This window comes from Rhodococcus sp. D-46, from assembly GCF_011290655.1.
In the GTDB taxonomy this organism is placed as follows: domain Bacteria; phylum Actinomycetota; class Actinomycetes; order Mycobacteriales; family Mycobacteriaceae; genus Rhodococcus_F; species Rhodococcus_F qingshengii.
In genome coordinates this window covers 460,253-517,062 of record NZ_JAANTF010000004.1, presented here as the reverse complement: position 1 = coordinate 517,062, position 56,810 = coordinate 460,253, and the positions used below count along the sequence as shown (strand labels likewise).

Sequence of the window (56,810 nt, the reverse complement as noted above, 5' to 3'; positions counted from 1 at the left end):
TCGTCAAGGACGCGACCGCACAGGTCTCCACCCTCGTGCGCGCCGAGGTCGAACTTGCCAAGGCCGAGGTGACGGGCGAGGTCAAGAAGGGTCTGCAGGGCAGCGTCTTCTTCATCCTGGCCTTCACTGTTCTGCTGTTCAGCTCGTTCTTCTTCTTTTTCTTCCTGGCCGAGATGCTCGACACCTGGGTGCCGCGCTGGCTGGCGTTCCTCATCGTCTTCCTGATCATGGTGGTGACCACCGCGATTCTGGCGCTGCTCGGTTATCTGCGCGTGCGCAAGTTGAGGGCTCCGGAGAAGACGATCGAATCGCTCAAGCAGGCCAAGAACGTCATCCCCGGCAGCCATGACGACGCAAAGCCGTCGGTCGATTTCAACGCGCGCCGGTAGCGAGTCTGATCGAAAGTGGCAGCCCCAGATCCATCCACCGTCAGGTTCGACGGCCCCTGGATTCACCGGGACATTCACGCCAACGGCATCCGGTTTCACGTCGTCGAGGTAGGCGACGCGGAGCCGGATGCTCCGTTGGTGGTGCTTCTGCACGGATTCGCCGATTTCTGGTGGTCCTGGCGCCATCAATTGACGGCACTGTCCGAGCAGGGCTTCCGCGTCGTCGCGATGGACCTTCGTGGGTACGGCGATTCCGACAAGCCCCCTCGCGGCTACGACGGTTGGACGCTCGCCGGTGACGTAGCCGGCCTCATTCGTGCGATGGGTTACGGCAAGGCCACGCTGATCGGTCATGCCGACGGCGGGTTGGTGTGCTGGGCGACCGCGCTCCTGCATCCACGCCTGGTGCGGTCGATCGCGCTGATCTCGTCTCCACACCCGATGGCGCTCAAGAAAGCAGTCGTCCGCGACCCCTATCAGCGCCGCGCGCTTTTGCCCTCGTTCCTGGCCTACCAGGTACCGCTACGCCCGGAACGTCGGTTGACGGCCGACAACGGCGCCGAAGTGGAGCGTCTGGTTCGCTCGCGGTCCGGCCCCACCTGGCCGCAGCAACCCGAATTCGCAGACGTCATGAGCAAGATGCGGTCCGCGATCCGGATCCCGGGCGTCGCGCATTCCACGTTGGAGTACCAGCGTTGGGCCTTCCGCAGCCAGCTCCGCCCCGAGGGCCGACGTTTCATGCGTTTGATGGATCAGGTTCTTCGCATTCCGATCGTCCAGATTCACGGCGAACTCGACCCGTACGTGCTCACCCGTACCGTGCGTCGCGACAAGCACTGGGCTCCCGGCGAGAAACTGCGCACCATTGCCGGAGTCGGTCATTACGCGCATCAGGAAGCCCCCGAGCGCGTCAATCGCGAACTCGGGGACTTCCTCCTTACGGAGAAGTGACCGCTACAGGATGCACGCGCCCGTCGGTACGGGCGTCGATGCCGAGGCAGCCGCGTTCAACTGGCGCGAGACTTCCTGCGCGGTGAGGACGAATCCGGTGTCACTGTCGTCGACGGCAGCGCCGAACACGACGCCGAGGACCCGCCCCTGATCGTCGACCATCGGTCCACCCGAGTTGCCCTGCCGGATGGATCCGCGGACGGTGTAGACCTCACGCTGGGTGGTTCCGGCCTTGTAGATGTCCGGCCCGTTCAGGTTGAGGACCTCACGAACGCGGGCTGCGCTGGCCGTGTACGGACCACCGCCGGGGTAACCGAGCACCAACGCGTTGTCACCGGTCCGAGCCTGCTCCGGAGCGAACGGCAGCACCGGCGCGTCCAATCCGGGAACCGCCAGAATCGCGATGTCCACGGCGGAGTCGAAGAGAACCACCTGCGCGGGCAGTGCGCCTTCCATGGTGTCCACGGTGATGCTCTCGGTTCCGGCAACCACGTGGGCGTTGGTCATGACGCGTTCGGGGGCGACGATAAATCCGGATCCCTCGAGCGCGCGCTGGCAACTCGGTGCGACGCCGTTGATGCGGAGAACACTCGGACGCAACTGCGCCGCCAACGGACTGGCGAGAACGCTCGCGTCGGGTGCTTCGACCTCGGTGATGGGCGTGCGCCCGAACGGGCCGATGACGTCAGGCAGGCCGGAGGTGTCGAGCAGCGCCGAGAACTCGGTCGGGATGCGGCGCAGCCACTGCGGCGCCACTTCGTCCACGCTGGCGAGAACGTCCGAACCACGAACAGCGGCGGCAATGTTCGGCTGCGACGAGGAAGTGAGCGGAATCGCGAGCAACCACGCCGCGACCACGACAGCCACCGCCTGTAGACCCGCACCGATGACGCTGTCGACGGATCGCGCCGTCGGACTGTGCATTCCGCTGCGCGCCGCGCGTCCGAGCACCATGCCGGCGACCTCGCCGATGATGACCAACACGACGATCAGCGAGATGCCCGCGAGGATTCGCAGCTTGCCTTCGGTGACGTGCACGAGCAGGTGCGGCGCCAACAGAATCCCGGCGACGGCACCGAGGATCACGCCGACGAACGCCAGCGCCGACGCCACCGCTCCCTGACGCCATCCGGACGTGGCCGCGATGAGGGCGACCAGAACGATGGCGATGTCCACCCAACGAGAACCTGTCATCGCGGCACCGCCGAATCCTCGACACCTTCACCGAACTCGGACAGCGCTGTGTCCAGGTCTCTCACGTCCTCGTAGTTCCACGGAATCTCCCAGCCCGACACCGTGAACAGCGCCGCGAGGATTCCTGCTGTGAACCCCCAGACCAGCATGCCGTCGGCGCGGAACGCCGGGCCCTGGTACCCGAGGGGATGTCGAACCTGAAACCGGTTGTCTGGGTCGAGCAACGTGCGCAGCGGCACCCTGGCCACCCGTCCGACCTCGCCCTCGTCCTGAATGCCCACCGTCGTCGGCTGCTCCCAGTAGCCGAGCACCGGCGTCACGTCGAAACCCGACGGCGGGATGAAGATCTCCGGCAGCACGGTGAGCGGCTGAACTCCGCTCGGATCGAGCCCGGTCTCTTCCTGAGCTTCACGCAGCGCGGTGCCGACGGGGCCGTCGTCGCCCGGGTCGGCGGCGCCGCCCGGGAATGCGACCTGTCCGCTGTGCTGACGCATCGTCGACGCCCGTTGGGTCAGCAGGACGTCTGCGCCCTCCGGCAAGCCGCCGACGGCGAGAGGGTCGGCCTCACGCGGTCCGCCGAAGAGCACGAGCACCGCGGCCGGACGCGTCACGGTGCCGCGCGGCGCGCGACGCTCGAGGACTGGGTTGATCCGATGGGGATCGGTGGGCTGGGTGCTGGCGACAGCGCGCAACCACTCGGGAACCGGTGTACTCATACGACGACTCCCAGATATTGCGCCGCAGCGGCGGCGATCTCGTCCGCACTGCGGAAGGGTTGGGGCAAGACCTTGGCGACTGTTCCATCCGCGCGCACGAGCACCGACACCGGCAGCACCGGCGGTGCGCCCACTGCGATCCGTACCTTGCCGTCACCGTCCTGGACGCCGGGCAAACGCACCGAGTAGTCGATGAGTCGCGTCAAAGCGTTCTCCTGATTCGGATCCGAATGCACGGTCAGCACGTTGATGCTGCCGTCGGCGCGCTCCGCGAATTCCTGAAGGTACGGAAGCTCTTCGGCGCATGGCGCGCACCAGTACGCCCACAGATTGAGCAGAGTCGGCTTTCCGCCCACCGCTGCGGCAAGGTCGACGGGCGCTCCGTCGGAGACGCAGTCGAGGGTGATTCCGGCGAGAGCCGAGCCGGCAGGCGCTTCGCCGGTCGGAGTCGGGCAGGAGGCCAGAGCCGCCTGGCTACGGAGTTGATCGAGCGATTCCGACGACGGAGTGAACGTCGGCGGCTGATACGCGGACGAGGACGGGCCCGTCGAGGTGGGCGTCGTGTCGTCTCCTCCGCGCGGCCAGATCGCCACGACGAGAGCCGCGACGACCACGAGCGCAGCGAGAGACCATCTTCCGGCACTTGTCATCGGTGATCACAACCCTGCCAGGGCGAGCAGATGATCGGTCTCGGGGCCTTTCACCAGGGCCGCGGCCTCGGTTTTGTCGGTCGGGCCGAGACCGTACGACGGGCAGTCCTTGGCCAGAACACACACACCGCATGCGGGCTTGCGCGCGTGGCAGACCCGTCGGCCGTGAAAGATCACGCGATGCGAGAGCAGAGTCCATTCCTTACGTTCGATCAGTGCCCCGACGGCGTGTTCCACCTTGACGGCATCTTCTTCCTCGGTCCACTTCCACCGACGCACGAGCCGACCGAAGTGGGTGTCGACGGTGATTCCCGGAATGTCGAAGGCATTGCCCAGCACGACGTTCGCGGTCTTGCGTCCGATGCCTGGGAGTTTCACCAGATCTTCGAGCTTGTTCGGGACCTGCCCGTCGTGGCGTTCGAGTAGCGCCTGACCGAGTCCGATCAGCGACGTCGTCTTGTTCCGGTAGAAGCCGGTGGAGCGGATGTACTCCTCGAGTTCGGTCCGATCGGCTTCCGCGTATGCCTTTGCGTCGGGATAACGGGCGAAGAGTGCCGGCGTGACCATGTTGACGCGGACGTCGGTGCATTGCGCCGACAGGATTGTCGCCACTGCCAGTTCCAACGGAGTCGTGAAGTCGAGTTCGCAGTACACGTGTGGGAAAGCCACAGCGAGCTCACGATTCATCCGACGCGCCCGGCGTACCAATCCGAGGTGTGATTCTTCCTTCCGCGCACCCCCCGAACGCGGTTTCTTCCGCTGCTCTGAACTGCCTGTCGGGGTGGTCTGCACTCAGACAACTGTACGGATACGACATGAGTGGAGACTCCGTCGTGTCGATTCTGAGACCTTCGACGTGTTTACTTCCCCCTATGCAAGGACTCGCAGTAATTCTCTTTCCGCTACTGCTTATGCTCTTTGCCCTGGCGATGGAACGAGTCGAAGGGCGATTGCGTCGGCTCTCGGTCCAAGAGCATGAAGTAGAAGACTTCCTCGACCAGGCAAGTCACGACGACGTCGCCCGCCTGGCAAGCGATGGGTTTCCCCATGCGTTCGCCCGCTTCCACCGGAAGCGTAAGGGCCGTCAGTCGGAGGCTCCCGAGAGCGCCAGCCTGGGCGAAATCCGGACACAACGGGCAAGTTGACGGCCATACAAAGTAGTCACCGCAGCAGATTCCGGAAGAATTTTCGGCTCTTACGTGGCATCAATCACTCGTCGCGAGCTAACGGGACGTAGACTTCGATGCCGTACCTGTTGCATTGAACACAGATTGCATTGGACACAGTGTCTCACTCATGAGGGCTGAGCCTGTGTACGACGGTTTGTGCGCAGCGCGGGTACAAAGATAGATAGCGCAAAAATGACACCACAAACGAACAAATCCCAACAAGGAGCGCACGTGGACGACGTCCTGGCAAGAGCCGGCATCTTCCAAGGAGTCGAGCCCTCAGCGGTAGCGGCGCTGACAAAGCAGCTGCAGCCCGTCGACTTCCCCCGTGGACATGTCATCTTCAACGAAGGTGAACCCGGTGACCGCCTGTACATCATCGTGTCCGGCAAGGTGAAGATCGGTCGACGCTCACCCGACGGTCGCGAGAACCTGCTGACGATCATGGGCCCGTCCGACATGTTCGGCGAACTGTCCATCTTCGACCCCGGCCCCCGCACCTCGACGGCTACGACCGTCACCGAGGTTCGCGCCGTGAGCATGGACCGCGACGCTCTCAAGGCATGGATCCAGCAGCGCCCCGAGATCGCCGAGCAGCTTCTGCGCGTTCTCGCCCGCCGTCTGCGTCGTACCAACAACACCCTGGCCGACCTGATCTTCACGGACGTTCCCGGCCGTGTCGCCAAGGCGCTCCTGCAGCTCGCGCAGCGCTTCGGCACTCAGGAAGGTGGCGCCCTGCGCGTCACTCACGACCTCACGCAGGAAGAGATCGCCCAGCTCGTCGGCGCTTCCCGCGAGACCGTCAACAAGGCGCTCGCCGATTTCGCACACCGCGGATGGCTTCGCCTCGAAGGCAAGAGCGTCCTGATCTCGGATTCCGAGCGTCTCGCTCGTCGCGCGCGCTAGTTTCTTCCGGTTCGACTCTTTCGGCCGCTCCCGCTTCGGCGGGGGCGGCCGAAGTCGTTCACTGGACTCTTGTTGTACCTATCGGTAAAGTCTGTACCGATAGGTACACATCTGATCGAGAGGCCCCGCAATGACCGTCCGAGCACCGATTCCGCCCTTCACTCACGAAACTGCCGTCCAGAAGGTCCGCCTCGCCGAGGACGGATGGAACTCACGCGATCCGCACAAGGTGTCGCTGGCCTACACGCCGGACAGTTGGTGGCGTAATCGGTCGACGTTCGTCACCGGCCGATCCGAGATCGTCGAACTTCTGACCGAGAAGTGGACCCGCGAACTGGACTACCGGTTGATCAAAGAGTTGTGGGCACACAGCGACGACCGCATCGCAGTGCGATTCGCGTACGAGTGGCACGATCACGACGGGCAGTGGTTCCGCTCCTACGGCAACGAGAACTGGGAATTCGACGCCGACGGACTCATGCACCACCGTCATGCCAGCATCAACGACGTTCCCATCGAGGAGTCCGAGCGAAAGTTCTTCTGGGATCCGACCGGACCACGCCCGCACGATCATCCGGGCCTGAGCGAGTTGGGTCTGTGATGAAAGGATGAATCCATGGCCAGACAGGTAGCTGAACGCTCGGACACGATTCCCGCTCTCGCAAACGTGTTTCGAACCTACGGGTTCGACGGAGCAAGCCTGGCCGTCATCACCGAACACACCGGTTTAGGCAAAGGCAGTCTCTACAACTTCTTTCCGCGCGGGAAGGAAGAGATGGCCGAGGCCGTACTCGACGAGGTCGACGGATGGTTTCGCGCCGAAGTCTTCGAACCTCTTCGAGCAGAATCGGTTCCACCGAGGCAGCGCATCCAGAGCATGTTCGCTACCGCGGGCGACTACTTTCGGTCAGGGCAACGCATTTGCCTGTTCGGCGCATTTGCACTCGGTGAAGAGCGAAACCGCTTCGGCGCCAGGGTCCGAACATACTTCGACGAATGGACAGCGGCTCTCGAGGCGGCACTCGTCGGTGCCGAAGATTCCATCGGACTCGCCGAAGAAGCCGTGGCCGGGATCCAAGGGGCGATCGTGATGTCCCGGGCACTGGACGACGGTTCCGTATACAGCCGAGTGACGACGCGACTCGAAGATCGACTGGTACAGGCACTCACGCCGTAACGCATACCGCACGACCACAAAGGCATTTGTGCCGCGGCATCCACCTGGCATGCTCGAAAAAGCATGCACAAGAAGAAAGGAACCCATGCCCTCGTTCGAGACGGTGATCGCATCCACCCCTTCGGGGAAGGTCCGCGGCCGAAAGCGTGACGGTTCCTACTACTTCGGTGCGATCCCCTACGCCAGCGCACCGCGCTTCGAGAAGCCGCGACCGGTGGAACCGTTCTCCGACGTCTTCGACGCCACAGCGCTTGGAACGGTCTTCCCCCAACCACCTTCACGACTCGAACGCATCATGGGGCCACCGCTCCCCGAACCGGGGCACAGCGAGGACAGCTTCACCGTCACCGTCACAACCCCGTCGCTGACCGGTCATCGCCCGGTGATGGTGTGGCTTCACGGTGGCGGGTACTCCAGTGGCGGCGGCTCACTCCCCTGGTACGACGGCGGCGCTTTGTCAGCCGAGGGCGACGTCGTCGTGGTGTCGGTCAACTATCGCGTCGGCGTGCTCGGATACCTCCTCCTCGACGGCGTCAGCGAAGGCAATCTCGGGGTACACGATCAGATCGCGGCGCTCGAGTGGGTGCGCGAGAACATCGAGGCATTCGGCGGCGACCCAGACTCGGTCACCGTATTCGGGCAGTCGGCCGGCGCCCATTCCATTGTGAATCTGTTGAGCAGTAACAACTCTCGAACCCTGTTCCATCGAGCAATTCTGCAGAGCACCCCACGGCCGGACCTCAACTTCACGCAGGCTGCCGCGATCGAGAACGGGGAGACGTTTGCCCGACTGCTCGACGGAGATCCTCGGACCGCACCGCTCTCCCACATTCTCGACGCATTCCGCGGCACGGCTGTCGAGTTCAGCCGGCGGTCCCCCAATGTCGTGCAACCGCCCTTCGCGCCGATCTCCGAACTGGAACCGGTGATCCGAACTTTCGAAACAGCGCCTGACGTCATCGTGGGATACACCCGAGAGGAGGGATCTGCTTTCGTGCGCGACGTAGCGGGAGTACCCGATCCCGAACACGTCGCCGAAAAGGCACTGACACAGAACATGTTTGCCGAACCGGCAATGGAGCTGGCCGAGACCTTCACAGCGGCCGGCGCGTCGGTGTACACGTACCGCTTCGACTGGGCACCGACGGACGACGTCTTCGGAGCAACTCACTGCATAGAACTACCCTTCGTGTTGGGAACCGAGCAGTCCTGGCAGGGCTCACCGATGCTGGGCAGCAGCGACTGGCAGAGCATCGACGCACTAGGCCGTCGGATACGCCGGCACTGGACGTCGTTTGCGCACACGGGAAGTCCGGACAGCAGCGAAACCTGGGAGAAGTACACTTCGTCCCAATCGATCGGAATCACCTTCTCCTGAGCAACTTCGGGCGCCTACCCACCCGGAGAAATCCCGTCTAGGATTGCTCCATGGACATGCCCAAGCTCCTCGACGGGCGACTCAAACTCCGCCATCTCCTGCTCGTCGACGCATTGAGCCGTCAGGGCAGTGTGGTCGGCGCCGCTGCCGCACTTCACATCACGCAACCTGTCGCGACTCGGAGTCTGCACGACATCGAGTCCATTCTCGGCGTCTCGCTCTTCGACCGCGGCCCTCGCGGCATCACCCCGACCATTTTCGGCGAGGCCTTCACAACTCATGCACGGGCCGTGATCGCGCAGCTGACCGAAGCCGGGCGACACGTCGTCGAACTTGCCGACGCCAATCGCGGAACCGTCATCGTGGGAACACATCTCGCCGGATCCAACGTGCTGCTTCCCGGCGCTATCGCGCGCCTGAAGGTTCACCACCCGTTGCTCACCGTCGTCGTGCGCGAAGGTACGCCAGAGCAGTTGCTCACCGATCTGGAAGCGGGCCGAATCGACCTGATCGTCGGCCGGCTCACCTCACCTACCGATGACACCGCGACAAGACGGAACCTCTACGCCGAATCCGTCGAACTCGTCACCCGCGTAGATCACCCGCTCGCTCACCGCGAGGACGTCCAACTCGAAGAACTACGCGGCTTCCCCTGGATCCTTCCCGGGGTCGAGACAGTGCTCCGCCGCGAACTCGAGGAGTTCTTCGCCCGCAACGGCTTGCCGTTGCCCGAAAATCGGGTCGAGGCAACCTCTTTCCTCACCGTGCGTCAGCTACTGGTCGAGACCGACATGATCGCGGTACTACCGAGCCTCATCCCCCGCGACGATGCGCGCTTGACCACCCTGTCCATCACACTCGATCCGATCGGGCACAGCGTCGGCATCACCTCGTCGGCGACTCGCACGTCGAGTCCGTCCGCGCAGGCCCTGATCGCGACGCTGGAGTCCTTTGCAACTGAGCTCATGCGACCGTGAAACGCCGATCGGCCCGTTCCCTCTGGAGGGAACGGGCCGATGTCGGATCGACCAGGACTCAGGCGTTTTCGGAGACGCGAATCTCCTCGTGCTCCAAGCCCCGCGACGAATCGGGGACAATCTTGAACAGTGCGATGGCGCCGACCAGGCTGATCGTGCACACCCCGGCGAGATACCAGGTCACACCGACCGAAGATCCGGTGGCGTCGAGCAGAGCCGTGGCGATCATCGGTGCCAGTCCACCGCCGAGAATCGCACCGCTCTGGAGGATCAGAGACGAGCCGGAATAGCGGACCTTGGCCGGGAAGGTATCGGCGATGATGCTGCCCTGGACACAATGTGTGACCGGAACGATCAGGCCCATGCCCAGGAACGCGATGACGGCGACCATTTTGTTCTCGGTGTTGAGGAGCGGGAAGAACACGATGCACCACAACAGGATTGCGGCAGATCCGCCGATGAACATGTGCCGACGCCCGTACTTGTCGGCGATCTTTGTCCAGAACGGGATGGAAAGGAACCACAGGACTGCTGCCGCGGTCACGCTGAGCACCAGGAATTGCTTGTCGTAGCCCAGATGTTGAGTTCCGTACGACAGGGTGAACACCATGAAGGCGTACGCCACGGCGGAGTTCGCCAAGCACGCGGCAAGCGTGAGAGACAAACGGGGGAAGCCGACCTTGAGCGACTCACGCAGCGGGAAGCGGACTATTTCGCCCTTCTCCATGATCCCGGCGAATGACGGCGACTCGGTGACGCGCAGGCGAATCACCAGACCGATCGCCACCAGAACGAAGCTGAGCAGGAACGGGATTCGCCAACCCCACGAAGCGAATGCCGAGTCCGACATCACGGCGTTGGTCGTCAGGAAGATGCCGTTGGCGAGAACCAGTCCGGCGGGTGTGCCCATCTGCGGGAAACCTGCATAGAGATTCTTCTGCCCCGCCGGCGCGTGCTCCATCGACATGAGCGTCGCTCCGGCGCCTTCACCGCCCAGACCGATGCCCTGAACGACGCGCATCGCCACCAGGAGGACGGGCGCCCAGAAACCGATGGAGTCGTAGTTCGGGATGATGCCGATGAGTGTGGACCCGACGCCCATCATCACCAATGAGACCACGAGCGTGGCCTTGCGCCCGATCCGGTCACCGAAGTGCCCGAACACGAGTCCACCCACCGGCCGTGCAATGAACCCGACGGCGAAGGTGCTGAAGGCAGCCAGCGTGCCGGCCGTGGGGCTCAGGCTCGGGAAGAATTGTTTGTTGAAGATCAACGCGGCAGCTGTGCCGTAGAGGAAGAAGTCGTACCATTCGAGAGTTGTGCCGGCCAGGGTTGCCATGGCAACGCGGCTACGGGCCGCTTTCTCCGGCAACGGCTTTCCGTCGCTCGTAGTGCTGTTGGATATCTTGTCTGACATCGCGGAACCTATCGATTGGATGGGGCAGGCGGACGATGAAATCTGTAGTCACCGACCCCGTCTTCGGGATTGTCGGTATCACGAGCGTCGTCGATCGTTGTGTTTGGAATTGTGCTCGCTCGAGACATGACTCACAAATGCCGAATTCACCGTCCGCCATACCGGAAAAGGTATAGCCGGGCCTCAGACGAGACCCAGGAAGCGTTCGGCATTCCCCCGCGAAATCAGTTGGCGCGCAGTATCGTCCAAGAACTCACTCTTGCGAACCACCTCACCGACCGGACGCTCCCCCAAGGGGTACGGGTAATCACTACCCACCATCACACGGTCCACCCCCACCGTGTCCACCAACAGTCGCAGCGCACGCTCGTCGAAGACGACGGAATCCACGTAGAACCTTCCCAGGTAGTGCGACGGCGGGAACTGCGACGTACCGATGATGTCGTTGCGGCCGTGCCAGGCGTTTTCCATCCGTCCCAACCAGAACGCGAAAGATCCACCACCGTGCGCAAATCCGATCTTGAGACGATCGTCGATCTTGTCGAACACCCCACCGAGAATCAGTGCGAGTATCGACAGGTGCGTTTCGGCCGGCATCGCAGTGAGCCACTGCGCCATCCAGCGATCGAGGCGCGGAGAGTTGGCCATGTCCCACGGGTGCACGAATACCGGCACGTCCAGCGACGCGCAGTGCTGCAGGAACGTCACCACGCCCTCGCTGTCGAGGTCCAGATCGCCGACATGATTGCCGATCTCGACACCGCGGTGCCCGTTCGCGATGCACCGCTCCAACTCACGGCACGCCGCGTCGGTGTCTTGCAGAGGCACCTGGCAGAAGGGAATCAAACGATCCTTCGCCGGCTCCACGATCTCGAGTGCGAGGTCGTTGAAGATCCGTGCAATGCGACTTGCCTGCTCACCGCTCCGGCCGTAGTTGAAGAACGCCGGAGTAGGTGAGACGACCTGCGTCTGCACGCCGTCGGCATCCATGTCCCGAAGCCGCACCTCGGCGTCCCAGGCATCGGACTGGATGCGACGGAACTCCTTGGTGCCCATCATGATCATTGCTTCGGTTTCCGACTCGACCTTCAGCCACGGCGCTTGCGGCCCCGCGTCTTCGGTCAGATCCGGCCACCCGTTGGGCACGTAGTGGGTGTGGATGTCGATCAGGTTGCTCATAGCTCAGCCCTTGCCGGGATGGAGCGTGCCGCACTTGTCACACGTGCGGGCTTCTTCGCTCTCGTAGAACTTGACGAACACCGGCGGAAGGTCGGCCACGATGTCGCGCACCTGAAGTTCGACCTCGTGAATCTTGTGATCACATTCGAGGCAGTACCACTGGAACTTCTCGAGCGTGCCTTCCTTGCGGACGCGTTCGATGACCAGGCCGATCGAGCCTGCGGTGGGACGCTGCGGCGAATGCGGAATGTCTCCTGGCAGCAACCAAGTTTCACCCTCGCGAATGTCGACGCGCTGAGGACCGTCTTCGGTCATGACATTGACGTGGATGTCGCCTTCGAGCTGGTAGAACCACTCCTCGTACGGATCGAGGTGGTAGTCGGTCCGCTGGTTGGGGCCGCCGACGACCTGCACGATGAAGTCGTCTCCGAGCGCCATCGTCTGATTGTTGACTGGCGGCTGCAGGAGGTGGCGGTTGTCGTCGATCCACTTCTTGAAGTCGATGACGGGAGGAATCGTGGTCATGATGCATTCTCCGTATCTTCGGACGCCGTGCGTCGGGAGGCGGGCACGTACGCCACGCCGGAAATTTCGATGAGCAGGTGAGGGTGGGGCAGCTGGTGAACAGCCACAGTCGTTCTCGTCGGACCGTTTTCGTCGAACAGTTCGGCGTACACCTCGTTGTATCCACCGAAGTCGTTCATCGACACCAGGTAGGAGGTGACCTGAACCAGATCACTCAGTTCTCCGCCCACTTCGGCGAGAATCGCCGTGATGTTCTCGATGACGGCACGCGTCTGCGCCCGAATGTCGAGCGCCGTGGTCCCCATCTCGTCGACCTCGACGCCGACAAACGTGTTGTCGGGTCGACGCGAACTGGTCCCGGAGACATAGACGAAATCGCCGACCACCTTGACGTGGGGGAACTTTCCGCGCGGCTTCGCCAGCTTCTCGATGACCTGCGCCCCACTCATCGCTTCACACCTTTCACCGTGACGGTTCCGAGTCCGTCGATCGTGCACTGTGCGACGCCCTCGTCGAGTCGCACAGCTGCTGTGGCGGCACCGGCCAGAATTACCTGCCCGGCGCGCAACGGGATTCGGCGTCGACGAGCGATGTCGAGCAGTGCATGCAGAGCTCGCACCGGATCGCCGAGAATGGCCGACGTGGAACCGACTACCGTCTCGCCGCCGACTTCCATACGTACGGAACGGTCTTCGACGTTCTGTAGCGGCAGCCACCTCCCGATCACGTACCCGGCAGCGCTGGTGTTGTCAGCGACGACGTCGGTGTAGGTGAAGCGGAAGTCGCGGTACCGCGAGTCGATGATCTCCATTGCGGGAGCCAGTGCGTCGACGCAGGTTTCGATGTCGACGTTCGGATCGTCGAGATCGACGTCCTTCGACAAGCGGTATGCCACTTCGGGTTCGATCTTGGGATGAATGAACGTCCTCAGGTCGACTTCGCCGCCGTTGCTCACGCACATCGCGTCGGTCAACTGACCGACGATCACTTCGGAGACACCCATCTGCGCCATCTTCGCTTTGCTCGTGAAGCCGAGCTTGATGCCCACAATCGATTCACCACGGCTGGTGCGCCGTTCGAGGAGTTCGTTCTGGATCCGGTAGGCCTGGTCGATGTCGATGGTGTGTTCGTCGGCGAGGCTCGGCGTGTCGGTGCGCGTCTGCGCAGCGTCGTCGAGGCGACGCGCGAGCGCGGATACGGTGTCTTCGGGGGCTGTCATCACGCCTCGCTCATTTCTGGAAATCTTTTGCGGTTTCGATGTTCACAGTTGCACACATACATTCGTCGGTTCGGTGTAGAAGTGCAGCGAGGACTCGCCGCCCTCACGTCCGATGCCGGACAGGCCCATGCCGCCGAAGGGAGATCGCAGTTCGCGGGTGAACCACGTGTTGACCCAGGAGATTCCGACGTTCATCTTCTGCGCGACGCGGTGCCCGCGGCGCAGGTCGTTGGTCCACACGGAGGCAGCGAGGCCGTACTCGGTGTCGTTTGCCAGGGCGATCGCCTCGGCTTCGGTCTCGAACGGAATGAGTGCTGCGACGGGTCCGAAGATCTCCTCGCGCACGACGCGATCCTTGTTGGTCAAGCCTGTCCACAGGGTGGGTTCGATCCAGGATCCGCCCGACAGTTCCTGTCCGAGGTCCGGAATACCGCCGCCGGTCAGCACTTTCGCGCCTTCCTGCTCGGCGATCTCGAAGTAGTCGAGTACCTTCTTCCGGTGTGCCTGCGAAATGAGCGGTCCGGTCGTCGTTGCATCGAGCGTCGGGTCGCCCAGACGCAGTCCTGCTGCCCGCTCGACGAGTCCACCGGCGATGTCGTCGAAAATGCTGCGGTGCACGTACACCCGCTCGGTGCACAGGCAGACCTGGCCGGTATTGGTGAACACCGATTTGGTCAGGCCCGTCAGAGCTTCGTCGATGTCGACGTCGTCGAAGACGATCGCGGCGTTCTTGCCGCCTAGTTCGAACGAGACCGGACGGACCCGCGGGGCAACGGTTTTCATGACATGCGAACCCGTTGCCGAAGATCCGGTGAAGGTGACCCCGTCGATACCGGGGTGCGTGGTGAGGAACTCGCCGGCCGAGTTCGCGCCGAATCCATGGACGACGTTGTAGACGCCGGCAGGCAGGCCGACCTCTTCGAGCACCTCGGCCAGCAACGTCGCAGTCGCCGGGGTCTCCTCGGAAGGTTTGACCACCACGGAGTTTCCGCACGCGAGCGCGGGCGCAACCTTCCAGGTCAGGAGAAGCAGCGGCAGGTTCCACGGAACGATCACGGCGACGACGCCGAGCGGCTTGCGGATCGCGTAGTTCAGCGCCTGCTTGCCGCCCGCGAGATCCGTGACAAACGATTCCTGTCCCGCCGCGGCGACGATGTCGGCGAAGGTGCGGAAGTTCGTCAGGGCGCGCGCGACGTCGAGTTCGCGTGCCTGCGTGATCGGCTTGCCGGTGTCCGCCATCTCTGCGGCGACGAACTCTTCGAATCGCTCCTCGATCCGGTCGGCAGCGCGTCGCAGCAGAGCCGTCCGCTCTCGAACCGGCGTATCGGCCCAACCGTTGTCCAGAGCACGTCTGGCAGAGGTCACGGCCCGATCGACCAGGGCCTTGTCGGCCTCGTGGACCCGGGCGAGAACACGGCCCGTTGCTGGGTCGACCTGATCGAAGCTCGACGACTCGTCGGGTTCGACATAGGAGCCGTCCACGTAATTGCGGATCCATCCGTCGCATTGTGAGGTCATGGACTAACTATTGGCCCGTGACCCATATCAAACAAATGCAAAAACTGCCGCCAGCTATACCTCGATCGGCATAGATGGCGGCAGTTCGGCCACACAACTCAGCTCTGCATGTCGGCGCCGAGCGCCTCAGCGTCGCAGATACGCCAACTGCACGTTGACGGATTTCTCCGCGACCGGCCACAACTTCGGGTCCACGTCGGAGTAGACGTGTTCGACTACGTCGCGCACCGAGGCCGACTCGCCCAACGTCGACAGAGCGGCCCGCACCTGATCCAGACGCTCCTCGCGGTGAGCAAGGTACTGCTGCGAAATCGCCTGCAGATCGGGCAGGTCCGGACCGTGCCCGGGAAGAACCGTCAGTCCTTCGCCGAGTGCGGCCAGCGATCGCAGCGAGGTGAGGTAGTCCCCCAGATCGCCGTCGGAGTCGTCGAGAACTGCCGTGCCGCGGCCGAGAATGGTGTCGCCCGTCAGCACGCTCGCATCGTTCTCGATGACTATCGACACCGAATCCGCGGTATGGCCCGGCGTCGCGAGGATCCGCAACTTCAGGCCCGCTACCTCGATCACTTCACCGTCGACAAGCGCCGAAGCGCCCCCGCGAAGAAAAGTTGGGTCGACGGAACGCACTGGAGCCGAAGTCAATTCGTGGAAACAGTCCACCCCGCCGGTGTGGTCGTAGTGCCGGTGCGTGATCAAGGTCAGCGCTACCGGACCGATACCAGCGACACGTTGCAGGTGTTCCTCGTCGTTGTCGCCTGGATCGACGACAACACACTCGACGCTGCCCGGAGCGTGCAAAATCCAAGTGTTCGTACCGTCCAGCGTCATCATGCCCGGGTTGTTCTCGAGCAAGACCGAAGCGATGTCGGTGACGCGGCGAAGCTGCGCGTAGGCGGGATGGACAGTCGACATCAGCGAACTTCGACGATCAGTTCCACCTCGACCGGAGAGCCGAGGGGAAGTTCTGCCACGCCGACTGCCGAACGGGCGTGGATACCGGCGTCGCCGAGCACCTCACCGAGGAACTCGGATGCGCCGTTGATCACGCCGGGCTGACCGGTGAATCCTTCGGCGGATGCCACGAAGCCGACAACCTTGACGACACGGACGACGTTGTCGATGCCGACCAGGGCGTCGATGGCAGCGAGAGCGTTGAGCGCGCAGGTGCGAGCCGCGGCCTTGGCGTCCTCATCCGACACGCCCGCGCCGAGCTTGCCGGTCAGCGCCAGTTTTCCGTCGACGAACGGGAGCTGACCCGACGTGTACACGTGGTTGCCGCTGCGAACCGCGGGAACGTAAGCAGCGACGGGTGCCGCGACGGCGGGAAGTGCAATGCCCAGTTCGGCGAGACGCTCCGACCAGGTCTGTGTTGCCTCTGCCATGTGATTCAGCCCTTCGGACGCTTCATGTACGCGACGTGCTGCTCGCCCGACGCGCTCGGCAGGACGGCGACGAGTTCCCAGCCGTCGACACCCCAGTTGTCGAGAATTGCCTTCGGATTGTGGACCAGCAACGGAGTCACGGTGTATTCCCAGGAAGTTATTTCGCTCATGCGGTGAGCCTATCCCGCGTACATCTTCGGCCCCAGACTTATAGGCTCGCGGTGTGGTTGCATCCCAAGATGAGCTGAGCAGGACCTGGCCCGAGTCTGCGACGAAGGCCCGCCTGCACTTTGTGTCAGGTAAAGGCGGAACCGGTAAGTCCACGGTTGCCGCCGCGTTGGCGCTCGCGTTGGCCGAAGGCGGCAAGCGCGTTCTCCTCGTGGAGGTCGAGGGCCGCCAGGGAATCGCGCAGCTCTTCGACGTACCACCGCTTCCACCGCAGGAGACCAAGGTCGCGGCCGCCGAAGGTGGCGGTGAAGTGATGGCTCTGGCCGTCGACATCGAGACCGCGTTCCTCGAATACCTCGAAATGTTCTACAACCTCGGCTTCGCCGGCCGGGCGATGCGTAAGTTCGGCGCCATCGAATTCGCCACCACAATCGCTCCAGGCCTTCGCGACGTTCTGCTCACCGGCAAGATCAAGGAGTGCGTCATCCGCACCGATCGAACCGGCAAACGCGTGTACGACGCCGTTGTCGTCGATGCTCCCCCGACCGGGCGGATCGGCAGCTTCCTCGACGTCACCAAGGCGATGGCCGACCTCGCCAAGGGCGGCCCGGTGCATTCGCAGAGTGAAGGCGTCGTTCGGCTGCTGCACTCGCCGGAGACCGTCGTACATCTTGTTGCGCTTCTCGAAGCGCTGCCCGTTCAGGAAACCGCCGACGCCGCCGCAGAACTGGCGCGTGACGACCTCAACCTCGGTGCCATCATCGTCAACCGCGCCAGCCCGAGGTTCTTGCCCGAAGACCAACTCTCCGGTGCTGCAGCCGGCAACATCGATGCAGCTTCGATCCGGTCGACGCTCTCCGATGTCGGCATCGATCTGTCCGACGACGACTTCGCCGGCCTGCTCACCGAGACGATCGAGCACGCGTCGGTGCTCGAAGCTCAAGAATCCAGTGCGGAGAAGCTCCGCGAGATCGACGGCGCGCGGGTGCAACTTCCCGCACTCGCCGACGGCGTCGATCTCGGTGGGCTCTACGAGCTGGCCGAATACCTCACGGAACAGGGCGTGTGATGACCGAGACCACCGAGAACGTGACGGTCGGCAGTTCCAGGACCGGCCGACGCGCAGCTCCTGCCCTCGATATTTCGGCGATCATCAAGGACCCGACGGCCCGGATCGTGGTGTGTTGCGGCGCAGGTGGCGTCGGCAAGACCACGACGGCTGCGTCGCTGGCGTTGCGGGCAGCCGAAGAGGGCCGACGCGTAGTCGTCCTCACCATCGATCCGGCCCGTCGCCTCGCACAGGCCTTGGGTGTGGCCGAACTCGACAACACTCCGCAGCCGGTGAAGCTGGGTCCCGAGGCCACGGGCGAACTCCACGCGATGATGCTGAACATGCGTCGGACTTTCGACGAGATGGTCATCGAGCATTCGAGCCCTGAGAAGGCCGAGCAGATCCTGGCGAATCCCTTTTACCAAACCGTTGCCACATCGTTCTCCGGAACGCAGGAGTACATGGCGATGGAGAAGTTGGGGCAGCTGGCGTCGAACGACGCGTGGGATCTGGTGATCGTCGATACCCCGCCGTCGCGCAATGCGCTCGACTTCCTCGACGCTCCACAGAGGCTCGGAACATTCCTCGACGGACGGATGATCCGGCTGCTCTCGGCACCCGGCCGTGGCCTGACCAGGCTCGTGGCCGGCGCGATGGGATTGGCCCTGAAGGGTGTCTCGACCATCGTGGGAAGCCAAATGCTTTCGGATGCATCGGCATTCGTGCAGTCGCTCGACTCGATGTTCGGCGGTTTCCGTGAACGCGCCACGAAGACCTACGAGTTGCTGCGTCAGCCGGGGACTCATTTCCTGGTGATCGCAGCGGCCGAGCCCGACGCTCTCCGTGAGGCGGCGTTCTTCGTCGATCGCCTTGCGGGTGACTCGATGCCGTTGGCCGGTCTGGTTCTCAACCGCACTCACCCGACGTTGACGGCTCTGCCTGCCGATCATGCGGTGACCGCCGCCGACAAACTGGAAGCGAAGGAAAATGCGACCGAGGCCGAGGCCCTCACCGCAGCCGTTCTCCGCATCCATGCCCATCGGGCAGTGATCGCGAAGCGAGAAATCGCCTTGCTGAGTCGATTCACCGCAGCTCACCCGAGGGTGCCGCTGATCGGTGTTCCGTCGCTACCGTTCGAGGTCTCGGACCTCGAGGCGCTGCGCGCGGTGGGAGATCAGCTCACTCGTAAGGGCTGATCCCCCGATCGACCTGGATCAGACTGCTGAGTGATGCTGGCGCTGGTCTTCGAAGAACTCGGACCAGGAGTCGACGTCGGGGTGCTGCTTGAGCAGTGCACGGCGCTGACGTTCGGTCATTCCGCCCCACACACCGAACTCGACACGGTTGTCGAGAGCATCTGCTCCGCACTGCATGAGGACCGGGCAGTGACGGCAGATGGTGGCTGCCTTGCGCTGTGCGGCGCCACGAACAAAAAGTTGGTCGGGATCGACCTCGCGGCATCGCGCCTGAGTTACCCAGGCAATTCGTGCCTCGGCCTGCTCGATGTCCAAACGGCTACTCGGGGTGGCTGTGTACATTCTGGGTCCCCTCTACAAAGTCTGACCGTCGCCATGAGGCGAGCAGCGCACCATCTCAGCCGTCTCGCGGTAGCACGTGAAAGCTGAGACACATTCGTGATCGAGTGTTACGTCGATCACACTGATCACAATTTAGGTAAAGAACGCCCCTAACGCAAGACGGTCGGGAGCATTTTTTGGTACGGCAGTACAAAGCGCGTGTTCAGGAGGTTTTGAACACCCGCAAAACACTGAAACCGGTTCCAATGGGTGGGCACACGTACTCTGTAGATCGTGTCGATTGCAAAAACAGTGGCGAAGCTCGCCGGAAGCTCCGCATTGGCGGGTGTCCTGGTCGCAGGGGTGATGTTCCCGGTGGCCGGCGGATTCGGATTCGCGTCCAATCGCGCTGCCGATACCGTCGACAACGTCTCGGCCGAACTGGTCGAAGGCACGGTCCCCGCGGTGTCCACCATGGTCGATGCGGCAGGCAATCCCATTGCCTGGCTGTACGACCAACGACGCTTCGAAGTCCCGAGCGAGAAGATCTCCAACAACATGAAGTTGGCGATCGTCTCCATCGAGGACCGCCGGTTCCCCGACCACAAGGGCGTCGACTGGCAGGGAACGCTGCGCGCCTTCCTCACCAACACGACGACCGGTGAAGTGCAGCAGGGCGCGTCGACACTCGATCAGCAGTATGTGAAGAACTACCAACTGTTGGTCGTGGCCAAGACGGATGCCGAGCGCCGCGCTGCCATCGAGACCACCCCGGCCCGAAAGATCCGCGAGATCCGGATGGCGCTGACGCTGGACAAGGAACTCACGAAAGACGAGATCCTCACCCGGTACCTCAACCTCGTACCGTTCGGCAACGGATCCTTCGGCATTCAGGACGCGGCTCAGACCTACTTCGGCGTCGACGCCGCAGATCTGACCGTTCCGCAGTCCGCGATGCTGGCCGGCATGGTTCAGTCCAGCTCCGCGCTGAACCCGTACACGAACGTCGAGGGCGTGACCGAGCGTCGTAACACCGTGCTCGACACCATGATCACGAACATTCCGGATCGTGCCGACGAGTTCCGTGCAGCCAAGGAAGAGCCCCTCGGCGTCCTCGAAACCCCCAACAACTTGCCGCGCGGCTGCATCGCTGCAGGCGATCGCGGATTCTTCTGTGATTACGCACTGAAGTACCTCTCGGATGCCGGAATCACCCGCGACCAGATCAACGAGGGTGGTTACCTCATCAAGACCACTCTCGATCCGCAGGTCCAGGCGTCCACCAAGGCCGGACTGAACGCGAACGCGAGCGCCAACCTCGACGGCATCGCGAACGTGATGAACGTGATCAGGCCGGGCCAGGATTCACACAAGGTCATCGCGATGGCCAGCAGTCGCACGTACGGACTCAATGCCGACGCCGACGAAACCGTCCAGGCGCAGCCGTACTCCCTTGCCGGTGACGGTGCGGGTTCCGTCTTCAAGATCTTCACGACCGCTGCGGCGATGGAGAAGGGCCTCGGCATCAACGCGACCCTCGACGTGCCCAAGCGCTTCGAAGCCAAGGGCATGGGTAGCGGTGGTGCGGCAGGCTGCCCGGTCTCGACGTACTGCGTGGAGAACGCCGGCAACTATCCGCCGACGCTGTCCGTGACCGACGCCCTGGCACAGTCCCCAAACACCGCTTTCGTCAAGCTCATCGAGGCGACCGGCGTCACGCCGACCGTCGACATGGCTGTCCGTCTCGGCATGCGCTCGTACGCCGATCCCAACACCTCGGGCTTCGACGAGCGCAGCATGGCCGACTTCCAGAAGGAACAAAACCTCGGTTCGTTCACCCTCGGCCCCACCTGGATCAACCCGCTCGAACTCTCCAACGTCGCGGCCACTCTCGCCTCGCACGGCAAGTGGTGCCCGCCGAGTCCCATCGATTCGGTCTTCGACCGCTACGGCAAGCCGGTGGCCGTCACCGAGCAGGGCTGTGAGCAGGTCGTCGAGCCCGGCTTGGCAGACACACTCGCCAACGCCATGAGCCGTGACGACGTCGGCGCCGGTACGTCTGCCGGTGCCGCGAGCAGCGCCGGATGGAGCCTGCCGATGTCGGGCAAGACGGGTACCACCGAGACCCACAAGTCCTCGGCGTTCCTCGGTTTCACCAACAACCTCGCTGCGGCCGTCTACATCTTCGGCGACTCCCCGACACCCGGCGAGATCTGCTCGAGCCCGCTACGCCCCTGCTACAGCGGCAACCTGTACGGCGGTACCGAACCGGCGAGATCCTGGTTCGCGGCAATGAACCCGGTCGCCAACAACTTCGGGCCCACCTCGCTGCCCCCGATCGACGAGAAGTACGCACGGGGATCACAGAACGGCCAGGTTCCCGAGGTTGTCGGCCTGAGCCAGTCGGCGGCGACGTCGAGGTTGCAGGCGTCCGGCTTCACGGTCAATTCCGTGACCACGGCATCCGGAGCACGGGCGGGAACGGTCACCGGAGTTTCGCCGTCCGGGTCCGCGATCCCGGGTTCGACCGTCACGATCTACATCAGTGACGGGTCCGTAAGGGCTCCGGCAGCACCCGCATCCCCGGCAGCTCCAGCAGCTCCGGCACCGGGCGCGACTCCCCCGGATGCGACTCCGCCGGGAGGCGAACCCGCACCGCCTGCGGGGACCCCACCGAACTGACGGCCCTGAAAACTGACGGCCCTGAAAACAAGAACGGCCGCGATCTCCGAGTGACTCGGAGTTCGCGGCCGTTTTCGGTTTCCGGTGGCGCGCTTCTACAGGCGGGACTTCACTGCTGCAGAGATACGTGCGCCATCGGCCTTGCCCTTGGCCAGCGCGCTGGCGGCCTTGATGACCTGGCCCATCTGACGCATACCCGGACGCTCACCGAGCTCCTCGGACACCTGAGCGAGGGCGGTGTCGACGACGTCGACGAGTTCGGCGTCGGTCAACGGCGTCGGCAGGTACTCGTCGATGATCTGAGCTTCGGCGCGCTCTTTCGCGGCAAGTTCACCGCGGCCGTTCTCGGTGTAGATCTCGGCCGATTCGCCGCGCTTCTTCGATTCCTTTGCAAGGACTTTGATGATTTCTTCGTCGGTGAGGACCCGTGCTTCCTTACCGGCAACCTCTTCGGTCTGGATGGCTGCCATGAGCATCCGAAGGGTGGCTGTACGTAGCGGATCCTTCGCCTTCATGGATGCAACCATGTCGGTTCGGAGGGTGGCTTTGAGCGATGGTGTCGTGTCGGACATGGTGGAAACGCTACGCGCTCGGCGTTTCGAGCGTGCCGATAGTTACCTCCGCCCGGACACAATTCTCTGTGGAATAGCTGTAAAAGGCAGCGAGAGCGACGCAGAAGAACGCCACACCCGTATCCTTGAGAGGTGTCTTCCCAGTTCCGCACCAATCTGACCCGCACCGCACTTGGTGCCGCGGGCGCCGCTGCACTAGGGATCGGGTACGCATCCGGCATCGAACGCAATGCATTTGCACTGCGTGAGGTGACGATGCCAGTCCTGGCGCCCGGTTCGTCGTCGCTGCGGGTCCTCCATCTCAGCGACCTGCACATGATGCCGAACCAACGGTTGAAACAGAATTGGTTGCGTGAACTCGAAGGCCTCGACCCCGACCTCGTGGTCAACACCGGCGACAACTTGTCGCATCAGCGCAGCGTCCCGGCAGTGGTCCAGGCGCTCGGCGATCTGTTGGCTCGGCCGGGTCTGTTCGTCTTCGGCAGCAACGACTACTTCGCTCCGAAACCGAAGAATCCACTGAGCTACATCTTCAACAAGGACAAGCGCATCACCGGCGATCCCCTCCCCTGGGGCGATCTGCGGGCCGCGTTCACCGAACGTGGATGGCTGGACATGACCCACGTGCGCCGCGAACTCGAAGTGGCCGGAATTCGCATTGCTGCCGCCGGCGTCGATGATCCGCACCTGAAGCGCGATCGCTACGACACCGTCGCCGGAACACCCAATCCCGTCGCCCAGCTCAAGCTCGGCCTGACGCACTCGCCCGAACCTCGAGTTCTCGACCGGTTCGCCGACGACGGCTACGACCTGGTGCTCGCCGGCCACACGCACGGTGGTCAGCTGTGCCTTCCGTTCTACGGCGCGCTGGTCACCAACTGCCAGATCGACCGATCCCGGGTCAAGGGACCGTCGAAGTGGGGCGCACACACCCAGCTGCACGTCTCAGCAGGCATCGGCACTTCGCCGTGGGCTCCGGCACGCTTCTGCTGCCGCCCCGAGGCAACTCTGCTGACTTTGGTTCCGGCGACCAGGCGCGAACCGGAGCATGTCTCCGCACACAGTTCCGCAGAGTCTCCAGCGTCGGTTCTACGCAACTGACCTGCGGATTTAATGTCAGTCGACTCGGTAATGTAAGCTAACCGAGGTTCGACACGGGGTGTGGCGCAGCTTGGTAGCGCGCTTCGTTCGGGACGAAGAGGTCGTGGGTTCAAATCCCGCCACCCCGACAGTGAAGAACAGAAATCGAGGCCCTTCCGCTTACGCGGGAGGGCCTCGATTTCGTTGACGATAAGGTGAAGCCGTGGCATCCGAACCAGACTTCGCGCACAACGACATGGCGAGCCGTAGCCGACGTGAGAAAGCTGTCGGTCTTGCCAAGTTCGCCTGGGATCGCGATATCAGTAGTGCAGAGTTGCTCGACATGCCCGACGATCGGCTGCGCAAGCTTGCGCGGGCGGCGGGCGCCAATCCGCCGAGCACGCGGGAGACCTGGACGATCGCGGCCGGACTGCTCGACGAGAAAGCCGTGTGGGCAGCAGCCAACCCAGACCGTCCCGAAGCTCGGCGTGAGCATCCGGACGAGAAGATCATGTGGGTGAAGAAGCCGATCGAGCCCTGGCTGTGACAGCCGAATTCAGCGCAGGTGTGACAGCCGAATTGAGTGCAGCTGTGACAGCCGAATTCAGCGGAGCTGTGAAGCGGTGATCGGGCAGGTCGATGAAGTAGTTGTGGATTGCTCCGCACCAGCCCAGTTGGCGACCTTCTGGGCCGGAATCCTCGGTGGGCAGCCGGTGGAGCGGAGCGCGGAGTGGGCGTTTGTCGACCCTCCAGGATGGACTCGCCTCGCCTTCCAGCGTGTACCGGAATCCAAGCTGACGAAGAATCGTCTACACATCGACGTCAGTGTGGATGACGTCGTCGCTGCGACCGAAGCTGCCGAGCGCCTCGGCGCAACTCGGGTCGGTACTGTCCAGCAGGACCCGGCCGGCACCTTTCAGGTGCTGCTGGATCCCGAGGGAAACGAGTGGTGCGTCGTCCGAAGTGCCGGAAGGTGATTTACGCTCCCGCTACGGTTTCGCGAGCCCAACGGTAGTCGGCCTTACCGCTGGGCGAGCGGAGGATGGTTGGTACGAGCACGATCGAGCGGGGGATCTTGTACCCGGCGACGTGGGTGCGGCAATGCTCCGACAATGATTCCGTCGCAACATCTTCGAATCCCGGTCGAACCTGCACCACCGCGGCGACCTTCTCGCCGAATCGTGCGTCGGGCGCGCCCGCTACCAAGGCGTCGAAAACTGCCGGGTGAGTTTTGAGTGCCTGCTCCACTTCTTCGGGGTAGACCTTCTCGCCACCGGAGTTGATGCACATCGAACCGCGCCCGAGCAGCACGATGGTTCCGTCGGCTTCCATCGTGCCCATGTCCCCGAGTACCGCCAGACGAACCCCGTCGACGACGGGAAAAGTTGCAGCAGTCTTGGCCGGGTCGCCGAAGTAGGCAACGGGAACATGGCCGACCCGGGCGATGAAACCGACTGTGTCCGAGCCTGGTTCGATGCGACGGAATTCGTCGTCGACAAGAATCATGTTGGGGTTGGATCGAATTCGTTTGGAACCGTCCACGCCGAATTCGACGACGCCGTCGTTGCCGGATTCCGAAGCACCGAATGCATCCTTGATCACCAACCCCGGTAGTCGGGTTGTCAGTTCTGCCTTCAGGTTCGGGGAGAACAACGCGCCACCAGACCCGATCAGTTGGAGAGTCGAAAGGTCGTAGCGCCCTTCGCTTGCGGTGATGGCGTCGGCGATCGGCCGAGCAATCGCGTCGCCGACGACGGTGATTCCGGCGATCTTCTCGGCCTCGACCAGTCGCAGCACTTCCATCGGATCGAAGCTGCGGGTCAGTACTCGGGGCGCTCCCATGAGGAATGCCGTGAGCAGTGAATAGATTGCGGCTCCATGCATGAGCGGCGGGATGAGTAGCAGCACAGTTGGATTGGTGTTCGCTACAGCTGCATCCACAACCTCTTCGAGACTCCGACGCGGCGGCCCGCTGAGGTTCGCTCCGGACAGCGCGGCGAAGAAGAAGTCCTCGTGCCGCCACACCACACCCTTGGGCATTCCGGTTGTGCCGCCGGTGTAGATGATGAAATGGTCGTCGTTGCTGCGAGGGCCGAAGTCGCGGGTATCAGTCTGCGCGGCAAGGGCGTTCTCGTAGTCTTCGCCGACGATCAGCACGTGGGTGATCTCCGGACACTGCGGAACCACGGCCAATGCCGTCGGCGCGAATTCCTCTTCGACCAGCAGTGCCACCATTTGAGAGTTGGTGTAGATGTACAGGAGTTCTGCATCGGTATAGCGGAAGTTGACGTTGATCGGTACCGCTCTGATCTTCAAGCAAGCCAGGAGCGCTTCGACGTACTCGACGCAGTTACGCATGTGAATACCGACGTGCTGCCCAGGCTCGACGCCCACCGACTGCAGGTGATGAGCGAGTCGGTTCGATCGCAGTTCGAGCTCGGCGTAGCTCAATCGCACGTCTTCCAGAATCAAGGGAACTCGATCGGGGATCGCATCGGCAACGGCCTCGAACAGATCGGCAGTGTTCAGGGTCATCGAAATCCTCACTACACGCGTCTTCGCTTACCAGTACAGGTCTTTCGCGAAGCTAACACGTTGGTCGCACCCTGTAGTCCGAATTGCGTAGCGGTCCCGCTGAGCGAGACCTGACGCGCCGCTCACCTGGCATCAACGGTGCGGATACCTCCCTGACCAAGCCCGATAGCCGAAAGGTAGGGTAGCCTAATGCACTCACGCACCACTCTCCGGAGCCGCACGTCGGTCCGGGTCGCCATGGTTGCCCTGGCGACTGTTTTTGCCGCTACGGCCTGCGGCTCTTCCGACGCCGGCGGCAACGCAAACGGCAACACCGATGTCGCGACCGGCGGCAAGCTGTTCAGCACCGCCGACACGGAAACAGCGAAGCTCGGCAGCGATGCCGCGCCAGGCGAGTTCCCTCGCACCATCACCCATGCCCTGGGTGAGACCACCCTCGAGGCCAAGCCGACCCGCGTCGTCGTCCTCGACAGCGGTGAACTCGACGAGGTTCTCTCGCTCGGGATCACCCCGGTCGGCATCGCCAGCCCGGAAAGCGCCGCCGGTCAGCCGTCGTACCTGGCGGACAAGTTGGTCGGTGTCCCCGACGTCGGCACGACCAACAACCTCAACCTCGAGGCGATCACCGCACTGCAGCCCGATCTGATCCTCGGCAGCAAGCTGCGCCAGGACAAGCTTTACCCGCAACTCGCGGCAATCGCTCCGACGGTCTTCAGCATCCGCCCCGGCTTTCCGTGGAAGGAGAACTTCCTCCTTGCCGGTGACGCACTCGGCGAGGAGACCAAGGCTGAGCAGGTTCTCAACGACTACCAAGAGCACGCCGACAAGGTACGTGAGTCGATCGACGGTTCCCCGACCGTTTCACTGGTTCGTTTCATGTCCGGGAAGCTGCGCCTGTACGGCAATCTGTCGTTCATCGGCGTCATCTTGAAGGACGTCGGCCTGCCCCGCCCGGCGATCCAGGACATCGACGAACTGGCCGTCGAGGTCAGCCCCGAAACGATCACCGAGGCGGAGGGTGACCGAATCTTCTACTCCAGCTACGGAAATCCCGCCGACACGGGCCAGACCACGGTTGTTGCCGGACCGCTGTGGGCCAGCATGGACGCAGTCAAGGAAGGACGCGCCACCGAGGTGAGCGACGAGACCTGGTTCCTGGGCCTCGGCCCGACAGGTGCCGGCCTGGTTCTCGACGACCTGCAGGCCAAGCTCGGCAAGTAGCCGTCACCGGCACAAAGAACGCCGCCCGACTCTCCGGAGTCGAGCGGCGTTCTTTGTTCAGCGGTTGTCCTGCTCGAGGTGTTCGTTCATCGTCGAGTGAAGGTCGACGAGAAATTCCTCGAATCGACTGAGCAGTTCGGGCGGGTACTTCGCCATCATGGCGTCGAGTCGCACGGCAAGGGGCCCGAAGAACTCGTCCGCCAGGTCCTGCACATGCGCACTGCTGTGCAGCGTGACCACTCGCCGGTCGGCATTCTCTCGGGTCCGGACGATATGTCCCGCCTTCTCCAGGCGGTTGAGCAACGCGGTGGTTGCACCCGACGTCAGCGAGATCCGCTCTCCGAGGCGGGCGGGTGAGAGCGGCGTCCCCTTCTCCTCGGCAGCGGTGATTTCCATCAAGGCAGTCGCGTCGGTGGAATGCAGGCCGAGCCACGACGCGAATCGATGGCTGAATTCGGTGAACGTGCCACCGTACGCGCGGAATTCGTCCATCAGCCGCTCCCGCTCCACGGAGATGTCGCGCGGTGCCTCCACCTCGGTGATCCCACCTTTCCTGTGCCAGACGGCGGCCGGTCGAACCCAGCGCGCACGTTGACAACTTACCGCCTCAAATATACCTTCATAATGAAGTTACTTCACAATGGAGGTTTATTCGTGAACATCTCACCCACCACCCGCAAGTGGTTGGGCCTGATCGCCATTGCACTCGGCGTGGCACTGATCGTCGTCGACACCACGATCGTCAACGTCATAGTTCCCTCGATCATCGAAGATCTCGGGATCAATTCCGTTCAGGCTCAATGGATCCAAGAGTCCTACGCAATCGTGTTCGCGGCACTCCTGCTTCTGGTCGGCAGAGTTGCCGACCTGGTCGGCGCCCGTCGTATCTTCATCGCCGGTGTCGTCGTGTTCGGCGCAACGAGCCTGCTGGCCGGACTGGCGCCGAACGGCGGTCTGCTCATCCTGGCGCGCTTCCTGCAGGGCGCCGGCGCGGCCATGATCCTGCCCACGTCACTGTCGCTTCTGAACGCGATGTTCACCGGAAAGGCGCGCGGCCAGGCCTTCGCGGTCTGGGGCTCCACCATCGGCGCTGCATCCGCCCTCGGCCCATTGCTCGGCGGCTGGCTTGCCGAACATGCCTCATGGCGTTGGGCATTCGGGATCAACATTCCGCTTGCTGCGCTCATTCTGATCGGCGCAGTGCTGTTCATCGCGCCCTCACCCCGCACCGCTGGGCGCATCGACGCCACCGGAGCAACACTGTCCATCGCCGGGCTCGGCCTGCTGGCCTTCGGCCTCGTCGAGGGACGAACGTACGGGTGGCTGACCACGAAGGAACCCTTCGATCTGTTCGGTCTTTCATGGTCCAGCGGACCGTCGCCGGTTCTGGTGGCGCTGGTTCTCGCCGTTCTGTCGCTCGGTGCGTTCGCCTACCGTCAAACCATGCTCACCCGCAGCGCCGATCCGTCGCGGGCACTGATGGACGTACGGTTGTTCTCCATCTCGTCGTTCCGCAACGGCAACATCGCGACGCTGATCATCGGGCTCGGCGAGTTCGGAATCGTTGCGGTGCTTCCTCTCTGGCTCCAGTTCACGCTCGGATACAGCGCACTCCAGGCAGGGCTCGCACTGGTTCCCATTGCCATCGGCAGCTTTGTCGCCAGTGGTGCGAGCTTCGGGCTGGCATCGAAGGTCTCGCCGTTGGGCTTGGTCCGTATCGGCCTGGCTCTCGAAGCGCTCGGTCTCGCCGGCCTCGGATTCATCGCTGCGACAGACAGCCCCTGGTGGACTATCGCCGCAGTGCTGTTCTTCTACGGAATCGGCGTCGGTTTTGCGACTGCCCAGGTGACCAACGTCGTGCTCGAGGAGATTCCCGAGCAGAGCGCCGGTCAAGGCTCCGGCATTCAGAGCGCGTTCCGCCAACTCGGATCCGCACTGGGCATCGCTGTCCTCACCACGGTCTTCTTCAGCACTCTCAATTCGACACTGAACAACGACCTCACCGGATCCGGTGTCGACCAAGCTCAGGCTGATCAGTTGACGCGGGCAGTCACCGACAGCGCAGGCGCCGCCATCGACTCGCTGGCCGGTTCACCGAACACTGCCTTCGTCGCCGACGCTGCCCAATCTGCGATGACTCACGGCATCACACTCGGCGGATACCTTGCAGCCGGATTTGTCGTGGTGGGCCTGATCGCCACGGCGCTCATCCCGAACAAGCCGGCCCCGTCAAACGAGGAGGAAACGAAAGCAGCAGCCGACGTCGCCTGACGGTCGGATCGGTGCAGTACGGTGCCGGTATGCGATTGCCCTGGTCACGGTCAGCACAGTCACGGTCAGCACCGGTGCTCAGTGAGGCCGACATCGTCGCCGTACGTGAGCAAGCACGCGAACTGGTAGTCCCAGGTTTCGCTACGTTCGACGAAATCTGCGAAGCCGCCCGAGACTGTGTCGAGGGCGGCTTCGAGAACGACGAACTCGGCAGACAGATCGACGCAGTAGTGCGTGAGGTCTGGGACCACAGACTCGGGGAGCAGACCCAGTGGACGGCTCCCGGCGACTTCGAGCGCCTCTCCGCAGCCTTCGCCGAACTCGAGCGCAACGGCATCGTAGCCCGGATGAACTTCACCTGCTGCATGCAGTGCGGCACTACCGAAATCGACGACGAACGCACGCCGTCCGAACCCGACGAGAACGGGTATCCCTTTGCTCAGTGGGCGTACACGTTCTTCCACATGCAAGATGCGGAGCGTCTCGGCGACGAGCCGTCCGATCTCTACTTGTCCTACAGTGCGTTTCGTCCGGCCCACGATCTCGATCCCGCGCTGGTCGCCGCTGCCTTCAGCGGCGACGAAACCGCCAAGGCACATATGATTGCGCACACCGATCAGACCGTCGGGCGCCAGGTAGCCGACGCACTCCGAACTCAGGGACTGAGCGTCGATTGGAACGGTGACAACAATCAGCGTATCCGTGTCACCGACGTATGTTGGCGCAAACCGCTTCCGCAGTAGGAGATTCAGCTGGGTGGCAATACGCGGTCGAGGAACGTATTGCTGAATACGCGGTGCGGGTCGTGCTCGTCGAGAGTGGCGAGAGCGAAGTCCCAATTCCCGTCGCCACCGGCACGAAAGGTGGCAGGCACTGTGCTGGTGAGGAATTCGTCGTCCTGGTACGCCGCCTGATCGGTGAATGCCCACCCCTTGGACCACTCCGGACGGAAGGTCGCGTAATCGCCGGAGTAGTTCGCGACCATCCACCGTTCCATTTCGCGAAGGAACGCAGGCAATCCCGCGGTGCCGGGAATCGAGACCACGTTCATCCAGATCGCTGTGTCCCAGTCCTGACGATCCGCCCGCGGCCGCACCGCTGACAGGTCCGGCACTCCGGCGCTGTCGACCAACACCTCGCCGTCATCGTCGACACCGCAGAGACGCACTTCGAACGGCATGTTGACGGGATACTGCCCCAACGACGCGTAGTGCGTCATTCGTTCGTTCAGCCAACTCGTCATCTCGTGGACGACTCGGCCGATGTTGGACCGCTTGGTGATCACCGCCCCGCCCCCGGCTACGACGCGCAAGGTCGTGTGCCGGAGGTAGAACAGAACGTCTTTCGACCAACCCCAGAGATCGTCGGTGTCAGTCAGCACCAATCCTGCTGCTACAGCGCCGAACTGAGAGGCGCCGAACAGCGGCGTCGCAGCTTGGAGACCCTGTGCCACCATCCCCAACGGGGTGGTGACTTCTTCGGGAATCGCGTCGGAGAAGAAGTAGTTGTACGGCCCGCTCACCTCTCGGGACTCCGGCGGTTTGACCGGGGTCGGTGTCCAGACCTTGAGCCACGGTGTTTGCGTGAACGGGAACCAGATTGCTTCCACCCGTCCGGATTTCTCGACGAAACTCTCGTAGGTACGCCCTGGCGACCCGGGAGCAGCAAAGAGTTCTTGCCACGGAATGTCGGTGAAACTCTGGCACCGCAGCCGATAATTCTCCCCGGCTTGCAGCGTCACGGAGGTGACGAAGGTTCGACCCAGATGGGCCAGGAAGGCGGTGCTCTCGACGTCCGATCGGTGAAATGTCTTCAGTGCGTACCGATTGATGCCTTCCTCCCACGCCACCACCGTGATCTCGGTGATCAGGTTGCTCAGCGAACCATACGATTGACCAGGGGTGATCGTCTCCCCCACAGCCGGATAGGTTGCCCCGTGAGCACCGATCGCCAGCGCGCCGGCGATGGACAGCTCACCGATCGCCGGAGAGTTGGCCCAGCCGAGCCCTTCTCGCTCGAGCGCTGTCAGAATCGCTTCGATACTGGCGCCGGCGCCCGCCGTGACCGTTGCGGGCGTGCCGTGCTGCACCACAACCGAATTCAGTTTGGCCATCGTATCGACCAGCAGAACTCGATCCGAAGGCGCGCCGGGCACCACCGTCAACGGACTCCACCCGTGCATCGTTCCCTTCGCACGCACTGTGTACCCGTTGTCGAACGCCCAGTTGGCGAGGGTGACGACGTCATCGCTGTGACGTGCCGTGGCCGTCCACACGCTGTCGAGCATGATTTCTCGCGACCAGTTCGCGTACGCCTGCTGTGACAACGGAATGTCCGACGGAAATCCGGGCGGTGGCGCGATGGTCGATGCCGAACCCCAGGGAACTGCTCCAGCCGGCGCCCAGGAAATGCCCGCGAGAGCAGCTGCGCCGGCACTCGCTGCGAGAAATCCGCGCCGGCTCACACCGTCTTCGCTCGAGCTGTGCTCTGCCATGCGCTCTGCTTGATGCACCACTGCTCACTCCGTCAGCCGACTCGGTTCATGTCAGGGACGAACGTAGAACAAATATGATTACGATGCCAGTGGTTCCGTAATAAAAGTTTTCCGAAGCTCACTGCACCATCGGAGCGAAGACCGCGTAGATCGCTTCCGGGGCACCGTCGAACGCACTGATGATCAACCAGGCAGTCAGAACCGTCAACGCCGGCCCGATCAGGATCTTCTCGAGGTTCCCACCTGCACGGATGGACAGGAATGACGGCAGCCGTTGTTCCCACCATCGTTTGCCGCCGAGCGGAATCAGGGGCGCGAGAAACGGCACCCCTTCCTTGGTGATCGCATCGCCGAGACAGTGCGTGGCGCAACCCAGTGCCACCGCAACACCTAGCCCCGTGGATCCAGCCTCACTCGGATACCACTGCCAGGTGAGGGCAGAGAGCACCAACGCAACGGCGGAGACCGCGAGCCAACCCTTCTCCTTGGCCAATTCACCCGCCAATCCACGGATGGCCAACCCGAGGCAGAAGAACAGGGTGATGATGATGGCTGGCTTCCCGAACTGAACAACCAGCGCCGAGACCCCGGCACCCAACCCGGCGGCGAACAGCGCGGTGTGCGTGAGCGTCCGATGCCCACCACGACGCTTGCCGTCCTTCTTGCCTTTGGTGATGCGGTAGAAGGTCACCGAAATTGCGTCGATGCCTTTGGCCAGAGCCTTGCTGAGCGGACCGAATGATCGCGAAACCGTCGACTGACCGGTATCGAGGTCGGGAAGCAAGGCGGCTCCGGCACACACTCCGGCAAAGGTCAAAGTTTCCGCAGTGGATGTGGGCCCTCCCCAGTCAAGAGGCAACAACTCCGCAACCACCAACCCCACAGCAGCACCGGACATCGCGTGGGTGGGGCCCATGACCATGAAACACAACACCTTTCGAAACGCGCCCCGCATCAGGCCGTACCGCACCCTCTGCAAGACACCACACACATGACGCCGTCGGCGACGGCCCCGGCATGCTCGCCGAGACCGCCCCGAACGTAGCAAGTGCTACCGACAGGCTTGACCAACCTCCAGACCCAGTTGAGTACGGCCGTACCGTTCCAGGTCAAAGCGGTTCATGCGGAGCTTTTTTCGCTCGTCAGCCCGCGGCAACCGTGCATGACAGGGCAACGCCTTCCTCCAGCGGAGCGACACCGGCCATGTCGAGCACCTCTGCCGGAACACCTTCGGTCGTCGGAGCCCACTCGACGGTCGGCAACGCCGGCACCCCTTCACGCGCAACGAATGTCGCAGCTTCGCTCGGCACTTCGATAGTGACTGCGGCCGTACCGGCCTCCTCCGCGCGCACGACCTTCCCCTCGTCGATGAGCTTCTGCAGCTCCTCGTCGGAAATCGGCGCCGCGACACCACACGCTACTTCGGGAGCCACACCCCACTCGGCTGGAGCGGTCGCGATCGACCGCACCGCCACCGGTGACCCGTTGGAAATCGGGTTGGAAGCCCAGGCGATTCCCGGCGCCACTGCCATACCGAGGACCGCCACGGACGCCACCACCACACCGGTCCGGCGGGCCCGCTTGCCGTTCACTTTCAATCGCGTCATCGTAGTTCTCCTTGATCGAACGTTCTCGAGTTCTCGGCGCGGTCGCATCCGAGAAACCCGAGGTTATGAAGCCAACACTGCAGATCTGTTGTCGGTTTCTTAGGAGTTGATGAGAATGCGACGGCCCTCGCTCCGAGCGAGGCCCCAGGCCTTGATCCAATGGCACCATGGCTGGGGTGAGTACACGCGAGCGCATCCTGATCGTTGACGACGACGCGAAGGTTCTGAATTCGCTCGAACGTGGACTCCGATTGTCGGGCTTCGACACGGCAACTGCCGTCGACGGACGATCGGCCTTGTCATCGGTGAACAAGCAATGCCCGGCCGCGCTCGTTCTCGACGTCAACATGCCCGGCCTCGACGGCGTCGGGGTGGTGACCGCCCTGCGCGCGATCGGCAACGAGGTTCCGATCTGCGTGCTCAGCGCCCGAAGTTCCGTGGGTGATCGCATCGCGGGGCTGGAGGCGGGCGCCGACGACTACCTCACCAAGCCCTTCGAGTTGGCCGAGCTCGTCGCCAGACTCCGCGCATTGCTTCGACGCACGACGCGAGCCACCCCGTCGGTCGCTCATCCGATCACGGTGGGACCGCTGACGGTCGATCTCCGTGGCCATCGAGCGCACATCGACGGTAGGCGAATCGAACTCACCAAAAGAGAATTCGACCTGTTGTCGGTACTCGCCGAGCACGCCGGTGTCGTACTCAGTCGCGCACAACTCCTGCGACTCGTCTGGGGTTACGACTTCGCCGCCGACACCAATGTCGTCGACGTCTTTGTCACCTACCTACGCAAGAAACTCGAAGTCGACGGAGCGCCCCGCGTGATCCACACAGTGCGTGGCGTGGGCTTCGTCCTGACGGCCGAACGATGAAGCGGCCGCTGTCACTTCAGACTCGCGTAGCCATCGCCTCGGGCCTGGCCGCCGGAATCGTGATTGCCGCGATCGGAATTGCGTTCGCGGTCTTTCTGCGTGTCAACGGATCCGAACAACTCGAACGCACTCTCGATTCCGTCACCCTGGGCGTCGCGGCGAGTGCGCCGAGCCCGCTATTCATCGAAACACCAACTGCAACAACAGAACCATCCGTGGTCAGCCCCGGATTCAACGCCGCGACCGTCAGCGCCTTGGCTACCACCGATGTTCGCAGTCGTGATGTTCTGGTGCCCGGCGACAGCGGCGCCGCACTGGCCGTCAGCATCCCCGAAGACCCACTGACCCAGGCAATCCGTGAGCAGCAGTTCCAAGTGGCCGCTGCAGCAGTGGTCGCCATCCTTGCCGCGGCCGGGCTCGGTTGGTTCCTCACCGGCCGAGCCGTCCGGCCACTACAGCAATTGACCGAGACCACCAGTTCGATCGGCAACAACCTCGACGTCGACGGACTCTCGCACCGGGCACCGTCGGTACGTGGAACGCGAGAAGCCGAAGAACTGTCGGAGGCAATCCACAGCATGCTCAGTCGCATCGAAAGCGATCGAAGCCGCACCGAGGAGGCGTTGGAGTCGGCACGCGATTTCGCTCGCGTCTCCGCCCACGAACTGCGCACACCTCTCACGTCGATGCGTACCGATCTCGAAGTTCTCGCAACACTCGATCTCACGGAAAGCCAACGGCGCGAACTGTCCGGCGAATTGTTGGAAGCGCAGCGCCAGATCGAGCGCACCCTGACCGACCTCGAGACTCTAGCCCTGGGTGACGTGGCCGATCCCGAGGATTGTGCCGACGTCGATCTCGTCGAGGTTGCCGATCGCGCCGTCGCTGACGCCGGCCGTCTGCACCCGCAGGTCGACGTTCGTTTGAAAGCACCGGAAGAACTTTCGATTCAGGCCTTTCCCGCGGGCATCCGTCTGGTGCTGACCAACGCCGTCACCAATTCCGTTCGGCACGGCAATGCCGACGAAGTCGAGATCACCGTCCGATCAGGGGCCGCGACGGGTTCGGCGACGGTTTTCGTCGACGACAACGGCACCGTGATCGCGCCTTCGGAACGCGAAGCGATGTTCGAGAGATTCGTTCGTGGTACCGGTGCGGGCGACGCCGGAAGCGGTTTGGGACTGGCCCTCGTCGCGCAGCAGGCGAGGCTGCACGGCGGTAGCGCGCGACTCGACAAGAGCCCACTCGGCGGAACTCGATTGATCTTCTCGATCAACCCAATTCGACGTGCAGAGCCTCGAGCAGCGGCTTGGCCGCCTCGTCGAAGAATCGGTCTTGGGTATCTCCACCGATCTGTACCAGTGCCACATCGGTGAATCCGGCGTCCGTGTATGCCTTGACCGCTTCGACGATCACATCGAGATCGGGACCACACGGAATGCTTTCAGCTACATCCTCTTTGCGCACGAACTGAGTCGCACCCGAGAAGCTCGCCGGCGTCGGCAGTTCGGAGTTCACGGACCACCCTCCGCCGAACCACCGGAACTGCTGATGAGCTCGTGCAATTGCCGTGTCGCGATCAGGGTCCCACGAGATCGGAATCTGACCGATGGTCCGGCCTGCGGGAGCCAATCCGTATGCTCGGCCGTGCACGTGCTTCCACAAGTGCACTAGCTCCGAATCCGGTTGCACGGCAATCAGATCGTCGGCCATCGGACCGAAACGCTCGACGGACTTGTCTCCGGACATGGCCAGCGCCAGCGGAACCGGGTTCTCGGGGAGATCCCAGATCCTGGCGGACTGGACGTCGAAGTACTCCCCCTTCCAGCTCACCAGATCTCCGGCGAGCAGTGCGCGAATGATGCTCACCGCCTCCTGCAGCATGTCCTGGCGGGTGTCGATGGACGGCCAACCCTCGCCGACCACATGCTCGTTCAGGCTCTCGCCACTTCCCAATCCCAGGGTGAAGCGTCCGTCCGCGAGGATCTGGATCGTCGCAGCTTTCTGAGCGACGACGGCGGGGTGGTACCTCACGGTCGGACAAGTCACGTACGTCATCAAACCGACTCGCTCGGTGGCGTGGGCGACTGCCCCCAGCACCGACCAGGCGTAGGGTGCATGCCCCTGCTCGGTCAGCCACGGCGAGTAGTGATCACTCATCACTTCGAAGTCGAAGCCGACTTCTTCGGCCCGAACTGCATGACGAACCAGTTCTTTCGGACCTGCCTGCTCCGTCATCAAGGTGTAGCCGAATCGTGCCATCACTGATCAACTCCCGGTATCTAGGCCTGAAACGAGTTCGGAAATCACACTGCCGTCGAGGTGGTCGAGGAGGTCGCGGGCGTCGTCGTACACGGCAGCCGCACCCGCACCTTCGAGTTCGTCGGTCGACATGCCACCACTGCGCACTCCCACAGCCACAACGCCCGCCCATGTCGCCGCCTTCATGTCCCAGACGGCATCCCCGACCATGACCGCATTGCCCGCGTCGACACCTGCCTTCGCGAGCGCGACCTCGATCAGGTCCGGATCAGGTTTGGCCTCGTCGACGGATTCCGAAGAGGTGGCGGCGTAGATCATTTCGTCGATGTCGAGCGTCCGGCGTAGCAAATTCAGTTCTTCGTCCGGCGCCGAGGTAGCGAGCACCACGTGCAGTCCGAGCGAGTGAACTCGGCGGATCAACTCGCGCGCTCCCGGCAGTACTCGGAGACGGTCGGCCGACTGCCGGTAGTACGTGGTGTGAAGTTCTTTGGCTCGCGGTCCGCACCCGTCGATGTCTTCGCCGAGCAAGGACTCCAGTAGTTGGTCTCCGTCCATGCCGATGCTGCGGTGTACCCGCCACGCGTCGACCGGGCGACCTACCTCGAAGAAAGCTCGCGACCACGCTTCTACGTGCAGATAGTTGGAATCGACGAGCGTTCCGTCGATGTCGAAGAGAACCGCACCTATTGCCATGGGAATTGACTGCCCAACACCTCGGTTCGCGAAACTTGTGCCCCGAGCATTCTCAGCTCGAGAAGCGGATCATGGAGAGTGCGAACAGCAGAAGTGCACGTCGAACAGGGGTGTCGTCATGGAGTCAGTCGTTGTATTCCTTCTCGCATGCTTCGTCTATTGGTTTGCGCTTCTGTAGTTGGGTAGACGGAAACGGACCGCTGCCGGGAAGTGATTTCCCTTGCAGCGGTCCGCATTCGGTAGACCTAGGCGATGCTCATGTCAGCGGGTCACTGACCTGCGCGTACACCTTCTTCGACGCGCTTGCCCAAATCTGCGTCGACGTTCTTCCAGTACTCGAAGACACGCAACAGAACTTCCTCACTGACGCCGGCAAGGGCGTGGCCGACGATGTTGCTCACCAGGCGCTCACGAGCTGCGTCGTCGAGAACTTCACGGACCAGCGTTCCGGCCTGCGTGAAGTCGCCGTCCTCGGCGTGCTCGATGTATCCGGCGCGCACTGCCTTGCCGTCGAACGCCCACAGTCCTTCGTCACCGGCAACCGACGGATCGGCATGCGGTCCGCCGTACGAGTTCGGTGCGTACACCGGCGTCGACGGGGAATTGAAGCTGTAACGCATGGCGCCCTCCTTGGAGTAGGAGTTCACCTCGTTCTTCGGGGCATTGACCGGCAGGTCGGCGTAGTTGGTGCCGATGCGGTAACGATGTGCGTCGGCGTAGGAGAAGACGCGGCCGAGAAGCATCTTGTCCGGGCTGAATCCGATGCCGGGCACCACGTTCGACGGCTCGAACGAAGCCTGCTCGATCTGCGCGAAGAAGTTCTCCGGATTGAGGTTCAGCGTCCACTTGCCGACCTCGATCAGTGGGTAGTCCTTCTGGGACCAGACCTTGGTGAGGTCGAACGGGTTGAAGCGGTAGCCTTCGGCCTCGTCGACCGGCATGATCTGAACCTTGAGTGTCCAGCTCGGGAAATTACCGGCCTCGATGGCGTTGTACAGATCCGCGCGGTGGTAGTCGGGATCGCTACCGGCGAGGCTGTCTGCTTCGGCCTGCGTCAGGAACTCGATGCCCTGATCGGTCTTGAAGTGGTACTTCACCCAGAAGCGTTCACCCGCAGCGTTGACCCACTGGTAGGTGTGCGATCCGAAGCCGTCCATGTTGCGCCAGGTCTTCGGGATACCGCGGTCACCCATCAGCCAGGTCACCTGGTGAGCGGTCTCGGGACGCAGAGTCCAGAAGTCCCACTGCATGTCGTGGTCACGAAGACCGGAGCCGGGCAGTCGCTTCTGCGAACGAATGAAGTCGGGGAACTTGATGGCGTCCTTGATGAAGAACACCGGGGTGTTGTTGCCGACGAGGTCGTAGTTTCCCTCTTCGGTGTAGAACTTCATCGCAAAACCGCGCGGATCGCGCCAGGTGTCCGGGCTGCCCTGCTCACCGGCGACGGTGGAGAAGCGGACGAGTGACTCGGTCTTCTTACCCGGCTGCAGGAACGCGGCCTTGGTGTACTTGCTGACGTCGTGTGTGATGACGAGTTCACCGAAAGCGCCGCCGCCCTTGGCGTGGACGATGCGCTCCGGGACACGCTCGCGGTTGAACTGCGCGAGCTTCTCGATCAGGTAGTGGTCGTGAAGGAGCACCGGCCCCTGAATACCCGCGGTCAGCGATTCGTCATCACTTGCGACCGCGATACCGAAATTGTTGGTGGTGGGCTTGGTCATGGCGAAGCCTCCTAGCGTTGTGGGCTGGGCGTCAGAGGAGCGGGGCTGCATCCGAGTCGAACGCATGGGCTGCATGCGAGGTGGCTGACTCGGAGGTTCTGGACGCATCAATTCGATTCTGCGAGACCGCGTCCGACTCGGTGTCGGATTCGGCAGAATTCTTCAGGCAATCTTCGCAACGGCCCCAGAACACGACCTCGGCTTCGTCGATTTCGAAGCCATGATTATCGGAAGGTTCGAGGCAGGGAGCTTGGCCGACAACACAATCGACGTCGACGACCTTGCCGCAGCCGCGACAGACGAGGTGATGGTGGTTGTCACCAGTTCTCGTCTCGAACCGTGCGGGCGAACCCGCCGGCTCGATGCGTCGCAGCAATCCTGCGTTCACGCATGCCTTCAGCACGTCGTAAACGGCCTGTGTGGATACCGATCCGAGCTGCTGCCGCACGAGTGCTGCAACAGAATCGGCGTCTGAATGCGGTTGGGCTGTAACCGCATCCAGCACGGCGAGGCGCGGAGCAGTGACCCTCAACCCGACGGCGCGCAATTGCGCTCGGGGGTCGAAGTCATGCTCTCCGTCTCGCATGTTTCCCAGTATGCCGCTTTTCTGGAATTAGTCAAGAAAAGGATTGCCTAAGTTGAATCGAGACCGGTGTCACATATCGAGGACGGGAACAAATCCGGGGAGACCGCCGTTGAACACCCTGTCGGCGTCCGAACAAGCCCCGGGCCCCACCCCTTTTGTCGCTGCGAGCGACCACCCGCCGAGAGGCGCCTGTGGGACGTCGACACCTGACTTTCACACCACACGACCAAGGCCGCCCGGTCACTGACGGGCGGCCTTGGTCGCTTTTCGCAGGTCAAACCCCCGCTACCGATGCTTGGCCGCTCCCGTAGTCATTTTTCCGCCCAGAATCACGACGCCGTGATGGGTGCCCGCAGCCAACCAGTCCGGCAGGGTCTGCCCCTCTGCCTCGACGCTCACGCGCGCGTATCGGAACGATCCCGTCAGCCTTGCCGACGCGATCGCCAGACCTCCACCGGACTCCGGCTGCGCAAATCCCAACGCCCCGGCAATCGGCAGACGCGGCCCGAGCATCCGCGTATCCGAACGCACCCGCCATCCGTCGCCGGTTGCAGTGAATTTCTGCTGCACGTCTCCGTCGAACTCGGCCAGAACCTTGGGTAGTTGCCAGTGGACTCGCCCACCGTGCACCGACGGTTCCGAATCCACCGCGATGAAAGGGACCGCCATCCGCGGCATAGGCCCGATCCGTTTCCCTGGCGCATGCAAGACCGGACTGGCGAGGATCTCGCGATACGGGCCGACCGGCGAATCGAGGTAGTCCACCATCATGGCCACCGTCATCGGAATAGTTCGACCATCCGGGCCGAGCTCGCGTGCCGCCGACGTACTGCGGTGCCACCACAGTGTCGCGCGAACGCGAGCCGGCCACGGCGGCGGATCACTCACCGGCCAGTCGACGCGGTCACTTGTCGATTCAGGCACGCTCCACATCGGACACCTTCTCAGCTCGAATGGTCAGGGGAAGCCGCAAAGCGCCTGGTGCATGCGTCGGCACCACCGGATCGGACGGCAAAGTCGGATCGATACGTACGTATGGCTCGCCGGTCTTCGGGCGGGCGTCCGCGCCACCCTTGTTCGGCCACATCGCGCACGCTCGTTCCGCCTGCGCAGTGATGGTCAGGGAAGGATTCACTCCGAGATTTGCGCTCACCACCGAACCGTCCATGACGTGCAGTCCCTCATGACCGTATGCACGCAGATACGGATCGACGACGCCACTCGACGCGCTGTCACCGATCGCGCAGCCACCCAGAAAGTGTGCCGTCATCGGGATGTTCACGATCTCGGCGATGGAACCACCCGGGTCGCCGTCGATCTTCTCGGCGACCTTGCGAATGGCTGTATGACCCTGCGGAATCCACTGAGGAGGTGGATCGCCCGGTCCCGGTCTACTGGTGAGGGAGCGCCCGAATCGTTTGGTGTTCTTGGAAAGTTCGAGGGAGTTGTCGTCGGTCTGCATCACCAGCGCGATGACGGTTCGCTCGGACCAGTTCCGTACCGACAACGACCGCAAGAACGCTCCTGGGTGTCGGGCCGCGACTGCCAGAGTCTTCAGCACCCGGGGAGTTCGCCCACCGCCGTCACTCAGGACGGTCTGCAGAAGTCCTATTGCATTGCTGCCCTTGCCGTATCGCACCGGCTCGATGTGCGTGTGATCATCCGGGTGAAAGGACGACGTGATGGCTACGCCCTGCGTGAAGTTCCGTCGACGCGACTTCGACGTTGCGGCCAGTACGGCTTCGGAATTGGTACGTACGACGGTGCCGAGAGTGTCCGACAGGCCCGGCAGGGCACCGGATTCCTTCATACCGAGCAGCAGTCTCGCCGTTCCGTACGTTCCGGCGGCAACCACCACCTGATCGGCGGTGAACCGAACTTCTCGCCGGCGGACGCCGTCCGTTCGCCTCGCGAGCAGGCGGTAACCACCGCTTGCCGCCGGCCGAAGGTCGGTGACGGTCGTGAGCGGATGAACCCTGGCGCCCGCTTGCTCGGCGAGATGGAGGTAGTTCTTGACCAGCGTGTTCTTCGCACCGACTCGGCAGCCGGTCATACATCCCCCGCATTCCGTGCAACCTGTGCGTTCGGGTCCTTTTCCGCCGAAGAACGGGTCCGGCACGGAAACTCCTGCCTCCCCGAAGAAAACCCCGACGGGGGTGGACGTGAAGGTCTCCCCCACGCCCATCTCTTCGGCTACGTCCTTCATCACCGCATCGGCAGGAGTGAAGGACGGATTGGTGCGAACACCCAACATCCGTTTGGCCTGGTCGTAGTACGGCGCCAGTTCGTCGTGCCAGTCAGTGATGTGCGCCCACTGACGGTCTTCGAAGAACCGATTGGGTGGCTGATACAACGTGTTGGCGTAGTTCAACGACCCACCTCCGACGCCGGACCCCGCCATCACGAGCACATCCGGAAGAAGATGGATGCGCTGAACCCCATAACATCCGATCCACGGCGCCCACAGGTACTTTCGAAGTCTCCAACTGGTTTCAGGCAACTCGTCGTCGGCAAACCGTCGACCGGCTTCGAGCACCCCGACACGGTAGCCCTTCTCCGTCAGGCGAAGAGCGGCGACACTGCCACCGAATCCCGAACCGATAACCACCACGTCGTAGTGCGTCGCGGTCATGCCTCGACGCTTTCGATCTTGCGAGCGGAGTAGTTCTCCCGATCGAAATGCTCCAGCAGCGAACGGAATTTGAAAGTGAACGTCGGCCACTGCACCGAGTTGCGCCCCTCCGGATCGATGTACCAACTCGAGCATCCGCCCTTGTTCCACACCGTGTGCTGCAACTCGTGCTGAATTCCCTTGTTGTAGTGCACCTGCTCCGTCTCGTTCACGTCGAGGGCATCGATCCGCTCTCGCTTCATGGTGTTCAAGGCGTCGTTGACGTACTCGGCCTGGGACTCGAGCATGTACACGATCGAACTGTGTCCGAGGTTGGTGTTCGGACCGTACATGAGGAACAGATTCGGGAACCCGCTGACCGCAGTACCCTTGTACGCGTTGGGACTACCGTTCCAATGTGCGGCCAGCGTCTCGCCACGTTTTCCGGTGATCAGATGCGCAACAGGCGGTTCCGTCGGCGTGAACCCCGTGGCGAAGATGATGGTGTCGACCTTGTGCTCGACTCCGCGTGCGTCGACCACTCCGTTTTCGGTGACCGAGACGAGCCCACTGTCGACCAGACTCACGTCCGCGCGGTCAAGGGTGCGCAACCAGTCGTTGGACAGAAGCATGCGCTTGCAACCGATCGTGAAATCGGGAGTCAGTTTCCGGCGCAACTCCGGATCTTTCACCTGTCTGCGCAGATGGAGGCGCGCGGCCGCCTCGAAGGCAGGCAGCACCCACGTCGCGTGCGACATCGCGGCGCCGAGTAGCTCGCGGAAGCCGTAAACCCACCCTCGAATCACCTTCTGTGTAACGGGAATCCGCGAGTACACGGCCTTCTGTGCAGCAGGCAGGGTGCGATCCATCCGAGGGATCACCCAGGCCGGAGTTCGCTGGAACACGGTGACATGGGCAGCAGGGTCGGCAATTTCGGGAACGAACTGAACCGCCGACGCTCCCGTTCCGATCACGGCTACGCGCTCGCCGCGCAGTTCGTGTTCGTGGTTCCACGTCGCCGAATGGAAAGTGGTCCCGGAGAATTGGTCGAGACCGGGAAAATCCGGGATCTTGGGCGTCGACAACGCTCCGGTCGCGGCGACCAGAGCTTTGGCCGTCAACGACCCTCGAGATGTCCGAATACGCCACAGCGCCGCATCCTCGTCCCACACAGCAGCTTCGAGTTCGCAGTTCAGGACTACGCGTTCCACGATGCCGGTGTCTGCGGCCACCTTCTTCAGATAGTTGTAGATCTCGGGTTGACGAGCAAAGGTATGACTCCAATCGGCGCTCGGCGCAAAAGAATACGAGTACAACGCCGTCGGCACGTCACAGGCACAGCCTGGATAGGTGTTGTCGCGCCAAGTGCCGCCGATGTCAGCTCCACGCTCGATCAACACGACGTCTGCAGCGCGGTTGTCGCGAAGCATTCTGGCGGCCAAGCCCATACCGGCAAATCCGGCACCGACGATCAGCGTTTCGACATGTTCGGGAAGCTTCACTTCTTCTCCACTCGGGATTGCCAGGCCGGCAACAGTCGCGCTCTGAGCGCGTCGTCGGCTTCGGATGTACGAAACAGGGCTGAGACGGCAAGCCCACGAACGAGTTCGATGGTGAGTTCGACCGACTCGGAATCGAACCGATCACCGAACAACTCGGCGCTGCCGAACTCGAGCGCCTCACTCACCTTGCGTTCGAGGGGCACCGTCGCCGCATGCAGAACGGGATCGGTCCGCGCCGCGACCCACAATTCGAGGGCGGCATAGAACAGCGGCCCGGAGAACGCGTCCGACAGGACCTCGAGGCCTCGACCACGATCCACTTCAGCGGTGAGGATTTCTTCCAGCCGCTTGTCGACCAGATACTCGACGGCCGCAACGACCAGCGATTCCTTGGTCGGAAAATGATGCAGTTGCGTACCCCGCGAGACGCCTGCGCGGCGGGCGATCTCTTGCGTGCTGGTCCGTGCGTAGCCCAGCTCGACCAACGATTCGACGGCGGCGTCGAGGAGGCGCCCGCGCATCGCCGCTGTACGTTCGGCCTGGGTACGGCTTACTTTCGCATCGGAAGTGGTCTCGGTCACAAGACAACTGTAGAGCCGAAACGTAAAACAGTCCAGGCTGACTTCAAATCTTGACACGTAACATACCGGTCAGTCAGCTCTGCCTGATAACGTCCTCGCATCGAGCGGAGGGAAACAATCGCTATGCCAGAGCAAACAGCATTTCCACACCGCCGTGTCGGGTTGGTGGAAGACCACGAGTCGGTAGCAATCGGCGTGTCCGTGATGCTCGAGGACGAGCCGGACCTCGAATTGGTGTGCATCGCGACCACTGTGTCCGAGATGCTCGCTCAGAACGTCGCCTTGGATCTGGCAATCCTCGACCTCCGGCTGGCCGACGGTTCATCGCCCAAGAGCAATGTCGAGCAACTGCGGGCCGCCGGGCTCGAGACATTGATCTTCACCGGGGCGGAAAACCCGTACCTCGTTCGCTCGGCCGCCCGTGCCGGCGTACTGGGTGTTGTACGCAAGTCCGAACCGACTGCCGTCGTGGTTGATGCGATACGCGCCGCCGCGTCGGGAAGGCAGGTGGTGACGACAGAGTGGGCTGCCGCAATCGACGGGGATCCAGGTCTCGACGAAGTGGGTCTGAGCCCTCGACAACTCGAGGTCCTCGAACTTTACGCATCCGGAGAGAAGGCGGATCGAGTTGCGCGACTCACCGGTTTGGCGCCGCAGACGGTTAACGACTACCTCCAGCGCATCAGGCAGAAATATGCGGCTGTCGGACGACCCGCACCGACAAAAACGGATTTGTACAAACGCGCGGTCGAAGACGGGGTGTTACCAATTCCTGAACGGCCTACTTCCGGAAAAAAGCTGACTTTGACTAACAATGAGGTTCGGCAACAATAACTCTCTTAGCGCTGCCCCTGAAAATATGGGCAGAGGAATTGATGTCTGGGAAAAATTTCCCTCTTCGAATTACATTCATCTGACAAGAAGACGGCACTGTCGGGGGTCTGTCATTCCGCTACAGAGAAGTAAGGACGAAACTCATGACAGTCACTGTGGAAAACTGCATGGCACAGGATCCCGTAGGACCGCACCTTTCGGAGCGCGAAATCGAGGTTCTCAGGGAATGGCTACTGAGTGATTCGAAGTCACGCGTTGCTCAAAACCTCTACATCAGCGTGGGAACGGTGGGGACCCACCTGTCGCGGATTCGCGAGAAGTATGCCGACGTTGGAAGGAACGCACCGACGAAATGCGAATTACTCGTGCGAGCGATACAAGATCAGATAGTGACGATCGACGAACTCTGATCGACAGAGTTGCTTTCGACAAAACAGCCAGTGCTTCTGACGAAATTCTGAGGCTCTTCGGCCGCTTCATCGGCGCCGGCTATGTCTGCTATTTGATATTGCTTGCCCCTGCGATTGCAGAAGCCACCACGATGTCTGCGTCGTGGTGGACTCCACTGGCGGTGGTCGCGACTTTCGGTAGTGGGCTGGCGCTGGGAGCATCGACGTTCCACGCCGACACCCGATGGGTGAAACGAACTGCGAGCGCAAATGCGGTTCTCTACGTCGTGGTCATCCTCCTGTGGTGGCCGGCGTGGAATGGTGACCACGTCACAGATTTCACCTTGTGGATTTCCAATTTCCCCGGCGTCGCCAGCCTTGCTGCCGCTGCAGCTTGGCGACCGGCCGCTGCCGTCGTGCACCTTTTCGTAGTGGCAACACTCGCACAGTTGACCAATCACATAATCCGGACGAGTCCCACGACGCACCTGTTGGTTCCCGACCTCGCCTTCGCCTGGACATTCTGCGCGGTTTTCGTAGCAGCGGCCGTCATGGCCTTGCGAACCGGACGAGTACTGGATGCGACCATCGCCACCACTCATGCCGCTGCCGCCGGCGCCGCCGCGGCCGAGGCCAAATCCGTCGAACGCGAGAGATTCGACGCACTCATCCACGACACCGTGATGTCGACTCTGCTCGCTGCTTCGAGAAACGATGCCGATCCCTCGGTCGTCGCTCAGGCGCGAAGGACGGTGGCAAGACTCGACGAACTGCGCTCCGGAACCGACCACGAGACGAGTTTCGACTTCGACGGAATCCTCGCTCAGTTGCGTTCAGCCGCTTCGGAAGTGGACGAAAACATCACGTTCGAGACCGCCCTCTCCGACGGGTCTGATCCGAGCGGATACGCACCCGACTCGATTCGTGCGATGGCCGGTGCGATGGCCGAGGCACTGCGCAACAGCGTCAAACACGCCGGAAGCAGTGCACGGCGTTCGGTCACGGTCACGGCAACCGCCACCCACCTCGAAGTAGTCGTCACCGACGACGGCGTCGGCTTCGATCCGAGCTCCGTCGAGACGCATCGCCTCGGAATCACTGTCAGCATCCGCGGCAGAATGCGTCAACTCGACGGCGGATCGGCAACCATTCGATCGTCACCCGGCCGCGGCACTTCGGTGACTCTGACGTTGAGCTTGCCCGTAGCGGTGATGACATGACCAGGCCGGACGGACGAGATGTCCGCGATCTTCTCGGCATGCACAGCCGTGCTGCTCGATTCATGGCTGCATGCTTCGCGCTCACCTGCGTGATCTCCGTCGCCTACACATCCTCCGACGTCCGCGCAGTCTGGCCGATGATCTTGGCAATTATCGTGTGCTCGACTGCGGCTTTCACACTCGTACTGAGCAGAGGCGACCCGATGCCGCTGGGGCAGAGCGTTCTGGTGTCTCTGACCGGCGCCGTCACGAGCGGCCTGGTGTTGTCAGTGGTTCCCGTCCCCGTCAACGACATGACTCAACTCTGGATGTTCGGGATGTCGACGGCAGTCTTCACCTTCATGTGCGTTCGTGGGCGTACAGCACTCGCGTGGCTCGGGCTTGGACTCATGGTGTTGGTGACCGCCATCTGGTCCTCCACCACCGGCCAGGGGGCCATGTACGGAGTGTCGTTGACGGTCATCAACGCGGGCCCTGTTCTGATGTCGACCTTCTTCGCATACACCATCCGTCCTCAAGCCAGGGTTATCTACGAACTTCGTGAGCAGTCCACCCAACGAATTGCCTCCGCATCCGCCAGTGCTGCGATTCTCGAGGAACGCGACGCGCAACTCGACAGGCTCGATGTCCTTGCACGCCCGCTCCTCGAACGGGTCGCTTCCGGGGTTCCACTGACAACCACCGAGCGGCAAGAATGCGAACTCCTCGAGGCGCAACTCCGAGATTCACTGAGGGCGACAGGCTTACAACAAACAGATGTCATCGATGCTGTGCGTGCCGCTCGAAACCGCGGCGTCGAAGTGGTCCTGCTCGACGACCACGGAATGGATGGCGCGAACCCCGACGTGCGCGACCGAATCCACTCGAGCATCGTCCGGGAACTCACCGCGATCACGCGAGGAAAAGTGACCATACGGATCCTTCCACCTCGGCGTACCGCTATGGCCACGATGCTGGTCGATACTGAAGACGTTCGACGAATCGAGTTCGATCACAACGGAATGCAGCTGCTACGGCAGGGGGACCGGGGAGAGCTCGGCACCTCGTCCATGTCCGTCGATCCGACTACAGACAGCGCCGTCGAACCCGAATAGCTTTCGAGGAGAGTGAGATTCACCGGGTCGATCACCAGGAGAAATGAATGATCTTCGAACTGCGTCCAGCGCATGTCGCACGTGCCCTCGCCGCACTGTGTGCCCTTCCGATTCTGTGGACCTTCGCAGTAGAGGGAATCACCACGACAACGGAATACGACTACAGCACAGGCGAAGTGTCCTCGTCGAGCGACCTGGGCTCTCAGATCGGAAGCGTCGTGATCTGGATCGTCCTCGCGATCGCATTTGCCGCCGGTGCCTGGTATCTGGAGAAGCAGCGCATCGGTTGGCCGCCGGCGGCGCACGAGCAGCTGGTCAGACTGCAGCTGGCATCACCCAACCGAGAAGAGTAAAGGTCCCTACCGCTTCCGATCGCCGGCGCGGAGAAGATTACTGGGAACCGTATGGCCCACTATCTCCTCTGCAACGGCAGCGGCACGAATGCTCGCATCCAGGTCGATACCCGTCGCAATGCCCATGTCTTCGAGCATGTAGACCAGTTCCTCCGTCGCGATGTTGCCACTGGCACCGGGAGCGAACGGACAACCGCCGAGACCTCCGGTGGACGCGTCGAGGTTTCGAACACCGTGCTGCACAGCCGCAAACGCGCAAGCAAGACCAGCGCCACGCGTGTTGTGGAAGTGCGCACCCAAGCCGAAGTCACCTACTCTTTCGCCCACAGCGTCGATCAATCGTCCGACACGTCCCGGCGTGGCAGTGCCGATGGTATCTGCGATCGAGAACTGATCAGCACCGAACTCCTTGGCCTGCTCCGCAATCCGCAGAACACGATCCGGGTCGGTTGGACCGTCGAACGGACAGTCCCAGGCGGTGGCCACGATGACCTCCACCCGTCCTCCGGCGTCGTGGACGATCCTGACGACCTCTCCGATACGTTCGGTCGCTTGCTCCGTCGTCGACCGAGTGTTGGCCTCGCTGTGGCCATTCGATGCCGACACAACATATTCGACGGTTTTCATTCCTGCGGCGACGGCCCGTTTCGCTCCACCGATTCCGGCGACCAATGCCGAGAACTCGATGCCGGGCCACTGGTGCAGTTCTGCGGCCAACAATTCCGCGTCGGCCAACGCCGGCACAGCGCGCGGTGAGACGAACGACGTCGCCTCGATACGCGAAACACCCGTCGCAGCCAGAGCGTCGACAAGACGAAGTTTCTCCGCCAGCGACACCGGGTCTTCGATCTGCAACCCGTCCCGTGGTCCGACTTCACGAATACTGACTGCTGGAATACCCACGCCAGGTACCGACATGTCAGATCACGCCCTTCATCTTCAGTTCTGCCTGCTCGTCGTCCGAGAGTCCGAGGAGCCCGCCCCACACCGAGGAGTTGTCGTGACCCGGCGCCGACGCTCCCGCGTTGCGCACGGATCCGGGTGTCTCACTGAAGGTAGGCACGACGCCCAAGCCGAGGACGTTTTCACCGATCCGCTCGTCGTAGTGGTCGACGAGCATCCCCCGCTCGATCAGCTGCGGATCCTTGACGACATCTTCAACCGTATTGATCGGCCCGGCAACAACTCCCACTTCGGTGAGGCGTTCCACCAGGCTGGTGGGATCTTGGAGCGCGACCCAGGCGCTGATCAGTTCGTCGAGCTCGTCCTGATGTTTGCCACGGGCAACATGATTGGAGAAGCGGTCGTCATGCGCTAGTTCCGGTCGCCCCATGATGGTGCACAGACGCACGAAGAGCGTATCCTGATTGGCTGCGATCACCACCCAGTTTCCTTCAGAGGTCTGATAGATGTTGGACGGCGCAATACCCTCCAATCTCGTTCCCGAGGGCTGCCGGATGATCCCGCCCCGATCGTAATCCGGGATCGTGGATTCCTGCACCGCCAGACAGGATTCCGTGAGGGCAACGTCGACCACCTGACCACGGCCGGTCCGCTCTCGTGAGAGCAACGCCGCCAGCACTCCCTGAACGGCGAACATCCCGCCGAGAGAATCTCCGAGCGAAAGGGCAATACGCGGAGGCGCCTGCCCTGGATAACCGTTCAGATGCCGAAATCCGCTGACCGCTTCGGCAACCGAGGCGTAGCCGGCGCTCTTGGCTTGCGGTCCGCTCTGCCCGTAACCGGATACCCTGGCCAACACCAACTTCGGATTGCGCGCACTGAGAACGTCGAATCCCAGGCCCCACTTCTCGAGGGTGCCCGGCCGGAAGTTCTCGACCACCACATCGGCATGTTCGATCAGATTCAGAAACAGGTCTCGTCCCGCGTCGACGCGAAGGTCCAACGTCACACACCGCTTGTTGCGGGCGTGAACCGTCCAGAAGAATCGATGACCGTCCTGCTCGGCCTGACCCCAGGTACGAAGCGGGTCCGGGCGGTCCGGCGATTCGATCTTGATCACGTCGGCGCCCATGTCGCCGAGCAGTTTCCCGGCGAAGGGCCCGGCGATCAAGGTTCCGAGTTCAATCACCCGATATCCGTCCAGGGGCCCGGTGGGCGCACCTTCCGACACAGCTGCCTCCTCTGGGAACTTTTCTCCCCTTGAAGGCTACGTCACCACCCGATATCGCAACATCATGTCGTGGTCTTCGTGATCGAGCATGTGGCAGTGCCAGACGTACCCCTGCAGGTCCCCCATACCGGCTTCTCCGTGTGCCGAGTGGTCTGCCATGGAACCTCTCGCGAAAGTTGCATCCGGATCGAAGCCCAACTCGTCGGCCGTCGGAAAGCGCACGATCACGCGGGTGATCGAGTTGGCATCCACGATGACAGTGTCCTTCTCCCCCGTTTCCCACACTTCGGGAGGCCGCAGCGAAGAGGTCACAAATTCCTCGGCCGACGGCGTCCACCGGACCCCCAAGTCAGGCACCGGATACCGCTGCATCAGTGCTGCAGTGTCGAGGCTTTGGCGTCCCACAACGCGGAACGCCACCAAGTGCAGATGAATCGGATGTGGTTCCGTGGTGATGTTGATCAGATTCCATTGCTCGACGGCTCCCTGACGTGGCAGTTCGATATCCGAATCGGTGAACCTCAAATTGTTGAGCGACATAGTGATCGACGGGTAATCCGAGGGACGCGACAGCTGCATGATCGTGAGATTTCGCACCACATCCGGGGACGCCGGTTCGGCAGCAACGGAATTCAGCTGCTGCGGGATCGAGCCGGTGAATCCCTTTGCGCTGCCCACGTCGAACCGACAGAAGACCGGCATCACCTGTGTGCCGCGTTGCACCACCGCAAGGGGTACCGGTTCGTCGTTGCGCAATTCCACCGTCGTGCCCGGCTCGAGCATGCTGAAGTCGACCAGCAGATCAGCGCGTTCACCCGGACTCAACCGAACGTGATCCGTCGGCGCCGGGGCGGCCAGTAAACCGCCTTCGGAACCGATCACCCAGAACCGCATACGATTTGCGAAATGCAGATTCCACACCGAATAGGTTGCGGCGTTGAGCAGTCGCAATCGATACAGGCCGCGGGCAACCTCCACTTTCGGCCACACGACGCCGTTCACCACGCCAACGTCACCGGGGGTCGCCGGATCCCATGAACCTTGCGGAGTGAGCCACGTGGAACGGACACTCTGTTGACCGTCGGAGGTGAAGACCTTGTCCTGCAGAATCATCGGAAGCTCGAATTCGCCGGACGGCAAGCCGAGAGAATTCCCGGTGGTGCCTGTATCTGCGTCGTCACGGAGAAAATACATCCCGACCAGCCCGGCGTAGACGTTGAGGCGCGTCATTCCCATGGCGTGATCGTGATACCAAAGATTGCCGGCGGCACGACCATGCGTGTACTCGTGAACCAAACCTTCGCCCGGACGCTGAATCAGCTCCGGATGCCCGTCGAACTGCGGTGCAGTAACTCCTCCGTGCAGGTGAAGCGAGGTGGGGACCTGTGTGCGGTCGAGGTCGCTGACGCCGTGCAGACCCGGATCGACATCCGCGGCAAGCGGATACGCAGAAATGTCATTGGCATATCGGACTGTGACGAGCTGATCGACGTGAGCTTCGATGGTGGGGCCCAGATAATCCATTCCGCCGTAACCCAGCGACGGCGACGACGGTAGGTCCGGATGGAATCGGTGCATCGACGATGCCGCACGAAGCTCCAGGTTGCCACCCGAAATGCCCGGCAGGACAGGAAGGGTCTCCCGAAACGGTTCCAGCCGGGGTGACGGAAGTTGGAACGGGCGCAATGGATCGACATCAGGTGGTCGAGCCGTCGCTGATCCAGCGGACAACGCGCTCAGACCGGCCAGCAGGCCAAGCCCTTGAACAAACGATCGGCGACGGATCTTGTGTGACTCGTCCACTCACGGCCCCCTCACGCTGACGGCATCCGGAGCGGGTTACCCGCGTGCTCGCACGGTCAAACACCGACCACCTTCTCCAACCAAAGCTCGAGAATCGGCGACCTTACCCCACCCCACCGGTCGCCATACTCGACGACCTCCTCCGTCACGACGAAACACGTTTGCGGACAACGGATGCACTCTTGCAGCTTTGCGAGAAGCCGAAGATTCGAATATACCCTTGACTCGAACGCATGTTCGAGTATCCTTTGGGGAGGGGATCGGGGGATTCAATGAGTGTCTTGTTGTCGGACGTGGTGTCGGGTTCTGCGGTGGGGTTACGCGGACGTCTGTGGCAGTTGTCGGCTGCCGAGTTGCGCGCTGCTGCTGTCGAAGCGAGTGCGGAGATTCTTCGTCTCGAAGCTGTGCGTGTGGCGGTGGTGGACGAGTTGTCGTTGCGCCCGGATGATCAGGTGATCGCCAGCCGCGGTGTCGGTTCGTGGTTGGCGGCCAACACCATGCTGCAGGTTCGGGACGGGAAAAAGATCGCCGCGTTAGGTTCAGCGTTGCGGCCGTTTCCGGCGGTGGCTGCTCGGTTCGATGACGGGGATTGCTCGTTCGATCATGCTGTGTTGATCGTGGCGTTCTGCGAGTCACCGCCGAAGGGCATGCCGGAGGAGGCGCTCCCTCGTTGTATCGATTTGTTGCTCGCTGCTGCGTCGGGTGTGGAGGCGACGACGACGAAGGTGCGGAACGTGATCGCGACCTTGGAGCGGTTGTTCGAATCGGATGAGATCCCGCCCGCCGAGGATGTCGATCTCAATGAGTTGCGGATCGCGTCGACATTGAACGGTCGGGTGGTGGTGCGTGGGGATTTCGACGCCCTGACCGGTGAAATGCTGTTGTCGGCGTTGTCGAATCTGACGATGCCGACCCCGGCACCGGACGGGACTCCCGATGCTCGGTCGGCGGCGAAACGCACGGCGGACGGGTTCACGGAACTGATCCGCCGCTATCTGGACTGCGCGAGGACTGGCACCGATGGTGGTCAGCGTCCGCATGTGAATGTGCACATCAATGCTCGGGATCTGGCGGAGCATCGGGACTGCGCCGCAACACCCTCCAAGACTGATGACGGAATGGCCGTATCGGATCTTGATGTCGGGCACATGCCCTGGCTCGGGCCACTGTCGGTGTCGCAGACCAGGCTCCTCGGGTGTGACTGCTTCCTCTCCACCGTTCTGCTCGACAGTCACGGTGCGCCCTTGGATGCGAAACCAGGAAAGAGGTTGGTCACCGCCGAACAACGGACTGCGTTGATTGCCCGCGACAGAGGCTGCGCCTTCCCGGGCTGCACATGCGTGCCCGCCTGGACGGATGCGCACCATATCCGGCACTGGGCCAACGGCGGCCCGACGGTGATGAACAACCTGGTCCTGCTGTGCCGTTCACATCACCGGTTGATGCACCGAAAATCAGGGTTCGTCGGCAAATGGGAAATCCGAATAGGAGTCGACAACAAACCCTGGTTCATCCCGCCACCCTCGATCGACCCGCAGCAGCACCCGCGCCCAGCGAACACCACCTTCAAAACCTGAGAACGAACCTCAGGCACAACAGAACACGGCCCAGCGCCGCATCGGAGGGATCCCCCCCGATGCGTGGCGAACCCGTCAGACGGCCTGCGCAACCTTGGCGGCTCGCGGGAATCGCTCCCGAATCTCCGCTGGCGTGACAACTCTCGGGTCCAGGGGTTGCTCGTCACGCAGGTGGCGCTCCAACACCTTGCCCGTCATCGGCGCAATGACTTTCAGAGCAGTGGTCATGTTCTTCGGTGAACTACCCAACCGGACTGCCGTTCGCACCGCGGGCGCAATTGCTCTGTCCAACAACGCTGGCTGATCGAACCCACCCATGGTTCGCATCCAGCCGGGCAAAGTCGCGATAGTGGCCGGCGCGACCAATCGGCTGAATGTCGCGAACTTCGTCTTCCCCTGCGCTCTCGGTGTTCTCAACAAGTAGTGCATCGCCCGGTTGGCACGCTCGGAGGTACACAATCTGGGCCTGACTTCAGCGAAGTACTCACGTACCTCTTCTCGGGAGCGTGGAACGTCGGAGGTCTTGCATGTCTGTAGTTCGGCAGCGATCACGCATTCTTCCCAGTACCGCTGCTCTTCGACAGCTGAAAGCGGGCCCGGCCCATACATCTCGTAGCACTTGAGCACCGAATGCCAACCCGTCACGTGGATCCAGAGCTGTGACGCCGGATTGTTTGCGCTGTAACGAGTTCCGGTGATCGGTTCAATGCCCGTGGCCTGAGCATGAACTGTCATGAGGTGGTCGGACAAGGCCAATGCCGTCCGCCCGTCGGCAGTGGCGACGGTCAGGAAGTACGCCAAGGTTCGGTCGAGTCGCCCGGCCGGATCGCTGTAAATCCCGCTCATGTCTGCCACTGCGGCAGCCAAGAAGGGGTCGAAGTGCTCGAGCACCACCGACCGCTGGAACCCGATCAGCGCTGTCGGCGCGGCCCAGATCTTCCAACTGGGTGATCCTGGGCCGAAGAAGCCGTAATCCTCACGCGGTCGATTCATCATCAGTTCAGACATTTCATTCCTCCCCGTTCGTTGAGCCTGCACCGTTCATTTCGTAGGCACCAGACAAGGCGACTACTTGCTGCCAGACGTACTCGAATCGCTCCGCCGCGAACGTGGGGCGCCGGATAGATGCCAGTGCCAACCGTTGCTGATCTTCACTGGCGCTGGGTTTTCCGTACAACTCCACCGCTGCAGCACTGAAGTCGCGGACCAGGACATCGAAGATCTGATCCAGCACCCCACCGCTCCGCTGTCCCTCGTCCAATCCCAAGATCTCGGCTTGTTCGAGGATCAACTGGCCGTAGACGACGAGGGTGAAGAGTTCGGTGATCGCAAGGCCGAAGTCCAAGTCGACCTGCTGCGCCGCATCCGGTGCAGCTTCGGCTAGAAGGGTCACGAGCGCTTCTGCCTGGTCCACGAACAGTGCAACGTTGGGAACATCCGCAAACTTCGCGTACACCGCTCGCCAGTCGTCGAATCGAACTTTCGACAACCCCCGTGCCGGACCCTGACGGAACAGGAACTCGTCGTCGGCTGCGTCGTTGCGCGTCGGAATCGCCGGAAATGACTCGGGGGCAAAGAGGTACGCCGGCATGAACTTGGCGATCAGGGCGAGATTGACGGCGACGGTCCCCTCGAGCTTGGGCAGCCCGTCGACATCCATCTTGGCCACCGCGAGGTAGCTGTCCTTCTCGAAGCCCTTTGCCGCAGCGATGTCGGAGAGCAGTCCGATCACCTTCTGTGCCTCGGTTGTCACCTTCATCTTGGTGACGGGATTGAACAAGAGGTAGCGGCGGTCCTCGGGCGATGCGGTGCGGAAGTAGTCCACCGCACGATCCGAGAAGAGCCTCATCGCCAGCAGGCGCGCGTACGCGTCGACGAATTCACGTCGTACGTGTGGGAACGCCGTGACGGGATTGCCGAACAGGATTCGATTGTGCGCGTGGGTAATCGTCTCGTACAAGGTATGAGTCGACATACCGATTCCGCCGAAGCACAGGTTGAACTTTCCGATGTTCACGGTGTTGAGTGCGGCACTGAATGCTGCCTCGCCGGTATGCAGGATATCCTCTGCCGCAACGGGATAGTCGACGAGTGAGAACTCCGCTACGTACATCTGGGCCGGAACGATGTTCTTCACCACGGTGAATGCCGGATGGTCCGAGTCGGCGTAAAAGAAGACGTACTGATCAGTGCCCTCCACTCCGTCGACACGGCCGAAGACAGAGACCGTGTTGGCGCAGTTGCCATTTCCGATGTAGTACTTCGAACCGCTGGCCAGGTACCCGCCGCTGCCGTTGGGCGTCAAGACCATGTCCGTGGAGTAGACGTCCGCGCCATGCTCTTTCTCGGACAGTCCGAATGCCGCAACGCCTCCGGAAGCCAAAGCGGAAGCTGCTCGCGCCCTTGCCGTCTCGTTGTCGCTCTGCCACACCGGCCCGAGACCGAGGATGGTCACCTGCCACGGGTACCAGTAGTTGAGTCCGTAGAAGCCGAGGATCTCGGACAGCGCGGCGATACGACTGGTATCCCAGCGCTTGTCAGAGTCGCCACCACTGTCGCGGGCGGGCGTCAGAAATGTGGCGAACAGACCTTCCTTCGCCGCGAAATCGAGGAAATCGGAGTAGAAGATCTTG

At 62.5% G+C, this 56,810-nt stretch carries 57 protein-coding genes, 1 tRNA gene and 1 pseudogene (2 of these 59 running past the window's edge); 26 read left to right on the top strand and 33 right to left on the bottom strand.

Annotation, left to right across the window (positions count from 1 at the left end):
- A protein-coding gene (locus tag G9U53_RS13150; RefSeq protein ID WP_007732413.1) for a phage holin family protein crosses the window boundary here: on the top strand, positions 1–389 show its 3' portion. The gene continues 121 nt to the left of window position 1, outside the view; 389 of the gene's 510 nt are visible here — the last part of the coding sequence; its start codon lies beyond the left edge, outside the window; its stop codon occupies positions 387–389.
- Between the two features lie 15 nt (positions 390–404).
- Positions 405–1,340: an alpha/beta hydrolase gene (locus G9U53_RS13145; protein ID WP_007732412.1), complete on the top strand. Its 936-nt coding sequence runs from the start codon at positions 405–407 to the stop codon at positions 1,338–1,340.
- A gap of 3 nt (positions 1,341–1,343) precedes the next feature.
- Here the strand turns inward: G9U53_RS13145 and G9U53_RS13140 are convergent, their stop codons facing one another.
- Genes G9U53_RS13140 through nth form a run of 4 tightly spaced genes read right to left on the bottom strand, consistent with a single transcriptional unit; the run spans position 1,344 to position 4,692 of the window.
- Positions 1,344–2,534 carry a MarP family serine protease gene (locus G9U53_RS13140; protein WP_003946095.1) on the bottom strand — a complete coding sequence of 397 codons (1,191 nt, stop codon included), beginning with the start codon at positions 2,532–2,534 and terminating at the stop codon, positions 1,344–1,346.
- On the bottom strand, positions 2,531–3,250 hold the full coding sequence (locus tag G9U53_RS13135; RefSeq protein WP_007732411.1) for a CoA pyrophosphatase: 720 nt from the start codon (positions 3,248–3,250) through the stop codon (positions 2,531–2,533). The genes G9U53_RS13140 and G9U53_RS13135 overlap by 4 nt, the downstream gene beginning before the upstream one ends.
- Complete coding sequence (locus G9U53_RS13130) at positions 3,247–3,900, bottom strand: TlpA disulfide reductase family protein (protein WP_003943500.1); 654 nt, start codon at positions 3,898–3,900, stop codon at positions 3,247–3,249. Before G9U53_RS13130 ends, G9U53_RS13135 begins: the two co-directional genes overlap by 4 nt.
- Positions 3,901–3,906: 6 nt before the next feature.
- Entirely contained in the window at positions 3,907–4,692 is a 786-nt protein-coding gene (gene nth, locus G9U53_RS13125; protein ID WP_003943471.1) for an endonuclease III, read from the bottom strand.
- Between the two features lie 80 nt (positions 4,693–4,772).
- Here nth and G9U53_RS13120 point away from each other — a divergent pair, with 80 nt between their 5' ends.
- The 6 genes from G9U53_RS13120 (at position 4,773) to G9U53_RS13095 (ending at position 9,507) form a co-directional block, all read left to right on the top strand.
- Positions 4,773–5,045 (top strand): hypothetical protein, encoded by a 273-nt coding sequence (locus G9U53_RS13120; RefSeq protein WP_019746620.1) that lies wholly within the window; start codon positions 4,773–4,775, stop codon positions 5,043–5,045.
- A 255-nt stretch (positions 5,046–5,300) separates the two neighbouring features.
- The gene (locus G9U53_RS13115) at positions 5,301–5,975 is read left to right on the top strand and encodes a Crp/Fnr family transcriptional regulator (protein WP_003943506.1); all 675 of its coding nucleotides are present in this window, start codon (positions 5,301–5,303) and stop codon (positions 5,973–5,975) included.
- A 130-nt stretch (positions 5,976–6,105) separates the two neighbouring features.
- Positions 6,106–6,576 carry a nuclear transport factor 2 family protein gene (locus G9U53_RS13110; protein ID WP_007732407.1) on the top strand — a complete coding sequence of 157 codons (471 nt, stop codon included), beginning with the start codon at positions 6,106–6,108 and terminating at the stop codon, positions 6,574–6,576.
- A 15-nt stretch (positions 6,577–6,591) separates the two neighbouring features.
- Positions 6,592–7,152 carry a TetR/AcrR family transcriptional regulator gene (locus G9U53_RS13105; protein WP_042446684.1) on the top strand — a complete coding sequence of 187 codons (561 nt, stop codon included), beginning with the start codon at positions 6,592–6,594 and terminating at the stop codon, positions 7,150–7,152.
- Between the two features lie 85 nt (positions 7,153–7,237).
- On the top strand, positions 7,238–8,530 hold the full coding sequence (locus tag G9U53_RS13100; RefSeq protein WP_063315189.1) for a carboxylesterase family protein: 1,293 nt from the start codon (positions 7,238–7,240) through the stop codon (positions 8,528–8,530).
- A gap of 50 nt (positions 8,531–8,580) precedes the next feature.
- A complete protein-coding gene (locus tag G9U53_RS13095) occupies positions 8,581–9,507 on the top strand; it encodes a LysR substrate-binding domain-containing protein (protein WP_003943516.1) in 927 nt (308 codons plus the stop codon).
- 58 nt (positions 9,508–9,565) lie between these two features.
- Here the strand turns inward: G9U53_RS13095 and G9U53_RS13090 are convergent, their stop codons facing one another.
- From G9U53_RS13090 to G9U53_RS13050, 9 genes are all read right to left on the bottom strand, one after another.
- A complete protein-coding gene (locus G9U53_RS13090; RefSeq protein ID WP_058227134.1) occupies positions 9,566–10,924 on the bottom strand; it encodes an MFS transporter in 1,359 nt (452 codons plus the stop codon).
- A 183-nt stretch (positions 10,925–11,107) separates the two neighbouring features.
- Positions 11,108–12,103 (bottom strand): amidohydrolase family protein, encoded by a 996-nt coding sequence (locus G9U53_RS13085; RefSeq protein WP_042922846.1) that lies wholly within the window; start codon positions 12,101–12,103, stop codon positions 11,108–11,110.
- Positions 12,104–12,106: 3 nt separating this feature from the next.
- Positions 12,107–12,628: a 3-hydroxyanthranilate 3,4-dioxygenase gene (locus G9U53_RS13080; protein WP_003943511.1), complete on the bottom strand. Its 522-nt coding sequence runs from the start codon at positions 12,626–12,628 to the stop codon at positions 12,107–12,109.
- The gene (locus tag G9U53_RS13075) at positions 12,625–13,077 is read right to left on the bottom strand and encodes a RidA family protein (RefSeq protein ID WP_165638760.1); all 453 of its coding nucleotides are present in this window, start codon (positions 13,075–13,077) and stop codon (positions 12,625–12,627) included. The genes G9U53_RS13080 and G9U53_RS13075 overlap by 4 nt, the downstream gene beginning before the upstream one ends.
- Positions 13,074–13,847 carry a fumarylacetoacetate hydrolase family protein gene (locus tag G9U53_RS13070; protein ID WP_003943526.1) on the bottom strand — a complete coding sequence of 258 codons (774 nt, stop codon included), beginning with the start codon at positions 13,845–13,847 and terminating at the stop codon, positions 13,074–13,076. The genes G9U53_RS13075 and G9U53_RS13070 overlap by 4 nt, the downstream gene beginning before the upstream one ends.
- 42 nt (positions 13,848–13,889) lie before the next feature.
- On the bottom strand, positions 13,890–15,365 hold the full coding sequence (locus tag G9U53_RS13065) for a 2-hydroxymuconic semialdehyde dehydrogenase (RefSeq protein WP_165638759.1): 1,476 nt from the start codon (positions 15,363–15,365) through the stop codon (positions 13,890–13,892).
- A 126-nt stretch (positions 15,366–15,491) separates the two neighbouring features.
- Complete coding sequence (locus tag G9U53_RS13060) at positions 15,492–16,277, bottom strand: MBL fold metallo-hydrolase (protein WP_165638758.1); 786 nt, start codon at positions 16,275–16,277, stop codon at positions 15,492–15,494.
- The gene (locus tag G9U53_RS13055; RefSeq protein WP_003943508.1) at positions 16,277–16,747 is read right to left on the bottom strand and encodes a RidA family protein; all 471 of its coding nucleotides are present in this window, start codon (positions 16,745–16,747) and stop codon (positions 16,277–16,279) included. The genes G9U53_RS13060 and G9U53_RS13055 overlap by 1 nt, the downstream gene beginning before the upstream one ends.
- Before the next feature lie 5 nt (positions 16,748–16,752).
- Positions 16,753–16,917: a hypothetical protein gene (locus G9U53_RS13050; RefSeq protein WP_003943454.1), complete on the bottom strand. Its 165-nt coding sequence runs from the start codon at positions 16,915–16,917 to the stop codon at positions 16,753–16,755.
- A 53-nt stretch (positions 16,918–16,970) separates the two neighbouring features.
- Here G9U53_RS13050 and G9U53_RS13045 point away from each other — a divergent pair, with 53 nt between their 5' ends.
- Positions 16,971–17,984 (top strand): ArsA-related P-loop ATPase, encoded by a 1,014-nt coding sequence (locus tag G9U53_RS13045; protein WP_037130910.1) that lies wholly within the window; start codon positions 16,971–16,973, stop codon positions 17,982–17,984.
- Positions 17,984–19,162 (top strand): ArsA family ATPase, encoded by a 1,179-nt coding sequence (locus G9U53_RS13040; protein WP_007732380.1) that lies wholly within the window; start codon positions 17,984–17,986, stop codon positions 19,160–19,162. Before G9U53_RS13045 ends, G9U53_RS13040 begins: the two co-directional genes overlap by 1 nt.
- 18 nt (positions 19,163–19,180) lie before the next feature.
- Here the strand turns inward: G9U53_RS13040 and G9U53_RS13035 are convergent, their stop codons facing one another.
- Complete coding sequence (locus G9U53_RS13035) at positions 19,181–19,504, bottom strand: WhiB family transcriptional regulator (RefSeq protein ID WP_007732375.1); 324 nt, start codon at positions 19,502–19,504, stop codon at positions 19,181–19,183.
- Positions 19,505–19,795: 291 nt separating this feature from the next.
- Here G9U53_RS13035 and G9U53_RS13030 point away from each other — a divergent pair, with 291 nt between their 5' ends.
- On the top strand, positions 19,796–22,165 hold the full coding sequence (locus G9U53_RS13030; RefSeq protein WP_003943525.1) for a transglycosylase domain-containing protein: 2,370 nt from the start codon (positions 19,796–19,798) through the stop codon (positions 22,163–22,165).
- 95 nt (positions 22,166–22,260) lie between these two features.
- Here the strand turns inward: G9U53_RS13030 and G9U53_RS13025 are convergent, their stop codons facing one another.
- A complete protein-coding gene (locus G9U53_RS13025; protein ID WP_003943491.1) occupies positions 22,261–22,737 on the bottom strand; it encodes a GatB/YqeY domain-containing protein in 477 nt (158 codons plus the stop codon).
- 132 nt (positions 22,738–22,869) lie between these two features.
- On the opposite strand from G9U53_RS13025, the gene G9U53_RS13020 reads away from it, so the two are divergent.
- From G9U53_RS13020 to G9U53_RS13005, 4 genes are all read left to right on the top strand, one after another.
- Positions 22,870–23,838: a metallophosphoesterase gene (locus G9U53_RS13020; protein ID WP_003943461.1), complete on the top strand. Its 969-nt coding sequence runs from the start codon at positions 22,870–22,872 to the stop codon at positions 23,836–23,838.
- A gap of 54 nt (positions 23,839–23,892) precedes the next feature.
- A tRNA-Pro gene (locus G9U53_RS13015) sits at positions 23,893–23,966 on the top strand.
- Between the two features lie 74 nt (positions 23,967–24,040).
- The gene (locus G9U53_RS13010; RefSeq protein WP_003943496.1) at positions 24,041–24,364 is read left to right on the top strand and encodes a hypothetical protein; all 324 of its coding nucleotides are present in this window, start codon (positions 24,041–24,043) and stop codon (positions 24,362–24,364) included.
- A gap of 76 nt (positions 24,365–24,440) precedes the next feature.
- Entirely contained in the window at positions 24,441–24,794 is a 354-nt protein-coding gene (locus G9U53_RS13005) for a VOC family protein (RefSeq protein WP_042446659.1), read from the top strand.
- Position 24,795: 1 nt separating this feature from the next.
- Here G9U53_RS13005 and G9U53_RS13000 read toward each other — a convergent pair whose 3' ends face one another.
- Positions 24,796–26,352, bottom strand: a complete 1,557-nt coding sequence (locus tag G9U53_RS13000) for an acyl-CoA synthetase (RefSeq protein WP_165638757.1) — start codon at positions 26,350–26,352, stop codon at positions 24,796–24,798.
- 189 nt (positions 26,353–26,541) lie between these two features.
- Between G9U53_RS13000 and G9U53_RS12995 the strand changes: the two genes are divergently transcribed.
- Entirely contained in the window at positions 26,542–27,573 is a 1,032-nt protein-coding gene (locus G9U53_RS12995; protein ID WP_003943522.1) for an iron-siderophore ABC transporter substrate-binding protein, read from the top strand.
- A gap of 57 nt (positions 27,574–27,630) precedes the next feature.
- Here the strand turns inward: G9U53_RS12995 and G9U53_RS12990 are convergent, their stop codons facing one another.
- Positions 27,631–28,107, bottom strand: a complete 477-nt coding sequence (locus G9U53_RS12990) for a helix-turn-helix domain-containing protein (protein WP_003943458.1) — start codon at positions 28,105–28,107, stop codon at positions 27,631–27,633.
- A 120-nt stretch (positions 28,108–28,227) separates the two neighbouring features.
- Between G9U53_RS12990 and G9U53_RS12985 the strand changes: the two genes are divergently transcribed.
- Together G9U53_RS12985 and G9U53_RS12980 are read left to right on the top strand one after the other, a co-directional pair.
- Positions 28,228–29,844: a DHA2 family efflux MFS transporter permease subunit gene (locus G9U53_RS12985; RefSeq protein ID WP_165638756.1), complete on the top strand. Its 1,617-nt coding sequence runs from the start codon at positions 28,228–28,230 to the stop codon at positions 29,842–29,844.
- Positions 29,845–29,873: 29 nt separating this feature from the next.
- Positions 29,874–30,587, top strand: coding sequence for a hypothetical protein (locus G9U53_RS12980; protein ID WP_207624210.1), 714 nt, complete (start codon positions 29,874–29,876; stop codon positions 30,585–30,587).
- Between the two features lie 5 nt (positions 30,588–30,592).
- On the opposite strand, the gene G9U53_RS12975 is transcribed toward G9U53_RS12980, so the two are convergent.
- The 3 genes from G9U53_RS12975 to G9U53_RS12965 form a co-directional block, all read right to left on the bottom strand.
- Positions 30,593–32,338, bottom strand: coding sequence for a cholesterol oxidase substrate-binding domain-containing protein (locus G9U53_RS12975; protein WP_039973296.1), 1,746 nt, complete (start codon positions 32,336–32,338; stop codon positions 30,593–30,595).
- 118 nt (positions 32,339–32,456) lie between these two features.
- Positions 32,457–33,260, bottom strand: a complete 804-nt coding sequence (locus G9U53_RS12970; protein ID WP_007732353.1) for a metal-dependent hydrolase — start codon at positions 33,258–33,260, stop codon at positions 32,457–32,459.
- A gap of 220 nt (positions 33,261–33,480) precedes the next feature.
- Positions 33,481–33,945, bottom strand: a complete 465-nt coding sequence (locus G9U53_RS12965) for a light harvesting protein subunit alpha (protein ID WP_165638755.1) — start codon at positions 33,943–33,945, stop codon at positions 33,481–33,483.
- Positions 33,946–34,112: 167 nt separating this feature from the next.
- Here G9U53_RS12965 and G9U53_RS12960 point away from each other — a divergent pair, with 167 nt between their 5' ends.
- Positions 34,113–34,817 (top strand): response regulator transcription factor, encoded by a 705-nt coding sequence (locus tag G9U53_RS12960; protein ID WP_165638754.1) that lies wholly within the window; start codon positions 34,113–34,115, stop codon positions 34,815–34,817.
- A complete protein-coding gene (locus tag G9U53_RS12955; protein WP_165638753.1) occupies positions 34,814–36,193 on the top strand; it encodes a HAMP domain-containing sensor histidine kinase in 1,380 nt (459 codons plus the stop codon). The genes G9U53_RS12960 and G9U53_RS12955 overlap by 4 nt, the downstream gene beginning before the upstream one ends.
- Here the strand turns inward: G9U53_RS12955 and G9U53_RS12950 are convergent.
- The 8 genes from G9U53_RS12950 to G9U53_RS12915 all read right to left on the bottom strand — a co-directional run bounded on the left by G9U53_RS12950 (position 36,090) and on the right by G9U53_RS12915 (position 44,713).
- Complete coding sequence (locus G9U53_RS12950; RefSeq protein WP_007732341.1) at positions 36,090–37,079, bottom strand: LLM class F420-dependent oxidoreductase; 990 nt, start codon at positions 37,077–37,079, stop codon at positions 36,090–36,092. The genes G9U53_RS12955 and G9U53_RS12950 overlap by 104 nt on opposite strands.
- Positions 37,080–37,085: 6 nt before the next feature.
- Positions 37,086–37,772 (bottom strand): HAD family hydrolase, encoded by a 687-nt coding sequence (locus G9U53_RS12945; RefSeq protein WP_165638752.1) that lies wholly within the window; start codon positions 37,770–37,772, stop codon positions 37,086–37,088.
- A gap of 269 nt (positions 37,773–38,041) precedes the next feature.
- Positions 38,042–39,493: a catalase gene (locus G9U53_RS12940; protein WP_165638751.1), complete on the bottom strand. Its 1,452-nt coding sequence runs from the start codon at positions 39,491–39,493 to the stop codon at positions 38,042–38,044.
- A gap of 31 nt (positions 39,494–39,524) precedes the next feature.
- A complete protein-coding gene (locus G9U53_RS12935) occupies positions 39,525–40,079 on the bottom strand; it encodes a Fur family transcriptional regulator (protein WP_003943517.1) in 555 nt (184 codons plus the stop codon).
- A 285-nt stretch (positions 40,080–40,364) separates the two neighbouring features.
- Positions 40,365–41,012 carry a hypothetical protein gene (locus G9U53_RS12930; protein ID WP_042446642.1) on the bottom strand — a complete coding sequence of 216 codons (648 nt, stop codon included), beginning with the start codon at positions 41,010–41,012 and terminating at the stop codon, positions 40,365–40,367.
- The gene (locus tag G9U53_RS12925; protein WP_165638750.1) at positions 40,996–42,711 is read right to left on the bottom strand and encodes a GMC family oxidoreductase; all 1,716 of its coding nucleotides are present in this window, start codon (positions 42,709–42,711) and stop codon (positions 40,996–40,998) included. Before G9U53_RS12925 ends, G9U53_RS12930 begins: the two co-directional genes overlap by 17 nt.
- Positions 42,708–44,192: an NAD(P)/FAD-dependent oxidoreductase gene (locus tag G9U53_RS12920; RefSeq protein WP_081557263.1), complete on the bottom strand. Its 1,485-nt coding sequence runs from the start codon at positions 44,190–44,192 to the stop codon at positions 42,708–42,710. The genes G9U53_RS12925 and G9U53_RS12920 overlap by 4 nt, the downstream gene beginning before the upstream one ends.
- Positions 44,189–44,713, bottom strand: a complete 525-nt coding sequence (locus G9U53_RS12915) for a TetR/AcrR family transcriptional regulator (protein ID WP_202427151.1) — start codon at positions 44,711–44,713, stop codon at positions 44,189–44,191. Before G9U53_RS12915 ends, G9U53_RS12920 begins: the two co-directional genes overlap by 4 nt.
- 183 nt (positions 44,714–44,896) lie before the next feature.
- On the opposite strand from G9U53_RS12915, the gene G9U53_RS12910 reads away from it, so the two are divergent.
- The 5 genes and pseudogenes from G9U53_RS12910 to G9U53_RS12890 all read left to right on the top strand — a co-directional run bounded on the left by G9U53_RS12910 (position 44,897) and on the right by G9U53_RS12890 (position 48,663).
- Entirely contained in the window at positions 44,897–45,607 is a 711-nt protein-coding gene (locus tag G9U53_RS12910; RefSeq protein ID WP_007732315.1) for a response regulator transcription factor, read from the top strand.
- A gap of 188 nt (positions 45,608–45,795) precedes the next feature.
- Positions 45,796–46,017, top strand: a pseudogene (locus tag G9U53_RS12905) (LuxR C-terminal-related transcriptional regulator); the annotation flags it as partial.
- A gap of 131 nt (positions 46,018–46,148) precedes the next feature.
- Positions 46,149–47,216 carry an ATP-binding protein gene (locus G9U53_RS12900; RefSeq protein ID WP_042446628.1) on the top strand — a complete coding sequence of 356 codons (1,068 nt, stop codon included), beginning with the start codon at positions 46,149–46,151 and terminating at the stop codon, positions 47,214–47,216.
- Positions 47,213–48,310, top strand: a complete 1,098-nt coding sequence (locus G9U53_RS12895; RefSeq protein WP_065455112.1) for a hypothetical protein — start codon at positions 47,213–47,215, stop codon at positions 48,308–48,310. The genes G9U53_RS12900 and G9U53_RS12895 overlap by 4 nt, the downstream gene beginning before the upstream one ends.
- 47 nt (positions 48,311–48,357) lie before the next feature.
- Positions 48,358–48,663 carry a hypothetical protein gene (locus tag G9U53_RS12890; protein WP_136471627.1) on the top strand — a complete coding sequence of 102 codons (306 nt, stop codon included), beginning with the start codon at positions 48,358–48,360 and terminating at the stop codon, positions 48,661–48,663.
- A gap of 6 nt (positions 48,664–48,669) precedes the next feature.
- Here G9U53_RS12890 and G9U53_RS12885 read toward each other — a convergent pair whose 3' ends face one another.
- Genes G9U53_RS12885 through G9U53_RS12875 form a run of 3 tightly spaced genes read right to left on the bottom strand, consistent with a single transcriptional unit; the run spans position 48,670 to position 52,600 of the window.
- Complete coding sequence (locus G9U53_RS12885) at positions 48,670–49,581, bottom strand: hydroxymethylglutaryl-CoA lyase (protein WP_003943493.1); 912 nt, start codon at positions 49,579–49,581, stop codon at positions 48,670–48,672.
- 1 nt (position 49,582) lies between these two features.
- Entirely contained in the window at positions 49,583–50,797 is a 1,215-nt protein-coding gene (locus G9U53_RS12880; protein WP_007732303.1) for a CoA transferase, read from the bottom strand.
- Positions 50,798–50,833: 36 nt separating this feature from the next.
- Positions 50,834–52,600 carry a multicopper oxidase domain-containing protein gene (locus G9U53_RS12875; protein WP_165638749.1) on the bottom strand — a complete coding sequence of 589 codons (1,767 nt, stop codon included), beginning with the start codon at positions 52,598–52,600 and terminating at the stop codon, positions 50,834–50,836.
- A 272-nt stretch (positions 52,601–52,872) separates the two neighbouring features.
- On the opposite strand from G9U53_RS12875, the gene G9U53_RS12870 reads away from it, so the two are divergent.
- Entirely contained in the window at positions 52,873–54,177 is a 1,305-nt protein-coding gene (locus tag G9U53_RS12870; RefSeq protein WP_165638748.1) for an HNH endonuclease signature motif containing protein, read from the top strand.
- A 75-nt stretch (positions 54,178–54,252) separates the two neighbouring features.
- On the opposite strand, the gene G9U53_RS12865 is transcribed toward G9U53_RS12870, so the two are convergent.
- Both G9U53_RS12865 and G9U53_RS12860 read right to left on the bottom strand, forming a co-directional pair.
- Entirely contained in the window at positions 54,253–55,185 is a 933-nt protein-coding gene (locus G9U53_RS12865; RefSeq protein ID WP_165638747.1) for an oxygenase MpaB family protein, read from the bottom strand.
- Between the two features lies 1 nt (position 55,186).
- Positions 55,187–56,810, bottom strand: the 3' portion of a protein-coding gene (locus G9U53_RS12860; protein ID WP_165638746.1) for an acyl-CoA dehydrogenase. The gene runs 158 nt beyond the window's last position; 1,624 of the gene's 1,782 nt are visible here — the last part of the coding sequence; its start codon lies beyond the right edge, outside the window; it ends in the stop codon at positions 55,187–55,189.

Coding starts and splice junctions, on each gene's coding strand:
- G9U53_RS13050 (WP_003943454.1), bottom strand. CDS start 16,917: ATGAGCGAAATAACTTCCTGGGAATACACCGTGACTCCGTTGCTGGTC.
- G9U53_RS12890 (WP_136471627.1), top strand. CDS start 48,358: ATGATCTTCGAACTGCGTCCAGCGCATGTCGCACGTGCCCTCGCCGCA.
- G9U53_RS12910 (WP_007732315.1), top strand. CDS start 44,897: ATGCCAGAGCAAACAGCATTTCCACACCGCCGTGTCGGGTTGGTGGAA.
- G9U53_RS13120 (WP_019746620.1), top strand. CDS start 4,773: ATGCAAGGACTCGCAGTAATTCTCTTTCCGCTACTGCTTATGCTCTTT.
- G9U53_RS12870 (WP_165638748.1), top strand. CDS start 52,873: ATGAGTGTCTTGTTGTCGGACGTGGTGTCGGGTTCTGCGGTGGGGTTA.
- G9U53_RS13060 (WP_165638758.1), bottom strand. CDS start 16,277: ATGTCGACTGTCCATCCCGCCTACGCGCAGCTTCGCCGCGTCACCGAC.
- G9U53_RS12895 (WP_065455112.1), top strand. CDS start 47,213: ATGACCAGGCCGGACGGACGAGATGTCCGCGATCTTCTCGGCATGCAC.
- G9U53_RS13135 (WP_007732411.1), bottom strand. CDS start 3,250: ATGAGTACACCGGTTCCCGAGTGGTTGCGCGCTGTCGCCAGCACCCAG.
- G9U53_RS12940 (WP_165638751.1), bottom strand. CDS start 39,493: ATGACCAAGCCCACCACCAACAATTTCGGTATCGCGGTCGCAAGTGAT.
- G9U53_RS12925 (WP_165638750.1), bottom strand. CDS start 42,711: ATGACCGCGACGCACTACGACGTGGTGGTTATCGGTTCGGGATTCGGT.
- G9U53_RS12970 (WP_007732353.1), bottom strand. CDS start 33,260: ATGGTCATGGGCCCCACCCACGCGATGTCCGGTGCTGCTGTGGGGTTG.
- G9U53_RS13095 (WP_003943516.1), top strand. CDS start 8,581: ATGGACATGCCCAAGCTCCTCGACGGGCGACTCAAACTCCGCCATCTC.
- G9U53_RS13105 (WP_042446684.1), top strand. CDS start 6,592: ATGGCCAGACAGGTAGCTGAACGCTCGGACACGATTCCCGCTCTCGCA.
- G9U53_RS12995 (WP_003943522.1), top strand. CDS start 26,542: ATGCACTCACGCACCACTCTCCGGAGCCGCACGTCGGTCCGGGTCGCC.
- G9U53_RS13000 (WP_165638757.1), bottom strand. CDS start 26,352: ATGACCCTGAACACTGCCGATCTGTTCGAGGCCGTTGCCGATGCGATC.
- G9U53_RS13100 (WP_063315189.1), top strand. CDS start 7,238: ATGCCCTCGTTCGAGACGGTGATCGCATCCACCCCTTCGGGGAAGGTC.
- G9U53_RS13130 (WP_003943500.1), bottom strand. CDS start 3,900: ATGACAAGTGCCGGAAGATGGTCTCTCGCTGCGCTCGTGGTCGTCGCG.
- G9U53_RS13025 (WP_003943491.1), bottom strand. CDS start 22,737: ATGTCCGACACGACACCATCGCTCAAAGCCACCCTCCGAACCGACATG.
- G9U53_RS13140 (WP_003946095.1), bottom strand. CDS start 2,534: ATGACAGGTTCTCGTTGGGTGGACATCGCCATCGTTCTGGTCGCCCTC.
- G9U53_RS13080 (WP_003943511.1), bottom strand. CDS start 12,628: ATGACCACGATTCCTCCCGTCATCGACTTCAAGAAGTGGATCGACGAC.
- G9U53_RS12960 (WP_165638754.1), top strand. CDS start 34,113: ATGGCTGGGGTGAGTACACGCGAGCGCATCCTGATCGTTGACGACGAC.
- G9U53_RS12955 (WP_165638753.1), top strand. CDS start 34,814: ATGAAGCGGCCGCTGTCACTTCAGACTCGCGTAGCCATCGCCTCGGGC.
- G9U53_RS13070 (WP_003943526.1), bottom strand. CDS start 13,847: ATGACAGCCCCCGAAGACACCGTATCCGCGCTCGCGCGTCGCCTCGAC.
- G9U53_RS12900 (WP_042446628.1), top strand. CDS start 46,149: ATGTCTGCGTCGTGGTGGACTCCACTGGCGGTGGTCGCGACTTTCGGT.
- G9U53_RS13065 (WP_165638759.1), bottom strand. CDS start 15,365: ATGACCTCACAATGCGACGGATGGATCCGCAATTACGTGGACGGCTCC.
- G9U53_RS13035 (WP_007732375.1), bottom strand. CDS start 19,504: ATGTACACAGCCACCCCGAGTAGCCGTTTGGACATCGAGCAGGCCGAG.
- G9U53_RS13055 (WP_003943508.1), bottom strand. CDS start 16,747: ATGGCAGAGGCAACACAGACCTGGTCGGAGCGTCTCGCCGAACTGGGC.
- G9U53_RS12865 (WP_165638747.1), bottom strand. CDS start 55,185: ATGTCTGAACTGATGATGAATCGACCGCGTGAGGATTACGGCTTCTTC.
- G9U53_RS13085 (WP_042922846.1), bottom strand. CDS start 12,103: ATGAGCAACCTGATCGACATCCACACCCACTACGTGCCCAACGGGTGG.
- G9U53_RS12975 (WP_039973296.1), bottom strand. CDS start 32,338: ATGGCAGAGCACAGCTCGAGCGAAGACGGTGTGAGCCGGCGCGGATTT.
- G9U53_RS13040 (WP_007732380.1), top strand. CDS start 17,984: ATGACCGAGACCACCGAGAACGTGACGGTCGGCAGTTCCAGGACCGGC.
- G9U53_RS13075 (WP_165638760.1), bottom strand. CDS start 13,077: ATGAGTGGGGCGCAGGTCATCGAGAAGCTGGCGAAGCCGCGCGGAAAG.
- G9U53_RS13110 (WP_007732407.1), top strand. CDS start 6,106: ATGACCGTCCGAGCACCGATTCCGCCCTTCACTCACGAAACTGCCGTC.
- G9U53_RS12935 (WP_003943517.1), bottom strand. CDS start 40,079: ATGCGAGACGGAGAGCATGACTTCGACCCCCGAGCGCAATTGCGCGCC.
- G9U53_RS12930 (WP_042446642.1), bottom strand. CDS start 41,012: ATGTGGAGCGTGCCTGAATCGACAAGTGACCGCGTCGACTGGCCGGTG.
- G9U53_RS12885 (WP_003943493.1), bottom strand. CDS start 49,581: ATGTCGGTACCTGGCGTGGGTATTCCAGCAGTCAGTATTCGTGAAGTC.
- G9U53_RS13090 (WP_058227134.1), bottom strand. CDS start 10,924: ATGTCAGACAAGATATCCAACAGCACTACGAGCGACGGAAAGCCGTTG.
- G9U53_RS12915 (WP_202427151.1), bottom strand. CDS start 44,713: ATGCGCGGGCGCCTCCTCGACGCCGCCGTCGAATCGTTGGTCGAGCTG.
- G9U53_RS12945 (WP_165638752.1), bottom strand. CDS start 37,772: ATGGCAATAGGTGCGGTTCTCTTCGACATCGACGGAACGCTCGTCGAT.
- G9U53_RS12965 (WP_165638755.1), bottom strand. CDS start 33,945: ATGACGCGATTGAAAGTGAACGGCAAGCGGGCCCGCCGGACCGGTGTG.
- G9U53_RS12950 (WP_007732341.1), bottom strand. CDS start 37,079: ATGGCACGATTCGGCTACACCTTGATGACGGAGCAGGCAGGTCCGAAA.
- G9U53_RS12980 (WP_207624210.1), top strand. CDS start 29,874: ATGCGATTGCCCTGGTCACGGTCAGCACAGTCACGGTCAGCACCGGTG.